The organism is Rossellomorea sp. ABR4_004 (assembly GCF_056159585.1).
Window position 1 is genome coordinate 1 of record NZ_JBSWVM010000005.1, and the last position, 57671, is coordinate 57671.

The 57671-nt window shown below is 45.1% G+C and carries 55 protein-coding genes and 2 other annotated features (1 of these 57 running past the window's edge); of the genes, 14 read left to right on the forward strand and 41 right to left on the reverse strand.

Annotated features, from left to right (window positions below; all coding sequences use genetic code 11):
* Positions 1-341 precede the first annotated feature (341 nt).
* Together ACXAF2_RS20770 and ACXAF2_RS20775 are read right to left on the reverse strand one after the other, a co-directional pair.
* Complete coding sequence (locus ACXAF2_RS20770; protein WP_475141510.1) at positions 342-1235, reverse strand: DegV family protein; 894 nt, start codon at positions 1233-1235, stop codon at positions 342-344.
* A 130-nt stretch (positions 1236-1365) separates the two neighbouring features.
* Positions 1366-2406: a zinc-binding dehydrogenase gene (locus tag ACXAF2_RS20775; RefSeq protein ID WP_475141512.1), complete on the reverse strand. Its 1041-nt coding sequence runs from the start codon at positions 2404-2406 to the stop codon at positions 1366-1368.
* 181 nt (positions 2407-2587) lie between these two features.
* On the opposite strand from ACXAF2_RS20775, the gene ACXAF2_RS20780 reads away from it, so the two are divergent.
* Complete coding sequence (locus ACXAF2_RS20780) at positions 2588-3334, forward strand: GntR family transcriptional regulator (protein ID WP_475141514.1); 747 nt, start codon at positions 2588-2590, stop codon at positions 3332-3334.
* Positions 3331-3948: a sterol desaturase family protein gene (locus tag ACXAF2_RS20785; protein ID WP_475141516.1), complete on the forward strand. Its 618-nt coding sequence runs from the start codon at positions 3331-3333 to the stop codon at positions 3946-3948. The genes ACXAF2_RS20780 and ACXAF2_RS20785 overlap by 4 nt, the downstream gene beginning before the upstream one ends.
* Before the next feature lie 40 nt (positions 3949-3988).
* Here ACXAF2_RS20785 and ACXAF2_RS20790 read toward each other — a convergent pair whose 3' ends face one another.
* The 3 genes from ACXAF2_RS20790 to ACXAF2_RS20800 are packed head-to-tail and all read right to left on the reverse strand — an operon-like array spanning position 3989 to position 6491.
* A complete protein-coding gene (locus ACXAF2_RS20790) occupies positions 3989-5080 on the reverse strand; it encodes an ABC transporter permease (protein WP_475141518.1) in 1092 nt (363 codons plus the stop codon).
* Complete coding sequence (locus ACXAF2_RS20795) at positions 5077-6003, reverse strand: ABC transporter ATP-binding protein (RefSeq protein ID WP_475141520.1); 927 nt, start codon at positions 6001-6003, stop codon at positions 5077-5079. The genes ACXAF2_RS20790 and ACXAF2_RS20795 overlap by 4 nt, the downstream gene beginning before the upstream one ends.
* A 59-nt stretch (positions 6004-6062) precedes the next feature.
* On the reverse strand, positions 6063-6491 hold the full coding sequence (locus ACXAF2_RS20800; protein ID WP_475141522.1) for a DUF6526 family protein: 429 nt from the start codon (positions 6489-6491) through the stop codon (positions 6063-6065).
* Positions 6492-6726: 235 nt separating this feature from the next.
* Between ACXAF2_RS20800 and ACXAF2_RS20805 the strand changes: the two genes are divergently transcribed.
* Positions 6727-6918, forward strand: a complete 192-nt coding sequence (locus ACXAF2_RS20805) for a hypothetical protein (RefSeq protein WP_475141524.1) — start codon at positions 6727-6729, stop codon at positions 6916-6918.
* 141 nt (positions 6919-7059) lie between these two features.
* The gene (locus tag ACXAF2_RS20810; RefSeq protein WP_475141526.1) at positions 7060-7521 is read left to right on the forward strand and encodes a YusW family protein; all 462 of its coding nucleotides are present in this window, start codon (positions 7060-7062) and stop codon (positions 7519-7521) included.
* A gap of 65 nt (positions 7522-7586) precedes the next feature.
* Here ACXAF2_RS20810 and abc-f read toward each other — a convergent pair whose 3' ends face one another.
* Positions 7587-9218 (reverse strand): ribosomal protection-like ABC-F family protein, encoded by a 1632-nt coding sequence (gene abc-f, locus ACXAF2_RS20815; protein WP_475141528.1) that lies wholly within the window; start codon positions 9216-9218, stop codon positions 7587-7589.
* A gap of 423 nt (positions 9219-9641) precedes the next feature.
* Between abc-f and ACXAF2_RS20820 the strand changes: the two genes are divergently transcribed.
* Entirely contained in the window at positions 9642-10415 is a 774-nt protein-coding gene (locus tag ACXAF2_RS20820; protein WP_148967434.1) for a TerC family protein, read from the forward strand.
* A 52-nt stretch (positions 10416-10467) separates the two neighbouring features.
* Here ACXAF2_RS20820 and ACXAF2_RS20825 read toward each other — a convergent pair whose 3' ends face one another.
* From ACXAF2_RS20825 to ACXAF2_RS20835, 3 genes are all read right to left on the reverse strand, one after another.
* Positions 10468-11589, reverse strand: coding sequence for an NADH-dependent flavin oxidoreductase (locus ACXAF2_RS20825; RefSeq protein ID WP_475141530.1), 1122 nt, complete (start codon positions 11587-11589; stop codon positions 10468-10470).
* Positions 11590-11841: 252 nt separating this feature from the next.
* Complete coding sequence (rlmD, locus tag ACXAF2_RS20830) at positions 11842-13239, reverse strand: 23S rRNA (uracil(1939)-C(5))-methyltransferase RlmD (RefSeq protein ID WP_475141532.1); 1398 nt, start codon at positions 13237-13239, stop codon at positions 11842-11844.
* A gap of 15 nt (positions 13240-13254) precedes the next feature.
* Positions 13255-14124 carry a DNA-3-methyladenine glycosylase family protein gene (locus ACXAF2_RS20835; RefSeq protein ID WP_475141533.1) on the reverse strand — a complete coding sequence of 290 codons (870 nt, stop codon included), beginning with the start codon at positions 14122-14124 and terminating at the stop codon, positions 13255-13257.
* 256 nt (positions 14125-14380) lie between these two features.
* Between ACXAF2_RS20835 and ACXAF2_RS20840 the strand changes: the two genes are divergently transcribed.
* On the forward strand, positions 14381-14707 hold the full coding sequence (locus tag ACXAF2_RS20840) for a DUF4362 domain-containing protein (RefSeq protein ID WP_475141535.1): 327 nt from the start codon (positions 14381-14383) through the stop codon (positions 14705-14707).
* 97 nt (positions 14708-14804) lie between these two features.
* On the opposite strand, the gene pdaA is transcribed toward ACXAF2_RS20840, so the two are convergent.
* The 5 genes from pdaA to ACXAF2_RS20865 all read right to left on the reverse strand — a co-directional run bounded on the left by pdaA (position 14805) and on the right by ACXAF2_RS20865 (position 19003).
* Complete coding sequence (gene pdaA, locus ACXAF2_RS20845) at positions 14805-15581, reverse strand: delta-lactam-biosynthetic de-N-acetylase (protein ID WP_475141536.1); 777 nt, start codon at positions 15579-15581, stop codon at positions 14805-14807.
* A gap of 231 nt (positions 15582-15812) precedes the next feature.
* A complete protein-coding gene (locus ACXAF2_RS20850) occupies positions 15813-16379 on the reverse strand; it encodes a DUF4825 domain-containing protein (RefSeq protein WP_475141538.1) in 567 nt (188 codons plus the stop codon).
* A gap of 122 nt (positions 16380-16501) precedes the next feature.
* On the reverse strand, positions 16502-18058 hold the full coding sequence (locus ACXAF2_RS20855) for a fumarate hydratase (protein WP_475141539.1): 1557 nt from the start codon (positions 18056-18058) through the stop codon (positions 16502-16504).
* An 84-nt stretch (positions 18059-18142) separates the two neighbouring features.
* On the reverse strand, positions 18143-18589 hold the full coding sequence (locus ACXAF2_RS20860; protein ID WP_475141541.1) for a GNAT family N-acetyltransferase: 447 nt from the start codon (positions 18587-18589) through the stop codon (positions 18143-18145).
* Between the two features lie 231 nt (positions 18590-18820).
* Positions 18821-19003: an SE1561 family protein gene (locus ACXAF2_RS20865; RefSeq protein WP_034761313.1), complete on the reverse strand. Its 183-nt coding sequence runs from the start codon at positions 19001-19003 to the stop codon at positions 18821-18823.
* A 114-nt stretch (positions 19004-19117) separates the two neighbouring features.
* On the opposite strand from ACXAF2_RS20865, the gene yfkAB reads away from it, so the two are divergent.
* A complete protein-coding gene (gene yfkAB / locus ACXAF2_RS20870) occupies positions 19118-20245 on the forward strand; it encodes a radical SAM/CxCxxxxC motif protein YfkAB (RefSeq protein WP_475141542.1) in 1128 nt (375 codons plus the stop codon).
* 223 nt (positions 20246-20468) lie between these two features.
* On the opposite strand, the gene ACXAF2_RS20875 is transcribed toward yfkAB, so the two are convergent.
* From ACXAF2_RS20875 to cax, 4 genes are all read right to left on the reverse strand, one after another.
* The gene (locus tag ACXAF2_RS20875) at positions 20469-20651 is read right to left on the reverse strand and encodes a hypothetical protein (RefSeq protein ID WP_475141544.1); all 183 of its coding nucleotides are present in this window, start codon (positions 20649-20651) and stop codon (positions 20469-20471) included.
* Between the two features lie 105 nt (positions 20652-20756).
* Positions 20757-21599, reverse strand: a complete 843-nt coding sequence (locus ACXAF2_RS20880) for a YfkD family protein (RefSeq protein WP_475141545.1) — start codon at positions 21597-21599, stop codon at positions 20757-20759.
* Positions 21600-21830: 231 nt separating this feature from the next.
* Positions 21831-23786, reverse strand: a complete 1956-nt coding sequence (locus ACXAF2_RS20885) for a hypothetical protein (protein ID WP_475141547.1) — start codon at positions 23784-23786, stop codon at positions 21831-21833.
* A 124-nt stretch (positions 23787-23910) separates the two neighbouring features.
* Positions 23911-24966, reverse strand: coding sequence for a calcium/proton exchanger (cax, locus tag ACXAF2_RS20890; protein WP_475141548.1), 1056 nt, complete (start codon positions 24964-24966; stop codon positions 23911-23913).
* 90 nt (positions 24967-25056) lie between these two features.
* Between cax and ACXAF2_RS20895 the strand changes: the two genes are divergently transcribed.
* Positions 25057-25476, forward strand: coding sequence for a pyridoxamine 5'-phosphate oxidase family protein (locus ACXAF2_RS20895; RefSeq protein ID WP_148967419.1), 420 nt, complete (start codon positions 25057-25059; stop codon positions 25474-25476).
* A gap of 167 nt (positions 25477-25643) precedes the next feature.
* Here the strand turns inward: ACXAF2_RS20895 and ACXAF2_RS20900 are convergent, their stop codons facing one another.
* Complete coding sequence (locus ACXAF2_RS20900) at positions 25644-26027, reverse strand: OsmC family protein (protein ID WP_475141701.1); 384 nt, start codon at positions 26025-26027, stop codon at positions 25644-25646.
* 129 nt (positions 26028-26156) lie between these two features.
* On the opposite strand from ACXAF2_RS20900, the gene ACXAF2_RS20905 reads away from it, so the two are divergent.
* The 5 genes from ACXAF2_RS20905 (at position 26157) to ACXAF2_RS20925 (ending at position 34321) form a co-directional block, all read left to right on the forward strand.
* The gene (locus tag ACXAF2_RS20905) at positions 26157-27341 is read left to right on the forward strand and encodes an MFS transporter (RefSeq protein ID WP_475141550.1); all 1185 of its coding nucleotides are present in this window, start codon (positions 26157-26159) and stop codon (positions 27339-27341) included.
* A gap of 212 nt (positions 27342-27553) precedes the next feature.
* Entirely contained in the window at positions 27554-29470 is a 1917-nt protein-coding gene (locus tag ACXAF2_RS20910) for a heavy metal translocating P-type ATPase (RefSeq protein ID WP_475141552.1), read from the forward strand.
* A gap of 484 nt (positions 29471-29954) precedes the next feature.
* A complete protein-coding gene (locus tag ACXAF2_RS20915) occupies positions 29955-31589 on the forward strand; it encodes a PTS transporter subunit IIBC (protein ID WP_475141554.1) in 1635 nt (544 codons plus the stop codon).
* 3 nt (positions 31590-31592) lie between these two features.
* Entirely contained in the window at positions 31593-32396 is an 804-nt protein-coding gene (locus ACXAF2_RS20920; protein WP_475141556.1) for an endonuclease/exonuclease/phosphatase family protein, read from the forward strand.
* Positions 32397-32641: 245 nt separating this feature from the next.
* The gene (locus ACXAF2_RS20925) at positions 32642-34321 is read left to right on the forward strand and encodes a hypothetical protein (protein WP_475141557.1); all 1680 of its coding nucleotides are present in this window, start codon (positions 32642-32644) and stop codon (positions 34319-34321) included.
* 39 nt (positions 34322-34360) lie between these two features.
* Here the strand turns inward: ACXAF2_RS20925 and ACXAF2_RS20930 are convergent, their stop codons facing one another.
* The 13 genes from ACXAF2_RS20930 to ACXAF2_RS20990 all read right to left on the reverse strand — a co-directional run bounded on the left by ACXAF2_RS20930 (position 34361) and on the right by ACXAF2_RS20990 (position 47193).
* Positions 34361-34921, reverse strand: coding sequence for a GNAT family N-acetyltransferase (locus ACXAF2_RS20930; RefSeq protein ID WP_475141559.1), 561 nt, complete (start codon positions 34919-34921; stop codon positions 34361-34363).
* A gap of 117 nt (positions 34922-35038) precedes the next feature.
* Positions 35039-35212, reverse strand: a complete 174-nt coding sequence (locus tag ACXAF2_RS20935; protein ID WP_187443194.1) for a hypothetical protein — start codon at positions 35210-35212, stop codon at positions 35039-35041.
* Positions 35213-35308: 96 nt separating this feature from the next.
* Complete coding sequence (locus ACXAF2_RS20940; protein WP_475141561.1) at positions 35309-35905, reverse strand: hypothetical protein; 597 nt, start codon at positions 35903-35905, stop codon at positions 35309-35311.
* Positions 35902-37332, reverse strand: a complete 1431-nt coding sequence (proS, locus tag ACXAF2_RS20945) for a proline--tRNA ligase (RefSeq protein WP_475141563.1) — start codon at positions 37330-37332, stop codon at positions 35902-35904. Before proS ends, ACXAF2_RS20940 begins: the two co-directional genes overlap by 4 nt.
* Before the next feature lie 120 nt (positions 37333-37452).
* Positions 37453-37657, reverse strand: a binding site (T-box leader).
* A 46-nt stretch (positions 37658-37703) separates the two neighbouring features.
* Positions 37704-38729 (reverse strand): hypothetical protein, encoded by a 1026-nt coding sequence (locus ACXAF2_RS20950; RefSeq protein WP_475141565.1) that lies wholly within the window; start codon positions 38727-38729, stop codon positions 37704-37706.
* A 24-nt stretch (positions 38730-38753) separates the two neighbouring features.
* On the reverse strand, positions 38754-39977 hold the full coding sequence (locus ACXAF2_RS20955; RefSeq protein ID WP_475141567.1) for an MFS transporter: 1224 nt from the start codon (positions 39975-39977) through the stop codon (positions 38754-38756).
* 62 nt (positions 39978-40039) lie between these two features.
* Positions 40040-40289 (reverse strand) — a binding site (T-box leader).
* 309 nt (positions 40290-40598) lie between these two features.
* Complete coding sequence (locus tag ACXAF2_RS20960) at positions 40599-40799, reverse strand: hypothetical protein (protein WP_113968695.1); 201 nt, start codon at positions 40797-40799, stop codon at positions 40599-40601.
* Positions 40800-41146: 347 nt separating this feature from the next.
* Entirely contained in the window at positions 41147-42595 is a 1449-nt protein-coding gene (locus ACXAF2_RS20965; protein WP_475141569.1) for a carbon starvation CstA family protein, read from the reverse strand.
* 262 nt (positions 42596-42857) lie between these two features.
* Positions 42858-43580, reverse strand: a complete 723-nt coding sequence (locus ACXAF2_RS20970; RefSeq protein WP_475141571.1) for a LytR/AlgR family response regulator transcription factor — start codon at positions 43578-43580, stop codon at positions 42858-42860.
* The gene (locus ACXAF2_RS20975) at positions 43577-45316 is read right to left on the reverse strand and encodes a LytS/YhcK type 5TM receptor domain-containing protein (RefSeq protein ID WP_475141572.1); all 1740 of its coding nucleotides are present in this window, start codon (positions 45314-45316) and stop codon (positions 43577-43579) included. Before ACXAF2_RS20975 ends, ACXAF2_RS20970 begins: the two co-directional genes overlap by 4 nt.
* Positions 45317-45432: 116 nt before the next feature.
* Positions 45433-46275, reverse strand: a complete 843-nt coding sequence (locus ACXAF2_RS20980) for a YihY/virulence factor BrkB family protein (protein ID WP_475141574.1) — start codon at positions 46273-46275, stop codon at positions 45433-45435.
* Between the two features lie 17 nt (positions 46276-46292).
* Positions 46293-46712 (reverse strand): hypothetical protein, encoded by a 420-nt coding sequence (locus ACXAF2_RS20985; protein ID WP_324746734.1) that lies wholly within the window; start codon positions 46710-46712, stop codon positions 46293-46295.
* On the reverse strand, positions 46699-47193 hold the full coding sequence (locus ACXAF2_RS20990; RefSeq protein ID WP_475141575.1) for a low molecular weight protein-tyrosine-phosphatase: 495 nt from the start codon (positions 47191-47193) through the stop codon (positions 46699-46701). The genes ACXAF2_RS20985 and ACXAF2_RS20990 overlap by 14 nt, the downstream gene beginning before the upstream one ends.
* 166 nt (positions 47194-47359) lie before the next feature.
* On the opposite strand from ACXAF2_RS20990, the gene ACXAF2_RS20995 reads away from it, so the two are divergent.
* Entirely contained in the window at positions 47360-47581 is a 222-nt protein-coding gene (locus ACXAF2_RS20995) for a DUF1128 domain-containing protein (protein WP_475141577.1), read from the forward strand.
* Positions 47582-47652: 71 nt separating this feature from the next.
* Here ACXAF2_RS20995 and ACXAF2_RS21000 read toward each other — a convergent pair whose 3' ends face one another.
* The 9 genes from ACXAF2_RS21000 to ACXAF2_RS21040 all read right to left on the reverse strand — a co-directional run.
* Entirely contained in the window at positions 47653-48168 is a 516-nt protein-coding gene (locus tag ACXAF2_RS21000; RefSeq protein WP_427597917.1) for a type 1 glutamine amidotransferase domain-containing protein, read from the reverse strand.
* A 67-nt stretch (positions 48169-48235) separates the two neighbouring features.
* Positions 48236-49552 carry a lysine N(6)-hydroxylase/L-ornithine N(5)-oxygenase family protein gene (locus ACXAF2_RS21005; RefSeq protein ID WP_475141579.1) on the reverse strand — a complete coding sequence of 439 codons (1317 nt, stop codon included), beginning with the start codon at positions 49550-49552 and terminating at the stop codon, positions 48236-48238.
* Positions 49553-49728: 176 nt separating this feature from the next.
* Positions 49729-50718 (reverse strand): class I SAM-dependent methyltransferase, encoded by a 990-nt coding sequence (locus tag ACXAF2_RS21010; protein WP_475141580.1) that lies wholly within the window; start codon positions 50716-50718, stop codon positions 49729-49731.
* Positions 50715-52031 (reverse strand): FAD-dependent oxidoreductase, encoded by a 1317-nt coding sequence (locus ACXAF2_RS21015; RefSeq protein ID WP_475141582.1) that lies wholly within the window; start codon positions 52029-52031, stop codon positions 50715-50717. Before ACXAF2_RS21015 ends, ACXAF2_RS21010 begins: the two co-directional genes overlap by 4 nt.
* A gap of 285 nt (positions 52032-52316) precedes the next feature.
* A complete protein-coding gene (locus tag ACXAF2_RS21020) occupies positions 52317-54794 on the reverse strand; it encodes a PAS domain-containing protein (protein WP_475141584.1) in 2478 nt (825 codons plus the stop codon).
* 96 nt (positions 54795-54890) lie between these two features.
* Positions 54891-55808 (reverse strand): pseudouridine-5'-phosphate glycosidase, encoded by a 918-nt coding sequence (locus ACXAF2_RS21025; RefSeq protein ID WP_475141703.1) that lies wholly within the window; start codon positions 55806-55808, stop codon positions 54891-54893.
* Between the two features lie 34 nt (positions 55809-55842).
* The gene (locus ACXAF2_RS21030) at positions 55843-56937 is read right to left on the reverse strand and encodes a carbohydrate kinase (protein ID WP_475141586.1); all 1095 of its coding nucleotides are present in this window, start codon (positions 56935-56937) and stop codon (positions 55843-55845) included.
* Between the two features lie 121 nt (positions 56938-57058).
* Entirely contained in the window at positions 57059-57367 is a 309-nt protein-coding gene (locus tag ACXAF2_RS21035; RefSeq protein WP_341357348.1) for an antibiotic biosynthesis monooxygenase family protein, read from the reverse strand.
* A 1-nt stretch (position 57368) separates the two neighbouring features.
* On the reverse strand, positions 57369-57671 hold the end of the coding sequence (locus tag ACXAF2_RS21040; protein ID WP_475141588.1) for a siderophore ABC transporter substrate-binding protein. 648 nt of this gene lie beyond the right edge of the window; the window shows 303 of its 951 coding nt (coding positions 649-951); the start codon falls outside the window, past its right edge — the gene reads right to left on this strand; its stop codon occupies positions 57369-57371.

Sequence of the window (57671 nt, forward strand, 5' to 3'; positions counted from 1 at the left end):
CTTCAGTATTATTTTCAACAATGGAATTCACAACCCTTTTAGCAGTCGTGAATAAATTTATTCATTACCGCTAAAAGGGTTGTTAAAACGGATGTTAATTTGTATGCCAAAACACTCTTTTAAAGCTATAAACGTTGTCATATCAATAAAAAAAGAAGGAGCGAATGAACGTGCTAATTCCACCTCCAAAAGCAATGTTATCTTACGTTTTCTCCCGCTCAACCGAACAGGTTAGTATTCATTATAGAGTGGTTTCAGATTGCTGTTGTCGTGATATTTCCCTAGTAACCCAAAAAAGAGACTGCTTCCTGTACGTTCACCGTACAGAAGGCAGTCCCCCATTATTCCCTATTAAAGAAGCCCTTCTTTTCTCTGTTTTCCAAGAAATACATGGAAATGGCCCCCAATCCTACATGTGTCCCCACGGAGACGCCCATTTGCATGATGTAGATTTCTCCGGAGTAATCGGTTTCAGATTGAATGTTAGATTTCAGGTTTTCAGCTATTTTTATATCGGATGTATATCCGATGATAACGAATTCGGTCATCTCACGGTCATACCTAATGGAAAATTCCGTCACGTAATGCTTCAATACTTTTTTAAGTCCCCGTTCTTTTCCAACGATCGCGCCTTTTCCCTTTTTCATGGACATGATGGGCTTCAGCATGAGCAATTTGCCTATGAAGGCACTGGCATTGGTGAGCCTGCCGCTTTTCAACAAATGATCCAAGTCGTTAACCGATAGGAAATGCTTAACCTTCTTTTTATATGTTTCATTAAAAGCGACGATACTTTCGAATGTCGCTCCCCTCTCCCTCATTAGCGCACTTTGCATCACGAGCAGGCCACTTCCATGACTCATGCAGGCTGAGTCGACAATATGTATTTTCACCGTAGAGTCGCGATCTTCCTCATAGAAATACCCTTTGGCAATTTCTGCTGATTGGTACGCTCCACTCGTTCCACTGGACATACAGATACAGATGATCTCCTTATATCCGTCCTGAACGGCTTGCTGCATAATGGCAAGATACTCTGCAGGGCTTGGCATACCCGTCGTGGGGAACTCCGGTAAGTCCTCCATCATTCCATAGAATTCATCCGGTCCAATGTCCACCCTGTCTCTATAGATCTTCCCCCCGATATTAATCGTTAATGGGGCCAAGCTAATGTCGTATAATTCCAATACGTCATCTGATAAATCACAAGTTGAATCAGCCATTATTTTTATCATATAAATCCTCCGGTCATAATCTATTGCTATCATACCTTATGAGCGGAGTGGATGGGTACTTCTTTTTCTTACCAATGGCGCGACGGTCCTGATGCTTCCTAAGTAAGTGAACCGTCCTTTTCTTGTCATACTATTTTTCAGGAAGCAAAATGATCTTCCCCAGTTTTCCTGAATTCTTGAAGTAGGTTTGTGCTTCTCCCGCTTTTTCGAGAGGAAAGGTACGTTCAATGACCGGTTTGATCTTACCTGCAGAAATGGCATCAAGCATTCTTCTAAAGTCATCTCTCGTACCAAGGACCGATCCATATACCGTGATATGTTTTAAATAAATGGTCCTGAAATCGAGTTCCGTTTTCTGTCCCCCAGCCGAGCCTGATATACAAAACTTCCCGCCATTCTTTAAAACGCTTATGGATGTCGCAAACAACGCATCCCCGACTACATCCAATACAGAATCCACCGGACCTCCATTGACTTCTACTATTTCATCGGCAAGGGTATGGGACTTGTAGGATAATACATGAGTAGCCCCCAATTCTTTCATTTTATCTTCCAATCCCATGTCACCTACAATCGCAATCACCTTTGATCCAAAAACTCTGGAAGCGATTTGAACATTTAATGATCCCACACCGCCATTGGCACCAGTCACGACGATCGTCTCTTCCGGCTTCGCCTGGATCTGCTCCACCATATGCCATGCTGTCAATCCGCTGACAGAAAAAACAGCACTTTCTTCATATGCAGGGAGAGGCATATCATAACAGAGTTCTGACGGCCAAACGACATATTCGGCATACCCTCCATCATATTCGGAGCCAATGAACGACATATCCTCTGAAATGTGTTCGAAACCCTCCTTGCCACTTGAAGTGAAAGGAAACAGGACGACCTTCTTGCCGATCAGGGTCTCCGGAACATCGGCACCCACCCCTACAATTTCACCCGTTATATCCGATCCCGGAATTCTTGGAAAGTGAACGCCTTCCGGACGCCAGCCTGACTTCTCTTCTGTTCCATAAGCCCCTTCCCTCATCCAGATTTCAGTATTGTTAATGGCACATGCTTTGACCTTTACAAGGACCTCACCTTTTTCCGGAGTCGGGGTCGAAATATCAACCACTTCTAATTTGTCGATTCCACCATATCCGGTAACTTGAACAGCCTTCATTATACTCTCCCTCTCTTCTATCTAATCTTCATGGTTAGTTTATACCCTTATTGAGAAGGCATACAGACTCTTGCTTATTTAGATTAACTCCCCTGAACAACCTTGGTGAAAACATCAAGGATTTCACAAAACCTCATTATTTTCAGAATTTATTGACAAACGAACCACACAAGATCATATAATGGTAATACCAAGTATAAAATTGGTATTACCAATCAAAAGGAGGGACATTCCGTTGAAAGAACGTTCATCAGATATTGTCGCCGGCAAACTCATTCAATCCATACTGGAAGGGCACATCAAAGTTCATGAACCACTGCAATCCGAAAGAGAATTATCCAGCCGCTTTCAAGTAGGAAGACCCACCATCCGTGAAACACTGCAGAGGTTGGAGCGGGACGGCTGGATTGCGGGACGGAAAGGGATGCCTGCGGTTGTAAACGATTATTGGAAGCAGGGGAATTTAATGACGATCGTGAATATCCTCGAGCATCAGGAAGAAGTACCCGATGAATTCATCCATCATATGCTCGAGCTGAGAATCTCCTTGACCCCCACTTATTTCAGGGATGCCATCCATCATCACAGACTCAAGGTCATTTCACTCTTTGTCCCTCTTGAAGAGATACAGGATGATGCACGATCATATGCGAATTTCGACTGGCAGCTGCAGCAGAGTGTCGCCATGTTGTCGCCGAACCCCATCTATCTTCTCATCCTGAATAGCTTCAAAGACTTCTACGGCAGGATGGCTGAGAAATATTTCAGCGAACCGGACCATCGCGAAGCTTCACGTGACTATTACGAAAAATTGGTGGACCTCATCTTAAAAGGGGACATCGAACAGGCAGAGCTCCTCATTAAAGAAATGATGGAAACCAGCTTACGATTGTGGAAACAAAAAATGACTGGGGGCAATGGAGGATGAAAGAGAATCGATTGTATCGTGATTTCTTCTTACACTTTGATATTTTGGTCATGGTAGGTATCTTTCTTGTGGTGGTCGGCTTTTTGATGACCATGGAGCTTTCCTTATCCACCTTCTTATATTTTCCGATTGGGATCGTCGCTTACATGTTCAGTGAATACCTCACCCACCGCTTTGTCTTCCACATCAAGTCACCGAAGAATGCTTTTCTTCTGAAATTGATTAAGCGTCTGCATTACGATCACCATAAAAAACCGAATGACCTGAAGCTCTTGTTTTTACCCGTTTGGTACAGTGCTCCAAGCCTGTTCAGCCTATGTCTGCTGTTTTACTTCGTGAGCGGCTCGATCTCAGCGACCCTCGCCTTTGCCACCGGCATACTGTTCATGTTCTTTGTCTACGAGTGGAAGCACTATGTCGCCCATCGCCCCCTCAAGCCGAAAACACGGTTCGGGAAATGGCTCAAGAAAACGCATATCCTGCACCATTATAAAAACGAGAACTACTGGTACGGCGTGTCCACGCCTTTCGTCGATGCATTGTTTGGTACCTTGAAGGATGAGAAGGATGTGGAAACGAGTCAAACTGCGAAAGATTTAGAGAAGAGGGCGTGAAAAAAGTCCAATCGGGTTGATCCGATTGGACTTCTCAATATTACTCCCACTTAAACACATAACTAGCCAGGGCAAATCCGCCAACCAGCCAAGCTCCCAATATCAGTGTCTCCGTACCCAATTCCAAAAACGGGGTCCCAAGATTCATCGTCTCCCGCAACGCCGAACTCAAATGGGCGATTGGCAGCACCTTCACGATCGGCTGGATGAGATCCGGCATGTTGTTGATCGGGAAGAACACGCCTCCAAGAAACAGCATCGGAAACGTCACGAATCCCGCAATCGGTCCGGCACTTTCCGGATTTTTCGCCATGCCTGCGATAATAAAGCCAAGTGCCATAAACGCAAGGGTCCCAAGGATGATGAAGAAGATCATGGCAAGCCAAGAACCTGCAACGTTGATGTCAAAGATGAGATCGGCAATCAGGACGACGAGCAATGCCTGGGTTCCGTTCAGCATCAGGCGCGCCGTGATCTGGGCGGCGATGAACGTGGATGCTTTCAATCTCGTCCCCTGCATTCTCCGGAGGATCCCCCGTTCACGCCAGGCGGAAATTTGACCTGCGACCCCGTTCATGTTGTTGCTCATGATCATCATGGCGACGATACCCGGTACAAGGAAATCAACATATCGAAGGTTCAGCGCCTCGATTCCTACTTTCTCAACCGTCACTAACGGCTTATAGTCAACCATGTCCTTGCTATATTGATCGATGATGCCGTTCACCACCGTCAATCCAAGCTCTGACGTGGTCAGGTTTTTCTCGTTATAGTATACAGGAAGAGAGGAAGCCTCTTTCCCATCCTTCAGGTTCTCTTCATATCCTTCCGGGATTTCGATCAGAAGCTGGATATCCCCATTTTCAACGGCTTCTTTTCCCGACTTCACGCTCTCATATTTCGTAGTCTCGATTCCCTCATTTTTATAAAATAAGTCCTTTAAGTCCTTCGACGCACCGGTATCATCCCTGTCGGTCAAGCCTACAGTTAACGAGAGTGAATTCCCTCCGCCTGCAAATGATCCGAGTGCCACCATCAGGATGACCGGGAAGAGTAACGTAAAGAAGATGACCTGCTTGTTTCTTCCAAAGATCCGTAATTGCGCCAAAGTTAACTGCCAATAAGCTCTCATGATTCCCGCAACTTCCTTCCTGTCATATGAATGAAGACATCCTCTAATGTCGCCTGGCGCGTCTCGAGATCCTGGATTTTCAAATGATGTTCCGTCGATATGGAAATGAGGGAGGTCAGTGCCAGCTGTAGCTCATCCGTGTATAGCTGGACGAACGTGTCCTTGATGGCCACTTCCTCGACTCCATCCATTTTCATGAACCACTCCTGCTCAGGTGGATTGTTGAGGTGGAATTCAATCGTACTCGTTGACTGCAGGGTTTTCACCAGATTAGCCGGTGTGTCAAGGGCGATCAGTTCCCCTTGATCCATGATGCCGATCCGGTCACAGAGCACATGGGCTTCATCCATATAGTGCGTGGACAGAATCACCGTCTTCCCCCGCTCCTTCAACCGCAGCACAATGTCCCACAATGTCCGTCGCGCCTGGGGATCCAGTCCCGTCGTCGGTTCATCCAGAAACACAATCTCCGGATCATGAATCAGCGCCAGGGCAATCGCGAGCCGCTGCTTCTGCCCGCCCGACAGACCCTTGATCCGGTCCTTCCGCTTCTCGGTCAGGAGCATATCCTCGATCAATTGATTGATGTCCACATGACTCGGGTAAAAACTCGCATACAAATGAAGGATCTCCTCCACCTTCAACAACTCAAACAAAGAAGTCGACTGAAGCTGAACCCCGATCACCTCTTTCACCTTGTTCACATCTTTCCGTACGTCATATCCCGCAAGTGCGGCCGTCCCTTCATCCGGCTTCCGAAGTCCCACAAGCATCTCGATCGTCGTCGTCTTCCCGGCCCCGTTCGGACCAAGCAATCCGAAGATCTCCCCCTTTTCCACCTGGAACTTCACTCCCTTCACTGCCGTAAAGGAGCCATACCTTTTCACTAAATCTTTTACATCTACCATGACTTCGTTCGACATAACGAGCCTCCTTTTACAAAAATGTAACCGCCCAATAGTGAGCGGTCCTTCTGTGTTGTTTATACGCGATGATGATCTGCACGCCAATTTTGTATAGCTTTCTTAATTTCGTTAGGTGGTAAGTTCTCGGTCACTGCTCTTTCCACTAGCCCTGGAAATTCTTCATCCGGTGCAAAGCGGAGCGCGATCATCTGCTTCAGGGATAACGAAGCATCCAGCGATTTTCCCGTCAAACGATAATAGCGGAAACATTCCTCCGTGCGGATGATTCGATCCTGAAGCTGAAGGGCATAGCTTCTTAGCTTGACCCCTATCAGAATGATCGTCAACACAACAAACAGCACAACAAAGCTTAGTAAAGTCTCTGTCCCGACATTCTTAACGAAAAACGTAATCGTTAGAATGAGTGTAATAAGGGATAAAAGGGCAATTCCAACATGATAGGCCGGATCGATCTTACTGTGATTTTCATAGTTTTGCTGTTTCATATGTACCTCCTGAGGTTTGTAGATTCATTATAACCTAGATGCGGAACAAAAAAGAGCATACCTAGGAATATTATTCCGGCATGTGTTCTCTAATTCCTTATACATCCAAATTTCATTCAATTCATTATCTATATTTTTCCATATAATAATGGTAAGATAGTAGCAGAAGAAATACCCACAGGACGTTCACCTGCTTTTACCTAACAGGGTTTATAAAAAAAGGAGGTTTTCGAAAATGGTTTGGTTATTCGTTCTGATTCCCCTTTCCTTCATGGCTGGGGTGGTTATCGTGGGCAGTATCAAAGAAACTTACTTTTCTCAAGGGTACCTTACTGGTGATTGCTATGATACGCACAAGAGTGAGGGTTATCATGCTTATTGGAACGGGCAGTCCAATCAGGCCAGGGGTTCTTATTGTGCCTGGTGAAGGGTAGTTCCTTTAAATCTTACTTAGGCATTGCTGAGTGCAATGCCTTTTTCTCGTTGAAAGGTGAAAGAACAAGTCCTCCACGATTCATTTATCCACAATTGGGTAAACTATCCTTATCATCATAAAGGAGGTCATTGTATGCATAGGAAAACAAGATGTATCTTCGCTGTTCTATTCTCTTTGGTTCTTTTAGCCGGCTGTAATGACAAGGAAGAGGTAAAGAACCCTCCTGAAAATGCACCAGTTGAGGACACTGCCAATAATAATGAGGGAGCGAAAGATGAAGCTTTTACTTTTGCGAACTTTGATTTAGAGGTTGATTACAAGGAAAATAAAACAATCGACGTGGGTTACGAGAACGAGAAAGACTCGACGGAAGCGAAATATCAGGATGATCTTAATGATCAAAATTTGACTTCTGATGAAGCGATGGATAAGCTTACCCCGATCTTCAAAGATTTCTCGTTTGACCAGGATACCGATGAACAAGAGGTCATCAAACAAGTGAAAGAAGCATTTTCAGTTGAGGATGGCTATGAGAAGTTCGAGTTGGAGATTACATTCCCTGATGGGACGGAAAAAGAATACAGAGAAATGTAAGCACCTGCTTTCTTTCAAACAAAGGGACAATTCAATCGTTTTTATTCGATTGAATTGTCCCTTTTTTACTTCAACTGATTTATTTGTTCCGTGAGCTCTTTAAATTTCCGATCCAGTTCCTCATATTCCTTATCCCCTGGCATCATAAAACTGAGCCTTCCCAACACTTCCTGTCTCTCTGTCTCAAGCTTCAACCGCAGTTCTCCCTGGTCATCCCGTTCTGAAGCAGGCTCATTCAACTGCTTTTGAATCCTGCCGTCCGCGATCACGAGTTTCGTACTCGTCGTTTTCTCTAGAAAATAACGGTCATGGGACACGACAATCAAAGTCCCATTGTATTGCGAGAGGGTGTCCTCAAGCTGTTCACGGGAAGCAAGATCAAGATGGTTTGTCGGTTCATCCAGGATCAGCACATCTTTTTCTTCTAGAATATACTTCATTAGCTTGCACTTTACGCGCTCTCCCATACTCATATTCCCGATCGGTTCCCTCCAGTGGGTCGTCTGGAATCCCAGGTGCTTCATGAGTGTCTGGACTTTTCCTCTCTCCTCGAAGGTTTCCTTGTGGAAGAGCTGTTCAGGCGTGTCGTCAAGGGGAAGGTCGAACACTTCTTGCGTCAGATAGCCGATCTCTGCAGATGGTGAAATCCATACATCACCGTCAGCCGCCTCCTGCCCCATGATCACCTTTAATAATGTCGTCTTCCCGCTGCCATTCGGTCCAATGATCGACATCTTTTCCCCATGCTGGATCGTGAAATTAACTTTTTTGAAAAGGGTTCGCTTCTCAAAAGCTTTTGTCAGATCTTTCACTTCCAAGAATCGCTTTCCTTTCTTATGCGTCGCCTTTAGTGAAAATCGCACAGAATGCTCTTCCTCAACCGCATCCACCTTTGCTTTCTCAAGCTCTTTCTCAAGACGCTTCTGCTTCGATTTCACCTGGCTGTCCGTCCGCTTTGCTTTTACCCGGTAGTATTCTTTAAATCCTTCCTGTTTCGTGGACTGGGCGTGGGCTTTTTGTGACCAGGATGAGAGCTCTTTCATCTGATCTTCAATCAATTCCACCATCTTCTGCTGCTTCTCATATTCACGCTGCTGCGTGAGCCGTCTCTGTTTTCGTGCCTCCATGTAGCTCGAATAATGGCCGCGATGCTCAATCAGCTTTCCATGTTCGATCGCCCAGATCTTTGTCGCCGCTTCATCTAAAAAATACCGGTCATGTGATACGAGAATGATCGTCCCTTTATACTCCTTGATTTGATTCGTCAGGAGTTCCATGCTCCCGTGATCCAGGTGGTTCGTCGGTTCATCCAACAGGAGGAGATCGGCATTCTTCGCCAGCCCTTTTGCAAGCCGTGCTTTCAGCTTTTCCCCACCGCTCAATTGCAGAAACTCATGTTTTGGCACCTGCCATTTTTCCAAAAGCCTGGCTTCAGAAGGTGTCGTGTCGTCAAAGGAATGGGACTCCGTTTCCTGTTCGACCATACCAATGGTCAAGTCGGGATGAAACCACTGTATTGTACCTTCCGAAGGCACTAAATTCCCGTGTATCAACTGAAGCAGCGTAGACTTCCCGGCGCCATTTTGCCCGATGATCCCAATGACATCCCCTTCCTGCACACCAGCATTCACCTTCTCGAATAGTTTCTGATCCATCATTTCATAGCTTATATTCACTAACTTCATTAATTCTCTCATACCATTTTCCCCTCTCATCAAAGGGAGAACAAAAAAATCCTCCCCATTTCTCTGGAAGGATTAGCCGTACCTGTCGTGTTCAAAGAAAGCCACTTGGAAATAAATCCACTGGCTCAGACGATGTATAAAAATGGGCAGACTAATCCTATTTTGGTTAATTTGAAATATGGAATTTCAAACCTCGCGAAAATAAGATCAGTTCTTCATCGTCCACCCATCACTCCTGTCATATTTAGTAAATTCACTATATCATAAAATGTTTTGGAAGTGCAAAAGGAAATTGAGAATATCTAAAAAAACCCAATACCAATAAAGGATTAGATTCACAATCAGTGGTATGATAAAGACTGAGGACTAGTATTACATTAACAGGTCGACCAGCTTATGTGTTGGCTCAATGTTTAGTGGAAAGGAGCACTTTATTTGGAATCAATCTGGTTAGAATATGGATGGACATTACTGATCCTAATCGGCCTTGAGGGTTTGTTATCTGCAGATAATGCCCTTGTTCTCGCCGTCATTGCGAAACACCTTCCGGACGATGAGAAGAAAAGAGCCATCAAATACGGGATTTTCCTTGCCTTTGCCTTTCGTTTTGGTGCCTTATTTGCGATTTCCTTTATTGCAAATGTCTGGCAGATCCAGGCGATCGGAGCAGCCTATCTTCTTTACCTGGGCTTAAAGCATGTCATTAAAGCACGTTTTGGAAAAGAGAATGAAAATATTCGTGAAGATACTGAAGAGGAAGCTGCAGGAAAAGGCTTTTGGCCGACAGTCGGAAAGATTGCATTGGCAGACCTTGCCTTTGCGATTGATTCGATCCTCGCAGCCGTGGCCCTTGCCCTTGGACTCCCCGATTCACCCCTTGATGATTTTGGCGGGATGGACGGCGGACAATTTATCATTGTTGTCCTCGGAGGAATTGCCGGGCTGATCTTGATCAAATATGCTGCAACCTGGTTTGTGCAGCTGCTTGAAAAGCGCCCTGCTTTAGAGACAACCGCTTATGCCATTGTCGCCTGGGTCGGGGTAAAGTTGGCCGTCATCACACTGGCTCATGAAGATATTCATATCCTGGATCACGATTTCCCTCATAGCACCCTTTGGACCCTCACGTTTTACGGAGTCCTTGTGGCTATCGCCTTGTTTGGGTGGTTCGCACCGGGAAACAAAGAATCTCAGCATAGTGAAAGTTAAAAAAGAAATGGCCTGTGAACTTCACAGGCCATTTCTTTTCAAGACTGACTCCCTACACTCCCGGGAACCAGCCAGGCGTATTCACAATTGCATTCCATAACGGATCGGGAACGACCAATTCTTCCTGTTTCCCTTTATCTATCTCGGTCACAATGTCCTCTTCTCTTCCTTCTTCTATCTTCTTCAGCCAATCGGGATCAATGATCAGTTCACGACCAAGGGCCAATAGCGGAACGCCTGTACTGAATGCTTTATGTGCATCGTCGGCAGAGTAGATCGAGCCTACACCGATCAGTGGTGTACGTTCACCAATGATTTCTAATAAATAATCCATTCTTGTTTTCTCAACGTCCTCCACCCCTCTTCTTGGCTTCGAGAAGAAATCGAACAGGGAAACGTGAAGATAATCAAGGTCCTTGTCTGCAAGGGCATCCACAAGGGTAAGGGTGTCACCCATCGTGAACCCATTGTCTTCAGGCTCCTCAGGTGAGAAACGGTATCCAACTAGGAACGATGGATCCGCATGCTCAGCGACCACACTCTTCACCTTATCCACGATGGCAAGCGGGAACGTCATCCGCTTTTCCAGGCTGCCGCCATAACGGTCTTCACGACGATTTGTCATCGGGGAGAAGAATTGATGAATGAGATAACCGTTCGCTCCGTGGATCTCCACGCCATCATATCCCGCTTCTATCGCTCGGCGGGTCGTCTCACCAAAAGCATCGATGATATTTTCGATCTCTGCTTCTGTTAATGCTCTGGCTTTCTTCTCTCCATTCTCACCCATTACATCACTGGCGCTCACCACATCCCCATCAGGAACCAGATCCGGTGGACATTGTACACCTCCGTGGAAAATCTGGAGAACGGCTTTAGCGCCCTGCTCTTTGATTCCCTTCGCCAACCTTTCAAGGCTCGGGATCATTTCATCGGAGTCCCCGCCGAACTCACCCGGGAAGCCCTTTCCCTCAGGTGTTACATATGTGCAGGCTGTGATCACCATGCTGACATCCCTGGAGCGTCTCGCATAGTAAGTAACCTCTGCATCCGTAACGTTACCATGCTCATCCGATGAGAAATTCGTCATCGGTGCCATGATGATGCGGTTCTTTAATTCGACTCCGTTTTTGAAAGTATAGGGGGATAATAGCTCTTTATATTTATTGTTCATGATTTTGCCTCCTTGTGGTTGCTCAAGGGACATCTTAATAGATAAACAGGTTTATTGACCAGACATCTGCTTAGAGAGTGTGCCGGCATTATGAAAAATGGGCATCCCTCAACGTCTGAGGAATGCCCTAATACTTGCTTTGTAGTGTGGTTTCAACCAAATGCTCAAAAAATTTTCTTTACGGCTTCATGGGAGAAATCGATGTCACCTGTATTTTTCAGGCTGATCGTGATCATCCTCGATATCGAGGTTTTATTTTAGAACCAGCTTCGCCACTACCTCTACATGCGCGGTCTGCGGGAACATATCTACCGACTGCAGGTATTCCACACGGTACTGTTTCTTCAAATAATCGATATCCTTCGCCAGAGTCGATGGGTTGCAGGAGACATACACGAATGTCTTCGGTTTTACTTCTTTTAACGTATCAAGCAGCTTGTTGTCGCAACCGGTTCTTGGCGGATCGACTACGACGACATCAGGTCGCCAGCCTTCGTTTTTCCATTTTGGCATGAGCGTTTCGGCTCCTCCGACGAAGTATTCAGCGTGATCGACTCCGAATTTCTTTGCGTTCTTCTTCGCATCTTCGATTCCTTCCTTGATGACATCCATTCCGCGGATTTCTTTCGCTCCGTCAGCAAGCCATAATCCGATGGTTCCTACGCCACAGTAGGCATCGACAACTTTTTCTTCACCAGTGAGGGCAGCTGCCTTCTTTGCTTCATTATACAGCTTGCTTGTCTGGATCGGGTTGAGCTGGAAGAACGCGCGTGCGGATAATTCGTATGTGAACTCTTCCAGGCGTTCTTCGATACTTTCTTTTCCGGACAAATGGATTGTTTCATCCCCAAATACGAGTGCCGTTTTTTTCGGATTGATATTTTGGGCGATGGAAACGACTTCCGGTAGTCGTTTCTGGATCTCGTTGATCAGCAATTCCTTGCGGGGGATTTTTTTCTCAGACGTTACGAGTACGACCTGAACTTCCCCAGTTTCAAACCCGACACGTGTGACGATCGTTTTCAGGATCGGCTTTTTCTTTTGATCAACAAAGACAGGGATGTTGAAATCGTTAATGATGCGTTTGATTTCCGTTGTTACTTTATTCGTAAGCGGGTGCTGCACGATACACTCGTCGATGTCGATCAGCTTGTTTGAATTCATGCTATATAAGCCTGCGATAGCCTTGCCGTTTTGAGTGCCCACTTGGAATTGGCTTTTGTTCCGGTAGTGCCATGGATTGTCCATCCCAATCGTCGGACGGATGTCCAGGTCTTCCAATCTAAGCTTTGTGTGACGCTCGAGTGATTGAAGCAAGATATCCCGTTTTGCATCCAGCTGCCCTTCATATGAGAGATGCTGTAGCTGACAGCCTCCGCACTGCTCGTAGACTGGGCAGGGAGCTTTGGTGCGCTGTGGTGACTTCTTCCGGATCTTTTTGATGCGGGCTTCGGTGAATTTCGGGTGGACCTTGGTCACTTCGACGACCACTTCTTCCCCTGTCAGTGCTCCTGGTACGAAGACGATCTTTCGTTTAAAGAATCCGACTCCTTCACCGTTGATGCCGATTTTTTTTATCGTTAGAGGAAACTGTTGTTTCAGCTCGATTTTCACTTCATTGTGCTGCTTTTTTTCGTATTGCTTTTTCATTGGTTCACGTCCGTTCTATTCGATACTTCTCCATAAATACAAGGATGCATAGCTTAAATAAGGATGCCAGGATGTGCTGAATTGGTCAAGCTCGTCCATGGTCGGTTTTTGATCCATTTTGAATAGTTTCTTAATGGCGTTTTGGATGCCGATATCCGCCTTCGGAAACAGGTTTGGCCTGCCGAGTCCGAATAGCAGGAAGCTTTGGGCTGTCCATGGGCCGATGCCCCGGATTTTTGTAAGTTCCTTGATGACTTCTTCGTCTCGCTGCTCTGCCAGCTTGACCAGATCCAGTTCTCCGCTTGCTACCTTCTGCCCGATACCAATTGCATATTCCGCTTTCCGCTGACTGAATTGCAGCTCCCGCAGTTCTTCTACGGTGAGACAGGAAACTTTTTCCGGTGATGGATAGAACCAGACTCCGTCTTTCTGCCAGCCATATTTGGTGACGAAACGGTGGGTCAGGGTGAAGGCAAACTTCAGGTTCAGCTGCTGATGAATGATGCTTTTGATAATTGTCGCAAACGGGTCGAATTCCAGGATGATCGGTGTGCCGATATGCTCCTCGAAAATCGGCTTCAAATCGGTCTGCAGGAAGTGCTCGTGCATGTCGCGAAGACCGGTGTGCCACTGAAAGATGTCTGAAATCCGGTTCAGTTTTTGCTCATTGTTCTCTTCATTCTCAAAGGTCATGCTGAATTCCGGTCGATCTGTGGTGCCTGTCGCCTGCACTTTGATGACCTCTCCATTTCCATCCGGTAGATAATATGGAACCTTCACGCTTCGGTTTTTCTGATCCACTGCATTCAACGGATCCAGCGTAAGCCTCTCCAGTACCCGGTCAAAATTATACGGTCCTTCAACCTTAACATCCCTTATCACCATCGTCCTCATCCTTCCGCACAAAACTTGTATGTGTATTATAGCATACCGTGGGTGTAACACTTCAACGTTGTGGTGCGTCTAATGCAGTAGCTGAGGGACGGACCTCTAAAAGTATTGGAGCTAAAGTTCAGGGACGGACCTCAAGGAATTCTAAAAGGGATGATTTGATTGATGAGGAGATTGTTAATGGCTGGTTTGTTCCTTTTTTTCCTTTGTTGGTGGCTGTGAAGAGCCTGGGGATCAGGTGGAGACTGAAGTGGGGAAACAGGTGGGAGCTTATGAGCCTGTAGAGACAGATGTAGTGAATACACATGGAGATATAGAGAATATGGAGAGATTTGAAGAGTTTTATCAAAATGACGGGGATGATATGGAGGATCGCATTCGGATTGTTACGTATACAGAAGAAGGTGATCCTATTTTACATGACCTAGTGTATGACGGGAATGCACTTCATTCCGTTCGGGACTCACGTCGGGATACGTTTGGTAGCGGTGGGATTGTAAAGATGTCTTGCCGAGAATGTAGAGTATATATAAAACGGGAAAGTGGCGGACAATATGTACAAGTTGGCCGATTGTGACCGAAACGATGCCGATGACAGTGTGCTTTGGTACGAATGAATTCAGGGACGGACCTCGATTCCTAGGGCCAGATCCTAGGAATGAAGGTCCGTCCCTCTATTTTTTCATCATCGGATGTTCATCCAGGCTTTTGAAGGTGTAGCCTCTTTTCTTTAGGTCTTTTATGGCTTTTTCCATGGCGTCTGCGTTGTCTTTGGAGACGGAGTGCAGAAGGATGATCGCGCCTGGATGGGCCTGGGACATAATATTGTCGTACGAGTATTGCCAGCCTCTTTGCTGATCGGTTTTCCAATCGATGAAGGCGACGGACCAAAAGACGTGGGTGTAACCTTCTTCCTTCGCTATTTGAAGCGTACGTTCAGAAAATACGCCTCTTGGGGGACGAAGGTATTTCATTTCTTTTTGACCGGTTAGTTCTTTGGTTTTCACTTTTACTTTTTCCAGCTCTTCCCGGACTTTTTGATCCGAGCTAGCCGTGAAGTCCGGGTGGTGCCAGGAGTGGTTCCCGACGATATGCCCTTCCTTCACCATGCGCTTGACCAGATCTTCAGCACTTAATAAATAGTGACCTGTCACGAAGAAGGTGGCTGGCACCTTTTCCTGCTTTAACACATCAAGGATCTGTCCTGTGTAGCCATTTTCATACCCATTATCAAAGGTCAGATACAGCACTTTTTTATCAGATGACCCCTTATAAAAGGCGTCATATTTCTCAAGCAGCTGATCATGCTGAGCTCCTGCTTCTGCAGGGACTTCATTCTGACTCTTCTTAAACCCCCAGCCTATCGGGTTATTTGAGACTGCATAGGCTTGTGCCGGGATGAGCAATACTAAGATTGACGCTATGATCAACACTTTTAGTGATTTCTGCAAAATTGAACCCTTCTTTCACTTCCATTTCCCTTAGTTTTTGAGAACGGGAAGGATTCATGTGTACTAAAAGTATCCATAAATGGGTGTGTGATCTTCGAATTGAATGAATTGCTTGCGGTTGTCCAAACTCGCGCAGGGATCCTGTGAATTTGTACCACTTTATACGCTTGTTGAGCAAATGGCAAACACGACTTCCATCAACTACAACCATCAAAGACCAAGGTCCGTCCCTCACTCAAAAAATGTCTGATACTTCGTAGCCATTTCGGTTAGTTTCCCATTATGTTCATCAATAAATTCAGATACTGTTTTTTTATCCCAAATGGCCTCGCCTGTTGGAAATTGTTCAAATTCATCCTGGAGGTTTTTGACCATTTTGTCTCTTGAAACGGATACCATGGATTCGTCTACCTGAAAGTGATATTCCTTGGCATTCGGAACAAGAAGGGTCAGGAAGATGGCGTTGTAATAAAAGTTCTTCCGGTCGACATGATTACCGTCGAACCAGAACTCCTCCACATCACTTTGAGAAAGGCTCCCTTCTTTATTGCCATAGGTCACCTTCACCATTTCACCTGAAAGATCGATTTCCAGAACGGTTTCTCCACCGGGTAATTCCTGAAGGATCGCACTGACCTTGGAGTTATCCCCGATATAGGTTCCACTGTTTTCTTTTAACGTATCAACCTTCACATCTTCAATTGAAGTGATGTTCGATTTTTCACCATTACTTGCACACCCTGTTAGAAACACCATCAAGGAAAGAAACAACATGCTCACTAATTTATTGAAAATCATCATAGCCCTCCAGCTCCTGTTTGTATGTACTACGAAAACCATGTGTTTATGGTTTCATATTTTAACATAAATACCCAATAGAAAAACCACCCCGCATCTTTCACGAGGTGGTCCCTATTCCTTTATTTAAAAACAGGATCTTTAAACTGAGCTAATTTTTCCAATGACGATTTATCGACTTCTTCATGAAGGCTGTTACCATGGGAATCCATTGTTACAACCGCTGTGAAGCCTTCCACATTCAGGTGCCACATCGCTTCAGGAATACCGAACTGCATCAGATCCACTCCGTCTACGCCTTTGATGCAATCTGCGTAGTACTGTGCCGCTCCACCGATGGCATTCAGATACACTCCGCCATGATCTTTCAAGGCAGCAAGTGTTTTAGGACCCATTCCGCCTTTCCCGATGACAGCACGGATGCCGAATCGTTTCATAATATCCCCTTGATAAGGCTCCTCACGAATCGATGTTGTCGGACCAGCCGCTTTCACGTGCCAGTTGCCCTCATCGTCCTTCAGCATGACCGGACCACAATGATAGATGATTTGGCCGTCAAGATCTACCGGTGCATCATTCTCACTCAGATGCTTGTGGATCGCGTCACGGCCGGTGTACATGCGGCCGTTGATTTGAACCACATCTCCCACTTTCAGCTCACGGATTTTTTCTTCCGTGATCGGAGCTTGGAGTACGACAACGTTTGGTTCTTCACCGGATGAAGCCGCTGCCGTTTCAAGCTCAGCCTCTGATTGTTTAGTAAGATCGATCTTCTCGCCTTCCTGATAGAACCATTCGTCGATACCGCCTGATTCCACATCAAGCTTCACCCCTAAACGACGGAATGCCCAGCAATTATAGGCAACAGATACGAAGAAGCTTGCAGGAATACGATTCATGACGCCGACTTTACAGCCAAGCAGAGTCGTTTCACCGCCGAATCCCATCGTGCCGATTCCAAGCTCATTCGCATGTTCCATTACGTACTCTTCTAACTTACGAAGATCTTCATTCGCATTCACATCATCAACGGAACGGAATAATTGTTCTTTTGCCAGGTCATACCCTGAAGAACGGTCTCCTCCGATTCCAACGCCGATGAAGCCGGCACTGCAGCCTTGTCCCTGGGCCTGATACACCGAATGCATGACGCATTTACGGATCCCATCCAGGTCACGTCCGGCACGGCCCAGTCCTTCAAGTTCACACGGAAGACTGTACTGGATATTTTTATTTTCACAACCGCCGCCTTTTAAGATCAGGCGCGCATCGATATAATCCTTCTCCCACTGCTCGAACTTGATGACCGGTGTCCCTAAGCCAAGATTGTCCCCTGAGTTTGCCCCGGTCAATGAATCCACTGAGTTCGGACGAAGCTTTCCGTCTTTCGTCGCCTGTACCATCGCCCCATAGATCGCTTCTTTGATTTCAAGCTGATTCACGCCGACCGGTGTTTTTATTTTAAAAGTCGGAAGTCCTGTATCCTGACAAATCGGGGATACATTGTCATCCGCCATCTTTACATTATTTGAAATCGTGTCCAGACTCATTGCCGAACGCGTACCGGCGTTCTCACGGGCTTTCGCGGAACGGATCGCACGCCTGACGTCCTTCGGCAGGTTCGTGGATGTTTCCACAATCAAATCGTACATGCTTTGCTGTAATGTCTCTTTATTCATCGTTCTCCCCCTCTAAAGATCTCAATAACAGTCTTAAATTTCATACATCATTATACTCCTATAAGAATGAGATTGAAAGGGATTTCACAATGGAATTTCCTTCTCGAAATAACATGAAACCTCGTCTTCTTCCTTATAGATGTACCCGTTGTTTTGGTAAAATCGGATAGCGTCCGACCACTGTTTGTTCGTTTCGAGGATGAGGTAACGAGCCCCAAGGGAGTGTGCTTTTTCTTCCAGAAATTTGAGCATGATGCGGCCGAGACCACGTTTCCTATAAGAGGAGTGGACTGACATTCTAACAATCTGATACGTGCCGTCCGATTCTTTTCGAATCGCTCCAGTGCAGATAATGTCGTCATCCTCTTTTCCTACAAAAAAATGATGTTGCGTGCCGTCATACTCTACGGATATGTCATGAATATCGGGATTCAGGGTGTGATCGATGAATCCGAATCGTTCGAGGAAACCTGACAGGACCACATTTTTTGCCTGCTCACACTGGTGTTTTTCGATTGGTGTGATGATCATGGGGATAGATCACTCCTTTAATAGATGTTTTTATTAAAGTTTGACGTTTTAGCGGGGAAATCCTGCCTGGTATTCTTGTCTACTATTCTGCATAGGATGAAGGGTGGGGTATATGGGGCGTATATTAAAATTGTAGACCGTAATGAATTTTTATCGACCGCTATTCATCTCACAATCCAACCCCAATCAAAGGTCCGTCCCACAAAAAAATAAGAGCCCCACCAAGGACTCTTACTCACTCTTCTTAAATTGCTCGCATTTTACTTCTATATCATCGATCATGGCGATCAGGCGATCGATATCGTCAATGTCAGCTTGTTCGGGATCGATTGAGTCCAGAACGTCGACGAACAGGTTCAGGCGTTGTTTTAAATAGCTCACTTGTGAGTCTTTATCGTTGATAGCTTTACCCAAAAGTTCTCTCTCCTTTCAATACGTTTACTATGGTAACCAATAACTTTCGGATTGACAAGGGCTGGGCGTTTCTCAATAATGAATAGGTGACTTATTAATAAAGGAGCTTTTATAATGAAAACTGATACTCTCTCCAAGAAAATGTCGATTGACCATGATCCTTGGGAGGCTTATTTAGATGTGGATGAGCATGGTGATATCACGCTTTCCAATATAGAATTCACCACCACAACGCTCTGTAACATGAGATGCGAGCACTGTGCCGTCGGTTATACGTTATCTCCGAAGGATCCAAGCGCCCTTCCCATTGAATTGATTCTACAGAAGCTCGACGATATCAAAACACTTCGTTCCCTTAGTATTACCGGCGGAGAGCCGATGATGTCAAAGAAATCCGTTGAAAATTATGTCTTGCCCTTACTCAAGTATGCACATTCCAGAGGCGTACATACCCAAATCAACTCGAATCTGACCCTGGATCTTGACCGATACTTATTAATTGCCCCTTACCTGGATGTCCTGCACATCTCGCACAACTGGGGAACGATCGATGAGTTCATCGACGTCGGGTTTGCCAATATGGAACGAAAGCCAACGAGGGAGCAGCGCCAGAAACTATTTGACCGCATGATTGAAAACAGCCGTGCACTCTCAAAACGCGGAGTACTTGTCTCGGCAGAAACCATGTTAAATAAAAATACCCTGCCTTACCTGGAGAAAATCCATCGCCAGGTTGTCGATGAAATGAAGTGTGGCCGTCACGAAATCCATCCGATGTACCCGTCGGATTTCGCGTCAAGCCTTGAAACTCTTTCATTGAAAGAAACAAGGGAAGCAATCAGAGATATTCTTTCCTTCCGTGATGAAAACGTATGGATGCTATTTGGAACACTTCCATTCTATCCATGCAGCTCTTCACAGGAAGACTTGGATTTTCTGAAGGAACTTTATGCCGCTAAAAATGTCAGCGTCCGCAATGATCCTGACGGCCGTTCCCGTCTGAACGTCAATATTTTCACCGGTGATGTCATCGTCACTGACTTCGGCGACACGCCGCCACTTGGAAATATAGCAAAGGATACCCTCCCTGCCATTTTTGAAAAGTGGAAACAACAACCACTTGCAAAAGAGTTGAATTGCCATTGTCCAATGGCTCGCTGCCTAGGACCGAACGTGCTAGTGAAGTCTATGTATTATGGCGATGTGGACTTTTCGAAGCGTGAAGCGAAGATTTCCCGATGAAAATAGTGTGGAGGCTCAAATCTATTATGGATTTGGGCTTTTTTCATGGGAATTTGGGATCTTAACTTTCATGTCTTGCGGTGCCAGTTTTCGGGTTTGTTGCGCCAACTTATGAACAACACGCCGTCTCGTAGACCAAATACGCATTCCAACCACGATCAACACAAGGTCCGTCCCTCTCCAAAAAAAAAGAAACACAACGGACATTCATCCGGTGTGCTTCTTATCCGATTGGGCCGCGGTCGTTTTTCTTGAGTGGTTGAGCTATTTTTTCCAGGGCTGGATCCATTACATTGTATTGTTGTTTTTTTATCTCAGCATAGATCTTTGCTCTTCTCGCTCCGAACCATACTCTTAATGTGATGAACGCCACTAGTATGCCTCCAAAAATAAGTAAATACTCCATGATATCCCTCCTTCAATTCTGAATATTCTAATTATTATAACATATCAAAGAAAATAATAAAAGAGTGAAATATGGTTTTACCCCATTTCACTCTTCTTTAAACATTTATCTTGGTGTTTCGCTTGCCATGAAGCCGAAGTGGACATGATCCTGGACTGGAATCCAGGCCCCGACTCCTTGGGATGTAACATTTTTCACGACGACGGAGCGTTTTGTTCCTTTCATCACAAGGAATACTTCACCGTAGGTTACTTTTCCTTTTTCATTAATCGCTGGTGCGTAGGCATAGAGGTAGCCAAGTCGCTTAGGTGAGATGTTGTACACCTGATCCTTCTTTGTCCCTGCTCCTACAATCGTTTGGAAAGCAAGTGGCAGCTTTGATTTATCCATTGCTTTGATGAGCATCATTTTTTCTACATCATCTGCGTGTGGTACTTTAGCCGTCAATCCGCCCTTCACTACTTTTTGTACTTCCTGGACGTAGTGAATTTGGTAGTTTGATTTTCCACCGCGGTTATCGAAGTAGTTCGTGTTGACCTTTTGATACTCCCAGTTAGGGGATGTCTCGGTTGAAGCATAGTTTAAAGGCCATTCCCCTAAATAGATCGTTGCCCGTAATCCAATCGTTGGTGCTTTATTCATGGTGGATTCATTCAGCATACGGATCAGATTCGGGTTTTCTATTTTCACATTCGATGTTTCGATCAATTCCTGGGACCACTCACTCGGTTGGAGATACGGTTGATCCTGGGTTGAGTTGGGATACGTATTTTCCTTTGCGATATTTAATACTGAGTTTGGGATCTTTACGCTGGTGTCTACAGGTGGTTTCGGAGCTTTCTCCGTCGCTTCCTTGTTTTCTTTTTTAGGATTATTTTCAGCGTGAATACCCGTTGTTGCAACGAAAAATGCGAGTATGACCATAAGAACAGTGCGCATGATTTTCATGAAATTGACTCCTTTCAAGCTTAAGGGTTTGCCGTTAGTTTTTCCTAGATGAATAAGCTTATCCCAAAAAATTTATTTGAAAGAATATTTACAAAATTCAATTATTATTTTATACTATTATTAATACGAAAACAGTCAGGCTTCTACCTACAAAGCAATCTGGTCTGTTTTCAATCATTCCTACATTCCCTAAAAAAGCAGCGGAGTTCATAATTGAACTCCGCTGCTTTTTTAATCATACTCACAGGAACATTCTTCAGGTGGACAGACACATTTGATGTGTACGTCATATGGTTTGGTGGAAACCTTCTTGCCATCAATGACGACAAAAGCCTGGATTGAAATACGATCATGCATTCCGTATTCAGGAAGAATTTTTGCTGAATAGTTTCCTTCCTTGTCTGTGATGGCAGGGTTTGGTGCGATGATATCCTTATTGTGCTTTCCTTCTATTTCAAAGTGTACCTTGGTATCTTCAAGTGGCCTGGAGTCACATAGCACTCTTCCTGTGAGGCGGGCTCCTTTACATCCCACATACGGAGGCACTTTAAGCGTCAGTTTGACCTCCTTGCATTTCAGGCACCCCGCATAAACAAAGGCTTTTTCTGAAATTTCCTTATCCCCTACCACGGCGCTTGCCGAATACTTAACCTCTTTGAAAGGCGTATTCGTCGGCACTTTGACGTCACTGGTAAATCTCCCGTGTTCATCTGTAGACACAACATCCGGTTCAAACTTCAAATCAGGACTGAACAACTTCACTTTCACATCATCCAAAGGCAACTTGTCACAACATACTTTACCGCTCACTTGCCCGCAGCAGTCTATTTCTTTTATATGATCCAGTTCAATGGTCGGATCTTTGCATGGGCAATGGATTTTCACCGTTTTGATCATAGACTTGATCACTTTGTAATCTAAAGTTGTCATCGCCTGAATCGATATGACTTCAGATTTTCCCGATACTGGTGTGATCATTGTTTCATATTCACCTTGATCATTGGTCCGGGCAGGATTTGGCTTTACTTCCACAGCACCTGGTGATGAATCCAAGATATCAATCGTGACCGGTACATGTCGGATGGGGGTTCCGTCACATAGTAATTGTCCTGACAATTTGGCGCCTTTACAAGGGATGACCTCGCACTCCACTTCGAGAGTCAGTTTTGGCTTTTCGCACCTTTTACAGCCTGCAATGACATAATCAGTGTCTGTCACTGTTTTCCCGCCAATCACCGCTTCCGCCTTATAGAAAGCAGACTGAAATTCAGTTCCACTTTTCACCTTGACGACCGATGAAAATCCTCCTTTCTCATTGGTCACCGGGACAGGCGGCTTAAACTTCAGAATTTGGGATCCGGTTAATGTTACTGGGACATTCGCCTGGGGTACACCATCACACGTGATTTTCCCAACCACAATGGCACGGCAATCGATCTTCTTTAAGTTCTTCAACTTTATGTCCGGTTTCTTACATTTAACGCAGCGAACCTTCACTTCTCTGGTTTCTGAGGAAACCCTTTTACCGCCAATTTTCGTTGTTGCTGTAATCGTGATGGTCTCATTCACATCAGGAAAAAGGACGAGGGTTGCCGTGAATTTCCCGTCTCCCTGCGTAATCGCAGGATTTGGAGTGATAACGACACGCTTGGATTGTGACTCAATAATAAATGAAATGGCCGCATTTCCTATTGCCCTTCCATCACAGATGAGTCGTCCAGAAAGCTTTGCACCCTTGCACCCGACCGGCTCCTTGATCGGATCCAGCGTCAGTTCAGGATGTTTACATTTAATACAGTCCACTCTTACTGATATCGAATCCCTGATGGTCTTCCCAATGACCATTGCCGTTGCGGTCACGATGACGTTAGGAATAATCGAAGTTCCCGGAGCCACAGTCACTCTCGTTGAAAACCGGCCGGTGCTGTCCGTGACGGGATTCGGGTTATCAAGGACCAGCCCCGGGAATGATGACGACAGATTAACCGTGACACCTTGGAGGGGTTGATAATCGCATAGCACCCTGCCACTGATGATGCCTTCACAGCTGATCATTTCTTTATGATCTAGTTGAATGGTAGGATTTGTACACCCTTCAAAGGGAAAAATCCCGGGACATCCTCTCGGAGGTAAATCGATTTTACAATCAATGACTTTGCTTAAGGGCGGTTTTTTCTTTTTTCTCACCATTCTCATTCCTTTGCACAAAAACTCTTCTGTTATCTTATTCAGGAATGAGTAGGCGGTTCACACGATTTTCACAGGACAAAGAAAAGACCCGACAGACTCACCTGCCGGGTCCTTCATTTTTTTATAGAAGATAAAACCCAATCCCCATGATGACGTATGCCGCCAAAAGGGTGAGTCCCTCGAACCAGTTCGTCTCCCCGTCATTTGATATGACGATCGTGACAAGAACAGCTGATACCATGGCCACAAGCTCCGGTAACGTAAACACAAGCGGCATGCTTGTTTCGAAAAACAGTGAAATCAATACAAGGACCGGTGCTACAAACATCGCTATTTGCAAGGTCGATCCGACTGCAATCTCCACTGCGATATCCATCTTATTTTTATAAGCCATAATGATTGCCGACGCATGCTCGGCAGCGTTTCCGACGATGGCTACGATGATGACCCCGATGAAGAGCTCGCTCCAGCCGAATGTGTTCCCGACTTCTTCAAACGTATGAACAAGGCGTTCCGATACATAGGCAACGGCAGCAGTGGAAGCGGCAAGGATCAGCAATGCTTTCCCCTTACTCCACTCCGGCTCTTCATGAGCGTGCGCACCCTCTTCGCCTTCATGCTGATACACCCCTCGGTGAGTGACTAATTTAAAGAATAGTGCAAATAAATAAAGGGCGATCAAGATAACTGAAACCCCGATGGAAAGGGTCATGGTCTTCGCCTCATTCATATCCTGTGCGAATACTTCCGGAATCACGAATGCCACGATGATCGCAAACATGAGGAGCCCCGAGTTGTGACGGGCATCAAATACATTGAACTTCTGACGTTTGAACTTGATTCCCCCAACAAAGAAGGACAACCCGGCAACGAGGAGCAGGTTTCCAAGCACCGATCCTGTTAAGGACGCCAGTACGACGCCGATCAAACCAGCTTTTAACGCAAAAATAGAAATAATGAGTTCTACCGCATTTCCAAAGGTCGCATTCAATAATCCGCCGATACGGGGTCCTGACACAACGGCCAAGCTTTCCGTCGACCTTCCCATAAAAGCAGCAAGGGCAATGATCGTCACACAGTAAATCACGAACATGATGACATTCGGCCAATGAAGCAGTGAGCCGATGACCGAGATCGGAACACCGGCAAATACAAGCAGTGCGAATACTTTATTCATGTGTAAGATCCTTCTTTCTAAAAGAAAATTTGTTTAAATCAAGGGAGATTAGACACATTATAGATAGAACCCACTTAGGAGGTACCACACATGGCACAAACCTTAAAAGATAAAATCGTCGAGCTGTTTTCCAACCATAAAACCGGCACCCTTGCCACCATTCGTGATAACAAACCGTATTCACGCTTTATGATGTTCTACCATGAAGACCTTACTCTCTACACTGCAACCAATGAACATGCTCACAAAGCGGAAGACATCGCACAGAACCCTCATGTTCATATTCTCCTGGGCCATGACCGCGACTCAGATCATGAGCACTATGTAGAAATCGAAGCAGAGGCAACTGTGGAAGAATCCAAAGAGCTGAAAGAAAAATTCTGGAACGAACAACTCAAATCCTGGATCGCAAGCCCAGATGACCCGGAATACATGCTCCTCAAACTCACACCCAAAACCATCCTCTACTACGAAAAAACAGGCAAAGAACCCCAGGAACTAAGCCTATAGAGGACACCTAAAGAGGGACGGACCTTCGATCAGATGAGAACCTTGATTTAAGGGGATAATGCTGATTTAGAGGTCCGTCCTTTACTGTGTTGAGGGACGGACCTTCACCTGGCTATAACCTTGATACAATAGGGGATATACTCAATAGAGGTCCGTCCCTCATCGCTTTACTGCACTAACTCAAACGTTTCTTCGATTTTGATGCTGTCTTGTACGGATTGGACCATGGAGCAGTTTTTGCGGGTTAGCTTCATGGCTTTTTCGATTTTCGCTTCGTTAAGGTCCGTCCCTCTGATGGTGAAGTGAAGGGAGATGGCTTCGACTCTGTTTGCTTCGGCTTCGTTGCGGGTTACGTCGGCTTTGATATGTATGTCGTCAAATTCGATGCGCATTTTCTCCAGGACTTTTCGGAGCACTCCCCCGCTGCACACGGCTACGGATGAAACCAATAATTGGAATGGGCGAAAGCCATACTCTTCGTTACCCGAAACCTCCAGCTTCCCAAACCCTAAATCTGTGAAAAATCCGCCTTCTTGCATGTTAAATTCCATTTTCACTTCATTCCTTCCTTATTATGTTAGTAGATGGTTTGATTTTACTCTATTCGTTTCGTATTGCCAAACGATGAAATTGGGGGTACCATCAAAGAAGTAATCATCAATGATTGGGAGTTTTTGCAAATGAATCAAACACTGACCTTCCGCTTCTGGGTCCTTGTCGGGATCGTGGCGATTTCGGGCTTCTCACAAGGGATGCTCCTTCCGTTGATCGCCATTATCTTCGAACAGGACGGCGTTTCTTCCTCCCTGAACGGATTAAACGCAACCGCCCTATATATAGGAATCTTACTCGCCTCTCCTTTAATGGAAAGACCACTTCAGAAAATCGGATACAAGCCGATGATCATCATCGGTGGAATCGTGGTCGCAGCGTCACTCTTACTGTTCCCGGTTTGGAAATCCTTCTGGTTCTGGTTCTTCCTGCGTCTTTGCATCGGAATCGGCGATCATATGCTGCACTTCGCCACCCAGACATGGATCACATCGTTTTCACCAAAAGAACATCGCGGGCGTAATATATCCATCTACGGGGTCTCTTTTGGAGTCGGTTTTGCCGTGGGACCGATGATGACACAGCTCATCACCATCCATCAGGCGCTGCCGTTCATCGTCTCTTCCTTATTAAGCCTGATCGTGTGGATGTTCGTCTTTAAATTACAAAATGAATTCCCCGATCAGCAAAATATCGGCAGTGCCTCGTTCCTTGGTTCGTTCCAGCGCTTCGGAAAGGTTCTCAAATATGCATGGGTTGCCCTGTTGCCTCCATTGGGATATGGATTCCTGGAAGCTTCATTAAATGGGAACTTCCCTGTGTTCGCCCTTCGAAACGGTCTTTCCATTGAAGCCGTCGCCATCCTCCTGCCTGCTTTTGCCGTGGGAAGTATTATATCCCAGGTACCACTTGGGATTCTGAGTGACAAATATGGAAGACAAAATGTCCTGCTCATCGTCATGATGATCGGCTTTCTCTGCTTTTCGGCTGCAGGAATCGTCTCTGAATCCACCATGGGCTTATTTATCTGCTTTACGTTAGCCGGGATGGCTGTCGGATCGACTTTTTCACTCGGTATTAGTTATATGACGGATCTTTTGCCAAAAGAATTACTTCCTGCCGGAAACATCATGTGTGGGATCTTCTTCAGCTTCGGAAGCATGATCGGTCCATTCGTGGGCGGAATCACCATCGACTGGTTTAAAGGCTCAAGCTTCTTCTATTTAATTGCATGCATGATGCTGATGATTTTTGTAAGCCTACTCGTCTTTTCCATCCAAAATCGACGTGGAGAAATAACCCAGAATAACTAGCACAAAACTCTTTCCATTATCATATACATGTGATAGGATTATTTATAATAATTATAAATTACTAACTTCATATACATTCATCTAAGAGCACATGCAGTTTTGCTGTCACCTTTCATCGGTGGCAGCTTTCGTCGTTTTATAGGGGTAATGACGTTGATTATTATTCTCAATGAGAATCTCATATTTTCATTTAACTGAAGGAGGAATACGCTATGAGTTCAGAATCCAAAGCCTTAACCATGGGGACACCAAATGAAAAAATACACTTCTTTGAAAAAATAAAGCCTCATGCAGAATTGATTGCCGCGCTGGTCAGCGGTGTGTTTATTTTAATGGGGTGGTTGACGTCAAACGATGACTCCACCTTAAGCACTATCTTCTATCTCCTCGCCTTTGCCATCGGCGGGTTCGCGAAAGCCAAAGAAGGAATCGAAGAAACCATTGAAAACAAAGAACTGAATGTAGAAATGCTGATGATATTTGCCGCAGTCGGATCTGCCATCATTGGGTACTGGACAGAGGGCGCCATCCTCATCTTCATCTTCGCAGTCAGCGGAGCACTTGAAACGTATACGATGAACAAAAGTCAGAAAGAAATTTCCGCGCTCATGCAGCTTCAGCCTGAAGAAGCATGGCTCGTGACAGGATCTGGTGAAAAGAAAGTCCATGTTTCAAGCCTTGAAATCGGCGACCATATTTTAATTAAACCAGGTGAACGCGTGCCAACAGACGGAGTGGTCGTTAAAGGAACAACGTCCATCGATGAAGCAGCCATTTCCGGAGAAGCAGTCCCTGTAACGAAAGGTCAAAGAGATGAAGTGTTCGCAGGAACGGTCAACATCAACGGTGCCATCACGGTTGAAATGACCAAACCGAGCAGCGAAACCCTTTTCCAAAAAATCATTGATCTTGTGCAATCCGCGCAAAGCGAAAAGTCGCCTTCACAGCAGTTCATCGAACGCTTTGAAGGAACCTATGTAAAAGTCGTGCTTGCCGTTGTATTCCTGATGATGTTCCTTCCCCACTTCCTACTGGGGTGGAGCTGGACGGAAACATTCTACCGGGCAATGGTCCTGCTCGTTGTCGCGTCACCTTGTGCCCTGGTTGCCGCGATCATGCCAGCGAGTTTATCGGCGATTTCTAACGGTGCCCGTCACGGAATCCTTTTTAAAGGCGGAGCTCACTTGGAAAACTTGAGCAACATTAAAGCCATCGCCTTTGATAAAACAGGAACGTTGACGAAAGGGAAACCCGTCGTAACGGATATCGTGGTTACGGATCATATGGATGAACGTGAAGTCATGACTACCGTTGCTTCGATTGAAAACCAGTCGAATCACCCTCTTGCTCAAGCGATTGTCCGCCATTCAACCCGGGAGTTAAACCTGGACCTTTTCCAGCCGGATTCCCTCGAAGACGTATCGGGTTGGGGAGTCAAAGCACTTGTGGACGGAGCTGAATGGAAGATCGGGAAAGCAGATTTTGTGGATAAAGTGTTAGCAGAACAATTTATGGATGGTGCCTTTGAACGAATCGCTTCGGAAGGAAAAACGACGGTCTTCGTCGCCAGAGAGAATGAAATTGTCGCTTTGATTGCACTGAAAGATGTTGTGCGTAAAGAAACCATCAAAGCTTTGCAACTCTTGAAAAATGAAGGCGTCCAAACCATCATGCTGACGGGTGACAATGAAAAAACGGCCCGTGCCATCGCCGAAGAAGCCAAGGTTGCCTCCTTCATTGCCGAGTGCCTGCCGGAAACGAAAGTAGACGAACTGAAAAAGCTGAAACGCCAATTCGGTACGGTCGGTATGGTCGGTGACGGAATCAACGACGCACCGGCACTTGCCACGGCCAACGTAGGAATCGCCATGGGTGAAGGAACCGACGTCGCCCTGGAAACAGCCGATGTCGTGTTAATGAAAAATGATCTCACGCGTATTGCTGAAGCTATTAAACTATCTAAAAAGATGAAGCGGATCGTGCAACAGAACGTAGTGTTTTCGATTGTTGTGATTATGCTGTTGATCGCCTCGAACTTCCTGCAAATCCTTGATCTCCCTTATGGGGTCATCGGGCATGAAGGTAGTACGATTTTGGTTATATTAAATGGTCTGCGATTGTTGAAATAATGTTGATAAACATCCAATCTTAAGGGATTGGATGTTTTTTTGTGAATTTTCTTGTGACGGTCCACCGATTCTCTGACACTTATCCACACCCCTATTACATCCACAATATATCCACCATTTTCACCCCTGAAAATTATCCACAATCCACATCCATGAAATCATTTCCCCTTTCATTCCTCCCGCTACTAAACAACCAGAATAGTTATCCACACCCCATGCAACATACCCTATCCGACCAAGGTCCGTCCCTCTCCCTAATAATATTTTACTAAAATAATATTTTGTTGTTGCTTTCTTGAAAGGGATATCATAAAATGTGTTTAGTTAGTGCAAACGGTTGCATCTATTTTCATGCTACATAGCGCTCTAATCATGAATAGGCACCCATCAGCATTTCATTTTAATCTGAAATGTAAACGCACACATGTTATTCAATGTAAAATATAGAGATAAATAGGTTGATATTAAAGGAGGAAACGGGTTTATGAAGAATTTATTGTCGTTCGATTTTTGGCAGAAATTCGGGAAAGCGTTGCTTGTAGTTGTGGCCGTCATGCCTGCTGCAGGGATCATGATTTCCCTCGGTAAGTTAATTGCCATGATGGGTGGAGACATCACTTTAGTGCAAACGATTGCAAGAGTAATGGAGGACATTGGTTGGGGTGTCATCACCAATCTTCACATCCTGTTCGCCGTAGCCATCGGTGGTTCATGGGCGAAAGAACGTGCAGGAGGAGCCTTCGCTGCTCTGATCGCCTTTATCCTCATCAACCGTATTACAGGCGCGATCTTCGGAGTTAACGGAGATATGCTTGGGGATCCCGAAGCAACAGTCTCTTCCCTTTTCGGACAAACCTTAGTGGTTTCCGATTATTTCACATCGGTCCTTGGTGCACCTGCTTTAAATATGGGTGTATTCGTCGGGATCATCTCAGGTTTCCTGGGAGCCAATCTTTTCAACAAATATTATAACTACAGTAAATTACCTGATGCCCTTTCCTTCTTTAATGGAAAACGTTTCGTACCATTTGTGGTGATTGTGGGCTCCATCATCATCGCTGTCATCATGGCAATCGTATGGCCATTCATCCAGGGGTTACTGAATGACTTCGGTCAATGGATCGCAACATCCCGTAACACAGCACCAATCATTGCACCATTTGTATTCGGTGCATTAGAACGTTTACTATTGCCATTCGGTTTGCATCACATGCTAACGGTACCAATCAACTACACAGAACTTGGCGGAACGTACAAAATCCTGACAGGATCCGGTGCCGGTTCAACGGTTGCAGGTCAAGATCCACTTTGGCTCGCCTGGATCGCTGACTTAAACAACTTCCTTGCTGCAGGAGATACTGAAAGCTATAAACAATTATTAAATGATGTCACTCCTGCCCGTTTCAAAGTAGGTCAAATGATCTTATCCACAGCTGCCCTGATCGGTATCGCCTATGCCATGTACCGAAATGTGGATAAAGACAAGAAGAAGAAATACAAATCTATGTTTCTATCAGCTGGTTTAGCCGTATTCTTAACAGGTGTCACTGAGCCGATCGAATTCATGTTCATGTTCGCAGCCCCCCTTTTATATGTTGTGTATGCCATCATGACAGGGCTTGCTTTCGCGATTGTGGATATTGTCCACATCCGCGTTCACTCATTCGGATCCATCGAGCTCCTGACTCGTGTGCCGATGATCATCAAAGCTGGTCTATGGGTCGACCTTGTGAACTTCGTGATTGCCTGTATCGTATTCTTTGCTCTTAACTTTACGGTTGCCAACTTCTTGATCAAAAAGTTCAACTTCCCGACACCGGGGCGTAATGGGAACTACATTGAAGATGAAGCCTCCACAGGCGGTGGTACCGTAAGTGCTGATTCCATCGCGCCAAAAGTCGTTGCCATGCTTGGCGGTAAAGACAACATCGTAGACGTGGATGCATGTATGACCCGTCTTCGTGTGACAGTAAAAGACACAAGCCTTGTCGGGACTGAACAGGAATGGAAGAAAAACGGAGCATTAGGACTCATCCTGAAAGACAAAGGCGTCCAAGCCATCTATGGTCCGAAAGCAGACGTCATCAAGTCCGACATTCAAGATCTACTGGGAGCGTAATTCATGAAATTACTCACGTTGAATTGTCACTCATGGCAGGAAGACAACCAACTCGAAAAAATCTCAACCCTGGCGCATGACATCGCGGAGAAATCCTACGATGTCATTGCCCTTCAGGAAGTCAGTCAGCTGATCGAAAGTGAACCAGTCGGGGGCTTCGTTAAAAAAGACAATTTTGCCCTCGTCCTTCTTGGGGAACTGGAGAAACTCGGTGTGACGGATTATACTCTCGTCTGGGACTTCGCTCATATCGGATACGACGTGTACGAAGAAGGCGTGGCAATAGTAACGAAACATCCGGTCGTCGAAGAACACCGCTTCTTCATCTCAAAGAGCCATGACCAATCCTACTGGAAAACCCGTAAGATCGTAGGGGCCACGATTTCATATGAAGGAAAGCCCTTCACCTTCTACTCCTGCCACCTGGGCTGGTGGACAGATGAAGAAGAACCATTCAAATTTCAAGTGGACTCCTTGATGGAGCAAGTCACCCCTGAATCCCCCTTCTTTTTAATGGGTGACTTCAATAATAATGCATGGGTTCGGGAAGAAGGATACGATTATCTTCTTTCAAAAGGTCTCCTGGATACATTTGATGAAGCTGCCCAACGGGATAGTGGCGTCACCGTTGAAGGGAAGATTGCCGGATGGGATGAAAATAAGGTCGATTTAAGGATTGATCTTGTGTTATCAAGTGAGAAAGTGGATGTTAAGTCTTCACGTGTCATCTTTAATCATGTAAATAAGCCTGTTGTCTCGGATCACTTCGGGGTTGAAGTGGTTTTGGGTGACGGAGAAAGCAGCTGATCTTGGATTGGCTGCTTTTTTTGTGAGTTTGAATGGGGTTTAGGAGTATTCTTTCTGAGGATGGTTGTTGGAATTTGAATTTTATCGACCGTTCTACATTTATCGACAAAAACCACACCGCTGTCCCGATCGAACACTCAGTCAACACACGATCCCAACTCATTCTCAAAATCAATTGAAACCTCCCCACCCCCTCATCCGTATATACACTATAAACAGAAACACAACCTTGAAAGGGGAACACTATGGGAAATATATTACTATTTTCAGTCATTGTCGGATTGGTCATGGCCTTACTCGTCGTACCGATGGCAATCATGAAAAAGCAGAATAAAAAAGAGGGGTATCCGTCATTTGCAGCACTGTTCGGAGCCACCCTCCTGATCACGACGATCGTTGTATTTGTCTTCTATTACTTGACGAATCTCGATCAGAACTTTACGAGCATGTGGATCTTGCTCATCGTAGCCGCAGGATTCGGCGCCACACTTGCAACCGGGACCGAACGAAAGGTGAAGGGAGTACTGTTCCTTGGAAGTCTCATCGTCGGGACTTACTTTCTGACCGCCTTTGTGTTCAATGCCGATCAGAAATTTGAATCAGCGAAAATGGACGTAAAAACGGAAATAGAAGCGTTTGATGAAAAAGAAACGCCGGCAAGCGTCCCTCCTCAATTCGCCCGTAACAAAATGAAGAAAGCATTCGGTCAGGTTCCGAATACGAGTTACTATGAGCTTGGACGACTGCAGATTCAGAAGGTCAATGGCGAATATGTCTACATTGCACCGGTTGAATTCTCCGGATTCTTCAAATGGTTCAAAGGGGATGAAACACCTGGTTACTTCACGCTAAGTGCCACCGATTCATCAGCAAACCCTAAATTCATCAAAGAAGAAATGGTTTACACACCATCTGCCTTCTTTAATAAAAAAATCGAGCGACACATCCGCTTGAACTATCCGAAGCAGATCTTCAATGGTGATGTTCAGCTTGAGATCGATGACGAAGGAAAACCCTTCTATATTCGAACGTACGGTGAGTTCATTTCTGCACGTAACGGATTTGAAGCGAAAGGAATCGTCATGGTAGACCCTAAATCCGGTGATACCAAGTCATACAAAATCGATGACGTACCGGATTTCATTGACGGAGCGATTTCACCGGAAACCGTCAGCCTCCAGAACAGTTATTTCGGTAACTACGTTCAAGGATTCTGGAACAGCCGCTTCGGTAAATCAGACGTCAAGCTCCCTTCAGATGAAGGGACCGAAGCCAATGTGAGCCCTATTTTTGACGAAAATGGTGACATGTACTACTTCACCGATTTCACCTCGCCAAAAGAAGGTGTCGATTCCATGCTCGGTTACTCCCTGACGAACTCAAGAACGGGAGAAGCAACGTTCTATACAGGAAACCTTGAAGAATCGTACATGGATTCACAGGGAGCCCTGCAGATCATCCAGAAGAAATTCATCGAGAAAAAATGGGATGGCGAAATGCCGGTGCTCTATAACTTTTACGGAGAAGCAAGCTGGCTGACTCCGGTGCTCGATGCGAATGGTTTCTTACAGAACTACTTTATCGTCTCTGCAGCCAATCCGGAAATCTCTGCCTATGCCAATACGCCAAACCAGGCATTGAAGCAATACAAAACCGCACTCCAACGCGGCGGCGGAAGCGTTGACGGCAGCTCGAAAGCCGAGGAAAAACAGACAAATGGGACAGTCGTCCGTGTCTATAAAGAAAAGTCAGGTGACTACACGGTCGTATCATTCTTACTTGATAACGGCAAAAACTATATTGTCTCTTCCGAAAACAGCTTACTTGCGATCTATCTGAAGGAAAATGACAAGGTGAACGTGAAGTACATGGATACAGGGGAGGAATTCCTGCCAGTGAAAGAACTGACCATCGAAGGTTTATAATAAAAAAACGATGAGGGCACATGAGCTCTCATCGTTTTTTTATGACTCCCCTGCATTCACATAATACACCAGATTATCCGTCCACTTCCCAAACTCATAAATGAACCCTTTCCGCGTGCACTCATACTGCATGCCGACACTTTCTGCAAGGCTGATCGATGGCGCGTTATCGAGATTGATATGGGCCTCGATCCGGTGATAATTCAATTTCACAAAAGCCAGCTGAAGGGCTGCCTTCACCGCTTCCTTCCCGTATCCACGGTTCCAGTAGCGATTATGTACCATATAACCGATCCTGCCCCAGTTAAAGTTGTACCGCATCAGAGTGGAGAAGTCGATGGTCCCGATACTCGTACCACCTTCTTTCAGAAAGATCCCCAGAATATAGACCTGGTCCCGATCGATCATCTCATCATGCTTCACAAGCATCTCCCGGAACCAAAACTCCGTACACTCACTCATGTCCTGATAGCCAACGTCATATTTATGCTGGGATGGGAGCCTGTTCAGATGTCCCCTTAACCAGTTTTGGTAATCCCTGTTTACAAAGGGTCTGATGACGAGCCTGGGTGTTTCGATGGTCAAGTCCTTATGCTTCATCCTTGCCCCTCCCTTTTCGTTTATTTCTATTTTTAATCGTATCAACTTGCCAATTAGAATGGTAGTCCTTTATCAAAAATACGGAAGGCGTCCCTCTGCTGAGAAACGCCTTTATCACTACTTGTCTTTATACCATTCTTCCTCTAATTCCTTCTCAATCTGCTCATCGGACAAGTATTCTTCATCCAGCTGCTGCACATGCTCGGTGATCCGGTTTAGCTTGGAATGCACGACCCAAAGGCTGATGACCACGACTGCCATGAATAAAACGAGGATGAGTTCAAATTCCATATAATCGATGCCTCCTTTACCTATGTTTATTAATCAAACACGGGAAAAAGAAGGCTTTAGGAAGAAAAAAGGCGAATAGGTCCGAAAGTCCCCTCTTCATCCGGAACTCACGAAATACCAGTGTTCATCCAACTTTTCGATCTGTTTAAAGTCCCCTCCAAAGTCACCTGTACGGGGCCACTCCCCTGATGACGAATAGACAAACCCGGAGAAACTACCCAATATCCCCCGAAAGGTAAAGAAAAGGACCTTCATATCCTTCTCCTTCTTCTCTACCAGAATATCGCCTCCACCTTTGGACACACCTTGATATTCCCCGGGGAGGTGAATGATGGAGTCATTGTAGGGTACATTAGGGGTCATTGCCCCTTCATTTATTTGATTCACCACACTCATTCGATCATCATGATTCCTCTTGAAATCCATCTCCAATAGGACCTTTGTGAAAGGGAAAAAAATCATGAAGACCACGGTCAGTACTTGAATGAAGAATGGTATCCAGTTCTTGTTTTTAAAAACGTCTATAATGGCGAATATGATAATGACCAGGAAAAAAACTCCTGCCATCAACCAAACAAAAGGCATCAAAAACGGCGTCAGGATGTGTACGAGTTCCCACTGAAAAAACGCCAGTGCCACTATCATCACACTGCTGGCTAGAGACAATAAGAGAATGACACTTCCCTTCTTCAATACGCTTTCGCCCAATAGACCAGGTGTTTTGCACCTTCTTCACAGCACACACATGTATCCGACACCTGCTCTTGCTCAAACGGCATGCATCGAGAAGTGGCACTCGTTTCTTCCTTGATCTTATCTTCACATTCCCTGTGCCCGCACCACATCGCTTTAACGAATCCGCCTTTTTCCCTAACAGTCGTTTTAAATTCTTCAAAGGTTTTGGCTACGGTTGTTTTTTCATCGCGATGGGCTCTCGCTTTTTCTAAAAGGTTGTATTGAATGTCCTTCAGAAGCTCAGCGACTTTCACTTCCAGCTCTTCCATCGTGGCCGTGATTTTCTCACCTGTATCACGTCTCGCTAATATCACCTGCCCGTTTTCGATATCCCGTGGACCGACCTCCAGGCGAAGCGGGATACCCTTCATTTCATACTCATTAAACTTCCAGCCCGGCTTTTTATCACTCGCATCGATGTCAACGCGGGCAACGCAGGCAAGCTGGCTTTTGAGGTTATAGGCAAAATCAAGAACGCCTTCTTTGTACTGTGCAATCGGCACGATCATCAGCTGAGTTGGCGCAATCCTCGGTGGAACCACCAGGCCACGGTCATCCCCGTGCACCATGATCATGGCACCGATAATACGGGTCGTGAACCCCCAGGACGTTTGCTGCACATACTGAAGCTTCCCATCGCGGTCCGTGAATTGAATGCCGAAAGACTTCGCAAATCCATCACCTAAATGATGGGACGTTCCAGATTGCAGGGCCTTCCCGTCATGCATCAGGCTTTCGATCGTATACGTATATTTCGCCCCGGCAAACTTTTCTTTTTCCGTTTTCTGTCCCTTGATGACCGGTATCGCCAGCAGTTCTTCACAAAGCTCTGCGTACACCTCCAGCATTTTCACCGTTTCATCATGAGCTTCTTGATCGGTCTCGTGACACGTATGCCCCTCCTGCCAGAGGAATTCCAATGTTCTCAGGAATGGACGGGTGGTCTTTTCCCAACGGACCACATTTGCCCATTGGTTATAAAGCTTAGGCAGATCACGGTAGGAATGGATGATATTTTTATAGTGCTCCCCGAACAATACCTCAGAAGTCGGACGCACACATAGTCGTTCCGCTAACTCCTCTTCTCCTCCATGAGTCACCCATGCCACTTCAGGCGCGAAGCCTTCGATATGATCTTTCTCTCTCTGAAGAAGGCTTTCTGGTATGAATAGTGGCATATACACATTTTCATGCCCTGTTTCTTTTATTTTTGCATCGAGGGCATCTTTGATGTTTTCCCAAAGTGCGTATCCGTAAGGTCTGATGATCATCGACCCGCGGACGCTTGAGTAATCAATCAGCTCTGCCTTCGTCACGACATCTGTATACCACTGGGCAAAGTCTTCATCCATGCCTGTTACATCTTTTACAAATTCTTTAGCCATTTTGAGCACCTCATTTTTCGTTGGATTGGATTTATCGGCGAAATCCCGGATTTATCAGCGAAATCTTCATTTTATCAGCGAATCGCCTTCACACATAAAACAAAAAAAGCCCTGCTTCTCATCAGGGACCATTTCTGGCGGTACCACCCTGATTCAAAGCAAAGCTTTACACTCATTCCATGATAACGGTATCGGACCGCTGATATCTTCATTCGATACAGAACTTAGAGGCAGGTTCAAAGGTTCATCCATAGGAGCTTTTCACCAAACCGCTCCCTCTCTGAAAAGACAAGATCCCTTTACTGATCCTCGGCAATGTTTCAGTTATTTTAAATGATTATATATAGATATCCAGGGGCTGTCAATATTTGTTACAGAGAATAAATCCTCTCCATCTCCCGACTGAAGAAATCATTCCCATTCCTCTCATCAAAATCCCCTGCTATCTCTTCCGCGATCTCACTCATCACATCAATGGCAAATCCCGGACGATGACCGGCTTCAACAAGCTTACGGTGAAGAACAATTGCACTCATATAAAAGTAAAACATCCCATAAGGATCCTTCCCACTATCCGCATACTCAATGTGACGCTCCATTACTTTGATTCCCCTGACTGGTTCCGTTAAAGCCAGAAACCTGATATGTTCAGAAGCTTCGACTAGAAAGTGCGGCTTATCATATATAAAAAAGTATCCTTCTGACTGATAGCGTGAGGCTTCCTCCACCCGGCCATCTTCATAATAAGGCAAAAGGAGCTTACTATAGGTCAAGTGGGGAATTTCACCACAGGTCACTTCTTTTGATAATAAAAGCATCTCAATGGGTCTGGCTTTTTCCTTTTCCCCGGTAAAATAAAAATACTCTAGCTGTGTCTGATATTCACAGGCTTCACAGTCTGAAAGTGTATCCCTTTCAGCTGTTATCCACATTTGATAATACTCTTCAGCTTCCTCTACATTACCTGTTTTTAACGCACGTTTATGCTGATGCTGATAAAAGGGACGCAGACTGTAGCCATAACGGTCATACGCTTCTTGAAAGTCACTGAAAAAGGCATCCAACAGTTCCGTGTCGATGCCGGGCATCTTCACCAGATGCTCCGCCATCCATTTATAGATCCAGAAGAAGCTTTCCACCCAATCCTGCAGGCTCTCTTCATTATCTAAAAAGAAGCCGTTGCACCACTCGAAATGATCGAATAATTCCTCATACTCCCCAAGATAGTTGACGGTCCTCATGATCCCGAACCTGCAGCAAAACTCCTTATAGAGGTCCTTTTCTTTCTGCGCAATGGATAACAGATCCTCTAAACCGTCCCACTTCCCATAACTTGCTTCTTCCCGGCCCATCAACTCTTCCCACCGGTCCCAGTATTGATCAGCCGTCATCTTCATCCACTGACCCCCTTTGTATCTTTTTTATTTATTATAACATTCAGAATTACGTCTTAACTGTTTTACCCAAGAATTCCTGGTAGAGCCTATATATAAAATCACCGTGACCCCAAGCATGATCATCGAACCCGCAATCACAACAAAACGAATCGACACCAACTCGGCTCCCACTCCAATAAGCACCGTAGAAAGGATGACCAATACCCCTTCCAGCAATCCATACATACTGGCTACCCGCCCCATGATCTCGGCAGGAATATGTTCTTGATAAAAGGTTTCAAACCCTGTCGTCGCAAAGGCCAACGCGAAGGATAAAACAGCGAACCCGATCGCCGCTAATAAGAAACCTTCTGAGAAAGAATAAATCAGATATCCTCCGGAAACGAGCAGAGAACCAATTCCCATAAGATGCATGTGATGGAGCTTATGGGAAAGGGACGCGTTCAGGATCGACCCCAATACAAATCCTCCCCCTGCAATGCTTACAAGATATCCATATGTGCTGTTCGAAAGGTGCAATACCTCTTTAGAAAATGCGGCCTCAAGGGAATCGAGCGCTGCCGTCATCACGAGCAGGATGCTGAACAAGACGTAAAGAACCATCACATAAGTAGCGCGCCTGCTGAATCTCCACACCATCCGCCAATCCTCTTTGATGACTTCCCATTTGGTATCACCTGTATCAACGGGGACTCCATCCTCAAGCTTCGGTAGAAAGAGGGTAATCACTCCTGATAAAAAGAGGGCCAGTGCATTCATATAAAGGGCAAACGTCGGTGTTCCCATCATGAACATCAATCCTGCAATTCCCGGTCCAATGAGAAACGCACCCGATCCGATCAGCCCCCGGAGAGCATTGAAGCGCTGTCTGTTCCCCCGCGGGATGAAGGTCGTGATGTAGGCCATGGACGCCGGATAAAACATCGCGCTTCCCATATTGATGAGCAACACAACGACATACACCCACCAACTCGACGAAAGAAAAGGCAGTACCGCAATCAACACCCCTCTGAAAAAATCAAGCCCTGCCATCAGATTCCGCCTGTTGACCCGGTCAATCAAGCTTCCCGCCCAGCCATTTGTCAAAAGAGCCGCCACAGGCTTCAATACATATAAAATCACCACGGCCAGAGGTGATCCCCACTCGTCTAACACAATCAAATTTAGGGCGATTAAATAAATCCACCCTCCTACATTCGAAATCCCGATGCCTGCCAGCAGCAATAAAGGATACTTCCACTTTCTCATTGGTTATTCCTCCCCGCGATATGTTTTGTGAAACAAAAAAATCCCACCCCCAAGACGTTGATCTTGGGGGCGAGATTATCTATCGCGGTGCCACCCCAGTTCGTTAATATGTCGCCATACTAACCTTTTCAGGTACGGCCAACCGGCTTATACCCTAGCTCGATAACGGGAGCTCCCGTCACACCATCCCCAGACCCGGTTCCGATGCGCTGCTCAGAGTCTTGTTTCAATACCGTGCCTCTTACTCCTTTTCAGCTTCCGGAGCTCTCTGTAAAGATTTCAGATATCTACTCTTCTCTTCTTGGCATTAAATTGAAATTTTTATTATGATAGCATGATTCAGGAAGGAAGTAAATGGAATATTTACATTTTGAGCCTTTGTTTCAAAATATATTTTCTTACCCGGTTTTTTGTTTGATGATGAGGTGGGCTTTGGATTTATCAACCGTGCCATTTTCCAGTTTATCTGACGAATTCCTCCTATATCTGCCATTTTACACACTTCGTCAAATTTCGCGCTGCACCCGAACGCTGCCCCCCGAGCCCAACCGTACAGCCTCACCAGAAAGACCATCCAAAATAAAAAAAGAGCACTCCCCAATTTCCGAGCGCTCTCCCCCATTAGCTCCCCATCTTACGACGAGTATTGCTAGGCTTCTTCGTTTGTTGACTTTGCATGCGTTGATTCGATGCTAAACCGCCTGTTGCTTGCTTGCCGCCTGCCTGTGCTTCTTTTTTCTTTGCCAGCTGCTGCTTCATCGCTTCCTGCAGGCTGATTTTTTTCTTTTCTGGCTGTATTTGCTGATCATTATTATTCGACATAATGGAATCTCCTTTTGAGACTACTAAATTTTTGAAACTACCTCTATTATAATACATCCTTCACCAGAAAACATCTTGAGTTCCAAATAAAAAAGCCAATCCGTAAAGGATTGGCCGTCATGTTCTAGTGGTATCCATTCTGCCCGTTAGCAGAACCGGATGTTTTCTGTTTCGGTTTGTGCTTGCCGTTTTGCTTTGTACCGCCGTCTTTTTTCGTTTTCTTTGTCATTCTGAATCACTCCTAATAGTTAGTCGTCATCAAGAAAACTTGTGGTTTTTGAACCATTCTTATTTTGTACAAATAAAGAAAAGAGTCTCCCGGTAATTACCGGAAAACTCTTTTCTAATCAAGCTGCTGATTGAGGAACGTCTTCGTCCACTTGAATGACAGTCCCATCGTTTAAGCGCTTTCGTAATGTGTAAATAAATGCTAATATTGCGGCGATGGTTACGACTGTTGCTCCCATATACGCTGTGCTCATTGATAAACCGAAGCCGATCGGAGCACTCAGGATATACGTGAATGTCACCATCGTCATGAAGATCGCTGGAATCGTTGCGACCCAGTGAGGTTTCTTTTGCAGCGCCAGATACATGGCACCTACCCAAAGGGCGATCATAGCTGTCGATTGGTTCGCCCAAGAGAAATATCTCCATAACAAGTTGAAGTCGATTCGTGTCAATACGACCGAGATTACGAACAATGGAATCGCAATCCAGAGTCTGCTGGACATTTTGACTTGTCCTACTTTGATATAGTCAGCAATGATCATACGCGCACTTCGGAATGATGTATCACCAGACGTGATTGGAAGAATGATCACTCCAAGGATGGCGAGTGTTCCACCGATTGATCCAAGCATAAGGATCGATACTTCACTTACAACCGCTGCAGGTCCGCCTTCTTGAAGGATGGCATTCAGTTCACCCGGCTGGAATAAGCTCATGGCAGCTGCTGCCCAGATCATCGCGATGATTGCTTCTAGAATCATCATACCGTAGAAAATTTTGCGTCCGTTCTTTTCATTTTGCGTCGTTCTTGAAATGATTGGTGATTGTGTGGCATGGAAGCCTGAAAGTGCCCCACAAGAAATCGTCAAGAATAATAATGGGAAAATCGCTACTGATTCAGGATGCATATTTGTTAAGCTGATTTCAGGAATATCCGCCCCGGTAATCACTAATCCCGCTCCGATACCAACTGCACTCACTACAAGCAGGGCCCCGAAAAGTGGATATACTTTACCGATGATTTTATCAATTGGTAATAGGGTTGCGACAATATAATATATAAAAATTGCAGCGATAATGACACCAAGTGAAATCCAAGCAGGCGTCAGATTCGCGATCAATGCTGCAGGTGCTGTAACGAAAACCGTCCCCACCAGTACGAGTAATAAAATCGAGAATGCGTTCACCACATGCTTCATCGTCTTACCAAGGAATCGTCCTGCAAGCTCCGGTAAATGAGCTCCACCGTTACGGATCGATATCATTCCCGTTAAGTAATCATGAACCGCTCCGGCAAAAATCGCTCCGAGTACGATCCAAAGGAAGGCGACCGGCCCATAAAGCGCTCCCATGATCGGACCGAAAATGGGTCCTACACCCGCGATATTCAACAGTTGGATCATGGAATTCTTACCTGTTTTCATCGGTACATAATCCACTCCATCCGCCTTCGCATAAGCAGGAGTCGAACGACTTTCATTGATTCCAAAAATCTTTTCAATTAATTTTCCATATGTGAAATAACCGATAATTAATACAACAATCGAGACCAGAAATGTAACCATGCTTATGATCCCCTTTCGCTCATTTATGAATACGCTTTCATTATAGCAAGCTTATTCACCGTTTCGTCACATTCTGTTCAAGATGTTGCAAATTGGGTTTGAAATGTTCTGAGCGGGGGTTAATGTGCAGAAAAAAAGATGGTGCCTGTTACAGATGAGCAGTTTGGTCCAGGCACAAAAAGTCAAAATTTTTCCAGGTGCAATGATCGGTATATGTACCAGGTACAAATCCTCTACCTTGTACCTGGTACAAACCGTAAACCTACAACTCCAACCGCTCCCTCAATTCCTTCACATAATTCCTGCTCACCGGAATCGCCTCATCCGCTCCATGAACCTTCAACTGAAACACGCCGCTTCCCCACGGGATGAGCTCCTCCACGAAGGGCAGCTGAACGAGGTAGCTTTTATGAACCCGGAAAAATGGATATGTACTGAGCTTCGATTCCAATTCCTTAATCGGCAAGCGGCACGTATACTTCTTCTTCTCCGTACAAATAAAGGTTTCCCGCTCTTCACGGGATATATATAGAATGTCCTTCGGGCTGATGAAGACAATTTTGTCTTCATCCTGAACCGCAAGTTTTCCCATCGACGGGCTCTCACTTTGCTCTTTCACTCCCACTTTCAAAAGATTCTTCAACCGCTCCATCGTTTGCCCGAGCTGATCTTCTTCAAATGGTTTCAATAAATAGTCAACGGCTTCCACACGGAACGCTTTTAGGGCATAATCGGGATACGCAGTGGCAAAGACGATCTCCGGTTTGTGCTTCATATTTTGAAGGGCTTCCGCTAAGTCGACTCCGCTCATCCCCGGCATTTCAATATCAAGAAATAAGACATCGGGTTCTTTTGTTAAAATGATTTCCAATCCCTTTTCAGCAGAACTCGCTTCTCCGATTACTTCCACCCATGAATAACCGCTTAAGAGATGCTTCATTTCTTCCCGGCTATAGGGCTCATCATCAATAATGGCAACTTTCATCCTTTCTCACTCCTTACAGTAAATTCAATGGTGGTCCCGTTTCCTATTGATGAAGTGATCGATAGACCTGATTCTTTCCCCATCATCATTTCCAATCGTTTGTTCACGTTATAGAGGCCGATTCCTGTACCGGACTGTGATTCCACCGGCTCCTGCAAGAGCTTATCCACTCTCTCTTCATCGATCCCGGCACCGTTATCCTCAATACGGACAGTCACCTCATCACCATTCGAATCAATTGAAATCTTTAACACAAACCCTTCTTCTACATTCTTCATCCCATGCTTAATCGCATTTTCAACAAGAGGCTGAAGGGTAATCGAAGGGACTTTCGCCTTCAAGGCATCTTGATCAATCTCATACACCACTTCCAGCCTGTCAAAGAATCGTGCTTCTTCAATGGCGAGATATGCCTTTACATGCTGTCCTTCTTCTTTAAGAGTCGAAGTGGATTTCGTGCTTCCTGTCAGATTCTGACGCACAAATTGAGAGAGTGAAATCAGCAGGGTCCTCGCCTTATCGGGATTGATCCTCGTCAACGACACAATGACGTTGATGGTATTGAACAAGAAATGTGGATTGATCTGTGCCTGCAGCGCCTTTACTTCCGACTCTTTCGCAAGCTCTTTATGAGTATCGATTTCAGCCAGTTCCAGCTGATGGCTAAGCAGGGTCGCGATTCCCTTCGTTAATTCCATCAGGATCGGCGAGATTTCTTTTTCCGAATGAAAATAGAATTTAAGTGTTCCGACAATTTCATCCCCTTTTAAAAGGGGCGCCATGATCGCCGCTCCCAATGGACATCCATTCCGGTCGCATTGAATATCCCCTCTTCCCACCTTCATGAGCTCTCCCGTCTCGATGACCCGTTTCGTCGCTTCGGTTTGAATCGGGCGCCCTTGTTGGTGATGATCCGAGGCCAGACCGACATGAGCGAGGATGTGGGAAGTGTTCGTGATGGAAACCGCCAGGGCGTTTACATCTCTCATCAAGATTTCACACGTTGCCTGAGCAGATGCTGCATTCAACCCCTTTCTCATATATTTCACCGTGCTATCAGCCAAGCGCAAGGCTTTTTGGGATTGAACCGCTCCCATTCGCTCTTCCTCATAAAAAACACTTTTAATGATCAGCAGAAAAATCCCGGTACCGACTCCGTTTGCTAGGATCATCGGCCATCCGATATCGGCAACGAGTAAATATGCATCATCAAACGGCTTCGATAATAGAAGAATGAGAAGCATCTGCATCCCTTCTGCAACAAAACCAACCAAAAATGCTTTTTGAGGGGAAACAAGCCGGTTCTTCTTTTCCCGCTTCCCAATCCATCCTGCCAGTAATCCTGCTAACACCGTTGAAATCCCGCAGGAGAATGCCGTGAAGCCTCCAAGAAAATACCGGTGAACTCCAGCGACCAACCCAGCTCCAAGTCCGATCCATGGACCACCCAGTAACCCGGCGACCACGACTCCGATCACCCTGGAGTTAGCAATCGCTTCGTTCTGCTGAAGATGCCACTGCCATTTTGTATACTCTTCTTGAAACGGACTCACGATCAATCCCGTATATGTACCAACAATCCCGAAGAAACCAAACAGGATGATAAGGAGCAGTGTCTGGGTCTTCTTCACATGGGTCCGCTTCTCGATTAAATGACGGAAGAAGCTGATCCTCGTCATCACAAAGGCAATCGTCACAATGATACCAAGCCTCTCCACCATTGCAGCTATCAGCATGGGGACCACCTCTCTTTCCTATCTGCATAAAAAAAGAAGACCTACTAAACGTTATGTTTAATAGAATCTTCCCCTACTTGAACCTGTACTATGTCCGGGGAGTGATTTCCCCTATTTTAACACGAATCTTTATCTTTAATCGTGACCAATGCATTGATTTCCCCGCCGATCATAATGATGATTCCGGTTAAGTAGAACCAGATCATGAGGACGATGATCCCTCCTATGCTGCCGTATGTGGCGGAATAATTCCCAAAGCTTCCGACGTAATAAGAAAAGGCCAAGGATGCGAGTACCCAGCCAAGCGTCGCAAAGATCGCCCCCGGGAACGCACTTAAGCATTTGATCCGTTTACTTGGAGCAAAGAAATACAACCCAACGAAAATAATAAACAGGATGATGGGACTGATCGCCCAGCGAATCCCGTTCCATACCGTTAAAAATTGCTCAGAAAATCCGAATTGAGAAAATAATAAAAGACCGATCTGTTTCCCGAACACCGGAAGTAAAAGAGCTATGACAAATACGAGAATCATGGCTAGTGTCAATAGAATAGACATGAGACGTGTCGCGATGAATGATCTTGTTTCCTCTACATCATAGGCACGATTTAAACTTTTCACGATGGCATTCATCCCATTGGAAGCCGACCAGATCGTGGCGATGATACTGACAGACAGTAAACCGGAATTCCGGTTCGACATGACGTCCTGTAGCGTTTCCTCGATCATGGACATCGTTTCCCCTGGTGCAAAATCCCTGACCAGACCCAATATGTCCCCCTGCTCCACAGGAAGGTATGGCAAGAGTGTTACGATAAAAATCAGCAGTGGAAAGAGCGATAAAAGAAAGTAATAGGCAATTTGCGCGGCTAGACCCGTTACATCATTCGCACTAATATTTGAGAATAGACTTTTAGAAAATCCTTTCCATCCTCCTTTGATCGTCTCATCCGACATGTTCTCACCTCGTTTCGTTAATACCCTTTAAATGAAGACGCAATAGGTTGGCTCTCTTCATCCTGAGTTGTTAGTTCATTTGATGTTTCCCTATCTGAAAACGTATCTTTGTAAGCTTCTGAAGAGTCTTCAAAGGTCTCCTTCGTCTCCTCGATGATTTCTTTCACCTGTGGGGTCATCCCTTTGATTTCATCTACCTTTTCACTGATGAATTGAATATCCCTGCTGACCTGATCAGCTGTCGTACGTAATTTCTCATACACTTCCTTCGATGACTCGACCAGTCTTTGAGGATTTTTTGAGTACGTTGAAAGATAATTCCCACTGTTCTTTAAAGAGGTCCCCATTTCCTGACGGGTCGTTCTATCCAAGAGGGAAAGAAGACCTCCTGCCACGGCCCCTAACAAAACCCCTTTGAAAAATTTATTGCTTCCCATATGTATTACCCTCCTTCAATTGATTGTCTTTTTTTATTTTTTCTAATAATAGGCTGCAGCCCGACTCCACTAGATCATACACTTCTTGAAAATTCCCCGTGAAGTACGGATCCGGAACATCTTTCTCCCGGCTTTCTTCCACCAGGTCCAGGAGCTTGAACACCTTTTCGTGATGATCACGATCAAGAACCTTCTTCATATTTTGTTCATTCGAAGCGTCCATGGCCACGATGTAATCATATTTTTTATCTTCACCATGAAATTGTCGTGCGAGCAAGCCATCACTCTTTATATTATTTTCTCTAAGAATGGCTAAAGTTCCTTCATGAGGTTTCTTCCCTACATGCCAACCTCCCGTGCCTGCAGAGTCAATCTCAATCACGCCACCCAGATTCTCTTCTTTCACCTTTGCCCTGAATATCGCCTCCGCCATAGGGGACCGGCAAATATTTCCCAAACATACAAACAACACAGATACCATGAACGTGCCTCTCCTAACGTTTTAGCTTACCTACTCATTTCCCATTCCTTAATAGTGTAAAACATTCTCCGGAAAAAATCCTTCTCAAGTGGAAGTTATGTTGACAGGGTGGACGAATCATGGAAAGATAAATGTAATCAATGCACGTCAGAAAGGAAGATCCCTAATGGATTTATCACAAAACACAACGGAAAATATCGAATTCATGGTAACAGCCATTAAAGAAAAATTGAAAATAGTCAATGCCGGTGCCGTAAAGCCTGAAGATTTCAATGAAGCAATGTATGAAGATCTTCATGACCTTTATATAATGGTGGATCGCAAGGACAGATTCAGCCCGAGTGAAATGACTGCGATCATCGAAGAGATGGGTAACCTGCGAAAATAATATGTAAAAAAGGGGACATTCCCACAAAGGTACAAAATACCTTGGGGAATGTCCCCTTTCATTTACTTGTCCTATTTCGAAAGAAGCGCCAGTGATTCACGGTTGAATGCCGGAAGATCATCCGGTGTCCTGCTTGTCACAAGCTGGTTGCCGCAAACGACCACTTCTTTATCCTCGTACGTCACACCTGCATATTCCATATCAACCTTGATGGACTTGAAGCCTGTCGCTTTTCGTCCTTCCAGTGCTTTTGCCGTGATTAGTAATTGTGGGCCGTGGCAAATAGCGAATACCGGTTTCTTCTCATCCATGAAATGCTTCGTGAATTTCACGAAACGGTCATCTGCACGCAGCTGATCCGGAGAGAATCCCCCTGGTAATAATAGTGCATCAAAGTCTGCAGGATTGACGCTATCGATGCTTTCATCGATCTTCACCGTTGCATCGCCCTGCTTCCCTTTCACTGATTTTCCTTTTTCTTTTTCAATCGTCACAACTTCGTGACCCGCTTCTTTAAACGCTTTTTCAGGATCTGTAAATTCTACGTCTTCAAACATGTCTGTGATTAACGTTGCTATTTTAGCCATAAAATTGAAACACTCCTAGTTATCGTTGTTTTTTTATCACACTTGTACATTACCCTCCATGAGAAAATCAAAACCCTTTTTTATCCATCGTGAATTGAGAAAAAATCGTATTCCGCTGCACTTCATATACATCCTCACCTACGATGTCATTAATGATTTGAATATTTCGATCAACTGCCAATCCCAGGTTCGTGGCCCCGGCACCGTGAGAATGCTCCAGATTCGTCACTGTGTAGAAATGATGATCACGATCCGGGTTCTCTCTAAATTCCAGCTTATAATGCCGGGAGACTTTATACTTCTTGTCATCTTCCCAGACGATTTTGTCCTCGAACTCATCGAAGAACCATTTGGGGATATTCGGCTTATAACCCGTGGCTAAAATCACTTTATCCGTTTGGTATGAGAAGTCACCATCCTCCTGCCATTGTCGGCAATTCAGAACGTATTGATCCTCCTCTTTCCGGATCTTATTCACTTCCGTCAAGGGCTGGATCGTAATGTCCGGCGAGCTATCACTGACAGAATGGTTATAAAGGATGTTGTAAATATTATTGAGTGTATCCGGATCAATCCCGTTTCTGAGCTGATCCAACGTTTCTAATGCCTCCACCCGCTTCTCATACGTGAGTCCATGAAAATAATCTACATAATCAGGGGCAAAGAACTCCTGTCCCAGCTTCGACGACTCGAGCTGCAAAATCCCTTCGGACCGAGTCAGCCATGTCAGCTGATAAGAATGATCCTTCTGTTCTTTTAAAAGGTCAAAAAACACTTCAGCAGCACTTTGCCCGGACCCGACAATCGTAATCGATGACCCTTCCATCGTCGTATTTTTATGGAATAGATATTTACTCGTATGATGGACGTCTCCATCTGGCAGACCATCCATTCCGTCTAAAATCAACGGCTTGCTCCCCGTCCCCATCACCACATGCTTCGCATAATAGATCTCACGCTCGTCGGTCAACCGGTTATCGATCAACACCTTAAAGTGATCACCTTCATCCGTGACCCCGATCACTTCACTATGAAACTGACAGCTGCTAAGCTGACTGACCACCCAACGGGCATAATCATTGTACTCCTGCCTCGGCATTTCAAATTTTTGAAAAAAGAAAAATTTATATAAACGATTATGGGTATGTAAATAATTTAAATAACTGTACCGGCTTTGTGGATTCGCAAACGTCACCAAATCCGCAATAAATGGAACCTGCAGATCCGTCAGATTAATCAACATCCCCGGATGCCACTGAAACTCCGGTGTCTGATCGAAAAACTTCACCTTCAAATCCGTTTTTTCCTCCATCAACGCCGCCAAACTTAAATTGTACGGCCCGATCCCAATACCGATACAATCATATACATCGTGTCTACTCAATTGGCTCTCCTCCACATCTGTAATCATCTTTTCTATTTTTACCCTAAAACGATTGATGATTACCCTTTTTAGTGAAAATAATTGTGGCGGATGTGTGTGGCGATTAGAGATAAAACGACGCGAACCGACATACACCTCCACCACACACCAAAAAAAACCAATCCTCGCTACAAGGATCAGTTCTTCCTGAATATCATCACATACCATCCGCCTTCTTTCACGATCGGTTCGACGGACTCAACTTTGAAATGTGTTTTACCGGCCAATGTCTCCATCTCCTTCTGCGACGGAATCGGATACAGGTTCTGGAAGGTCATGAAGAAGCTGTTGAAAGCGCTGGAAAACTGCTGACCGTGCTTGGACTTTTGCATAGGGGTCAGAACAAAGAACAAGCCCTCTTTTTCAAGCCATGTGGATGCTTTTTCAAAAAATTGAAGTCTCTCTGATGGATCGATATAGTGAAAGAGATTATTAGCCATGATCATATCAAAGAGCTGATTGGGCTCATATTCATGGAGGTCCTCACAAAGGATCTCAATATTTTCATAGTCACTGAGCGATTCTCCAGCAGCCTTTGCGACAGCCTCATGAATCTCGATCCCTACCATTCTCTTATTAGGATAGCGATCTCCTATTCTCTTCACATACCCGCCTTCCCCACAGCCAAGATCCAATATCGAATTTACATTGTATTTTTTAATCGCCTTCTGAACCTTCGGAAAGGCAAACCGTTCTAATAAAATGGACGTTTTCGCTACAGTCGAGCCATGGACATCCGAATTGAAATGCTGCTTCGTTTGATTGCGCAATAGTTGAGGATATGACAGCAAGGCCGGTATGTGCAGTTCCATCATTTCTTTCAACAAAATACCTGATGAATGTGGGTCCCTCTTTGAAGTCGGCAGCTTCCAACGGTTCCTCGTCGTGACTTTCTTATCCTCCACCCGTTTCATATGCTTGATGGTGATGCCGACTTCAACCCATTGTTCAAGAAGGTCCATTTCAATATTTTTAGCAAGCGCCACTTCCTGAATGGAGGCAGGCTTTGTAAAACTCTCAAACAGATCCATTTCATATCCTACATAGGCATGCCAGCTGTAAAGAAACGGCACATTCTTTTTCATCCAAGTTCTTGCCCTCCATACTTTCACCATTTCTCCGATCATAGTAGTGCCTCCTTTCCTTTCCAGGGATAGTCTTGGACTACCGTAAATTTTGTGTTGGATTTCTCTTTTTCTGTCAACGATTCATTTCTGATCGGAAGCACCCCCCCCTGGACCATCCGGTCGTACAGGGTTTCCCTCCACATGCCGAGACCGGATATGTTCAGCATCTGTTTGTAATGGGAGATTGAATCCCTCTCCATTCGCTGCAGGCTCTTATTTCTCAGCCAGCCGACCGGGCGATAGGGATACGAATAAACGAGGGCAGATAAATGGCTGAGATGCATTTGATGGGCCACCCTTCTTTTTCTGACCTTTGGGTACCATTCCAAGTTTGCCGGATCTAATTTACCGGCTGAATACATATCACATAGCAATTCTCCAAGAATGCTCCCATCCTGTATCGCCATATTCATTCCTTCTCCTGCCATGGGATGAACCGTGTGGACGGCGTCGCCTATGAGGGCAAGGTGATCCTTCACATAGGTTTCCGCATGATATTTCAATGGGACCATCAGCTGGATCTTCTTCCAGTCCTCAATTTGGTTCACGTACCCATCGAGATCGGGACACATTTCGATATAAAGCTTGTGAAACTCTGAAATCGATTTTTTCCTGAGCGTTTTATATTCCCCTGCCGGGATGAGATAAACGGATCGTACTTCATCGTTTGGTAACGGAAATAGACCCAGGAATGATTGATATGTAGAAATGATACGTCCCTTCACCATTTCCTTGGGCCGCGGAAAGGTAACCGTCAAAAAGTGATGGTTGTACTTTTTTTCTTTCACTTCCACTTCCATATAGTCACGGGTGACAGAGCTTCTTCCTTCCGCCCCGATAATGAAATCACTATGAATCTCTTGAACCTCTTTCGTCCCGCGATCCTCGATGATCACAGTATGTCCGTCTATTTTCTTACATACTGTATTCGATCGATAATGAAATGTTGGATACTCCTGCCCTTTTTCTCGTAGAATCTCCTTTAACGTTTCATGATGGATCATTAATGAATAAGGGTATCGACTGGGAAGAATCGAGTAGCTCATCGTGGAGTTCTCCGCTTTTGATTTCGCAGTTTTCAATTCAATGAGTTCCAAATCGGAAATGATGTGGCCGTTTTTGAACACAGATTCAATAACTCCCAATGAATCAAATATTTCCAAGCTTTTGGGCTGGAGGAGTTCTCCCTTGTATACGGAGCCTGGTCCTGGTAACCGTTCAACAACCGTTACGTCTATATTGCACTGCGCTAATTTCAAGCCGAGTGTCAGACCGCCAATTCCTCCACCGCTAATAAAGACGTTCGTCTTCATCTCTCCTCACCTCTTTCTATCTCTTTAACCTTTTTCCAGGATGTTGAAACTTGGCGATGTGCTCACATCCAATCGTCATGAGTAGACAGGTTTTCAAAAAAGAAAAGAGAAATAAGAAATTTGTAGAACCTACTATTTCCCGGAAAATATCAGCTTTTTATGATTCAATCCTCTCTGAATTTTACATTTTTTGTCGAAATATTCCCTGAAGGCAATTCGACAATAGCCGAGGAAATAAAAAACTCCACGACAAGAGTTCCCTCTCATCATGGAGTTTCTTCCATTCTATTTTTCATTTACAATCGGCAGTAAGATCGTAACGGTCGTTCCTTCCTTTACATTGCTTTGAATCGATAGTGAGCCGTGATGCTCTTTGATGATTTTTTGGCAAATCATCAATCCGAGACCGGTCCCTTTTTCTTTCGTGCTGTAGAACGGTTCTCCTAAATGCTTCATGCGCTCAGGCGGGATTCCATTTCCGTTGTCCTGGATGGAAATTTTCGCATAACCGTCTTCTTTTTCAAGTTGAACACTTAGGAGACCCCCACTCGGCATGGCTTCCAGGGCATTTTTCATGACGTTTAGTATGACCTGTTTCATTTGATGGGAATCACAATAAATTTCAGCTTCTTCCACAGAGAACCTCACATCGACTCCTTGCTTCAAGCATTCCATCTTAATGAATTCAACTGAGCTTGTGAGCAGGGTCGTCAATGACGTCAGGGAAAATTGAACGGCTCTTGGTTTAGCCAAGGCCAGAAATTCATTGGTGATGATTTCGATTCGATCGAGCTCTCCCTGGATAACCCCCAGGTAAAAGTCATCCTTCGCATTTTCTTTCATTAGTTGGAGGAAGCCTTTCAAGGTCGTCAGCGGATTTCTGATTTCATGGGCCACTCCTGCTGCAAGCTGTCCGATCATCGCTAACTGTTCTGATTTCTTCAGTAAGTCTTCATTTCGCTTCTTCTCGGATAAGTCCCGGATGATGGCTGAAATACCGATCAGGTTTCCGTCGTCATTTAAGATCGGGTTCATGTTAAAGGCAATTTCAATTGGCGTGCCGTCTTTTCGGTACCGCACCGTTTCATAATCCTTTATTCTCTTCCCGGCCTTGATGGTCATTAAATTCTGTTTGAATTGCCCTACCTGGTCTTCTAGGTGAATAAAGGTAATTTTTCGTCCTGTAATTTCATCTTTATACCAACCGAACATCGATTCAAACTGTTGATTGACCTTTAGAACGCTTCCCTCTGGATCTAAAAGAACAATCCCATCTCCGGCATGTTCAAAGTACGCTTCCAGTAATTCTTTCGCTTCCTTTAATTCTTCTTCCATCTTCATTTTCTCTGTGATGTCCTGTCCAAATCCATAAATTCCGATGACCTCGTTTTTGACCCGGATCGGGATATTGGTGACCGCTACATGGCTTTTGCCACCTTCTCCATTTTCGAAGGTGGTGACAAATCTTGACGCTTCTCCATTAAGGGCGACTTCAAAGTGATTGATGGCTGTTTGACGGCTGCCTTCTGCTATGAATTCACTGAAGTGACTGCCGATCATATAGGGAGAGATATGATTCCATTGCTTTTTCACAGCGGGGTTCACTTCCTGGATGATCCCCTTTGTATCGACCATATAAATATTATCAGGACTGTATTTCACAATCGACTTATACTTTTGTTCGCTTTCGATCAGTTTTCTCTGAATATCTTTGATCAGGGAAATATCTGAGATGGAGCAGATGATTTCTGCCACACCTCCATCTTTTACCACCGGAACGATGGAGGCGATATATTCTAAATCCTTGTATTCATCCTCATAGGTCAGCTCTTCACCTGTTTCCCATATGCGCTTTAGTTTAGGTTGGATCTTCCCTAAGTGATGGGAATCAAATACTTCTTCAATGGTTTTACCAATCACCTTTGAAGGAGTCAGATTTAATTTTTTCAATAGCTCCCCTGCCGCCATCTCGATCACAAATTCATTGCCTTTCTTATTGACCTTATAAGTGATCGTCTTTTGGAGCCTGAGCGTGTTCTCAAGTTCCGCTTTCAATGAGACCAGTTCGTTTTCATAGTTTTTCTTCTCCGTGATATCGTGAAGGATGATTCCGACACTGTCTACGGTCCCATCACTCTTGTAATTGGCAGGGGAGATTGTAATATTGCATGTAATCTTCCGTTCCTTATTCATCATGAAAGTTACTTCTTCCCCGGTTGTATTCACTCCCCTTATTCCATTCATCACTAAGGTGATAAAGGATTGATTCTGAAGGGGTGTCTGATTGCACAGGGACTCACCCAGAACGGTATCCGAAATATGGAACAACTCCTGAAAGGAATGATTCATCTCCACTACTTTCCCTTTGTTATCAAGGATACAAACACAAGTCGGCGTGTTATAAATGAGAGATTCGTATATTGCCGAACGGGAGTTATTTGAATAATCATGGGATACGTGCTTCTCTCCACACACCTCTGGAACAATCATTACTAATTCTTTTTGTTCATCTATCTGTTTACGTTTAACTGTGTAGGTATAATGATTTAAACGGATGGAACAATTCTTTTCTACTAAAATTTTCTGAAGAAGATTATCTTCTTGCAGGGTCAATCCTTTCCATTCTTCATTCTCTTCTATAAAAGTTTGGCCTTTCACATCTATTATTGCAGCCGGGACTGGAATCGAATCAACACTCAATGCATGATAGGGTTGCATATCAGCCATAGTACCTTCCTTTTTCGTAACGTTATTTACCACCATTTTACCCTACCTCTTCAAACATATAAACGGTCAATATATTTCATATAAAAAACCTGGGTATGACTATCTGCCCAGGTTTCACCAATTTTCACAGTATTAGAAGGTTTCCACCTTCGCAAGCTTTGCAAAATGAACCGCAATATCCGCCCCTACAAGAGCATTGTTCTTAACAAGTGCGATATTCGCTGTAAGACTCTTTCCGTCTGTTAATTCCTTTACTTTCCCAAGGAGGAATGGCGTTGCTTCCTTTCCGACAATCCCTTGTTCATCCGCTTCTTTTAGCGCGCTTTCTATGATTCGATTCATCTTGTTTTCATCCAGTGCATCCCGGGCAGGGATCGGGTTAGCTACCACCACGCCTCCCTTTAAGCCAAGGTCCCATTTCGCTTTTAAAATGTTTGCCGTCTCTTCGGGTGTGTCAACTTTATAGTTCACTGAAAAAGGACTGCTTCGTGTGTAAAAAGCCGGTAAGGAATCCGTTCCGTATCCTAAAACAGGTACCCCTTTCGTTTCCAGGTATTCCATCGTCAAGCCAATATCCAAGATGGATTTAGCACCTGCACAGACAACGGCCACGTTCGTCATGGCAAGTTCCTCAAGATCTGCCGAAACATCCATGGTCACCTCTGCATTCCTGTGAACACCACCGATGCCCCCTGTCACGAAAACAGGAATATCAGCAAGCTCTGCACAGATCATGGTAGCAGCAACCGTAGTCGCTCCGTCCTTTTTAGAAGCAAGGATATACGGGATGTCGCGGCGACTTGCCTTGATCACGTCTGTTGCCTGACCTAAATATTCAAGCTCTTCATGAGACAATCCAATCTTGATTGTCCCGTTCAGAATGGCAATCGTTGCGGGAACGGCTCCCTTTGAACGAATGATGTCCTCCACTTCACGGGCGGTTTTCACATTTTGTGGATAAGGCATTCCGTGAGAAATAATCGTTGATTCCAATGCCACAATTGCCTTTCCTGTCTTTCTGGCTTCTGATACTTCCTGCGAGTATTCCATATATGAGTTGATATTCACGTACATCTCCCCCTAATCAATAGTAATGACTAAACTCTTGTTGTAGCTTGGTTTTGTTCAGCGTTGGTGCCACTGTAAATTTGGATTGCAGTGTAATCGACGAGCAGATCACCCCGATCCGGCAGGCTCCATCAGTATCGGACCCTTTTAAATAACCGAATAATATTCCCGCGACAAGGGCATCTCCCGCACCGGTCACATCAGCGACTACGACCTTGGGAGGCAGAACGGCTCTCGCTTCTTTATAAGTAGTGTAATAGATTAACCCCTGATCTCCCCGGGTAATTACGACCCTTTCCGCCCCTCTCATAGTGATGGCTTTGGCCGCTTTAAAATAGTCACCCTCTGTCTCAATCGTCATTCCTACATACGTTTCCGCTTCCCCTTTGTTGCATATGAACCAGGATACCCCTTCCAGTGATGCTGGCAGCTTCAACACTTTCGGTTCGGAAACCGGGATGATCGTTAGGGGCACCCCCTCCGTTTGACACCTGCGGATGATATACTTGAGCACATCCTCTGGGAAATTGGTGTCGAGCAGCACCATTTCCGATGAAGAAATCAATCCCCATCTCTTATCGATAAAACCAATGTCAACGCTTTCATAAATGTTCATATCAGCCAGGGCAAACAGCATTTCCCCTTGTTCGTCCAATATGGCGGAGTAAGCCCCGGTGCTTTCATTTAGAAGCCTCTGGGATGCGGATACATCGGCATACGACTTCGTTTGAGATAAAAGCCAGCTTCCTTCCGTATCTTCGCCTACAACCGTTATCAAATTGGCCTGTTTTCCTAGCCGGCCTAAGTTTTCGGCAATATTGCGTGCCACGCCGCCACTGGATTGCTCTGTTTTCGCAGGGTTTGAGGTTTCAGGAATAAACGTACCGTCCAATTGAAGCTTCCGGTCGATATTTGCTCCCCCGATGCACGTGATCCCGTTTTTCTTCGGAAGAACATACGCACGCCCCATGATTTTCCCCTGCTTCACCAGATTCGAAATATACCCTGCAACCGCTGAGCGTGACATCCCACTTCGCTCGGACAATTCCTGTTGAGTCATAAATGGATTTTCCTCAATATACGTCAACAAAAGCTTTTCTTTTTCGTTCACAAGCTCCCACCCCTATAAAGAAAAATAACTTTTGTTAATATTTTAAACTTTTGTTCAAATCTAGACAAGAAGGAAAATAAAAGAAAAAGTGTCCCAATATACATCAGGACACTTCTTTTCATTATTTACTTGCCTTTACCTCATACACATGTTGACTCGATTCAAGAATATGGTCGGGTTTAGGCTTGCCGGCACTCGCTTTATGACCGGCAATATGCTCAGGGCTCTTCTCCCAATTTTTCCAATCCGCTTCCGATTCCCATTGAATCATGACAATCACTTCTTCGTCGCCGCGGCGTACTTTTTTGACGAGGACTTTTAAGTCGATAAACCCTGGCTGTTTTTCAATTAATCCCTCACCGGAAAACCTTTCAACCACTTTTGATGATGTTCCCTCTTTCACTACCAGTCTCTTTATTTGATAAAACATATTATAAACCTGCCTTCGCATCTTCAACCATTTGTTTCATCGATTGAAGTCCGCCTCCTGAAAGGTACCATGGGCCACCATTCAGATAGACGATTTTTTCATTTTTATAAGCGTTCGTTTTTTGTACAAGTTCGTTTTCTATTGAATCTTTCACACTTGCGTTTGGATCAAAAGCAGCATCACGATCGATCACAAACAGAACATCAGGATTCTGTTCTAATACATATTCAAATGTAACATTTTGTCCGTGAGTGGATTCTTCTATGTTTTCATCAGAAGGCTTGAATCCAAATACATCGTGAAG

Bases quoted from the DNA above. Each gene is read 5' to 3' on its own strand.
- proS (WP_475141563.1), bottom strand. From the start codon at position 37,332: ATGGCTAAAGAATTTGTAAAAGATGTAACAGGCATGGATGAAGACTTT.
- ACXAF2_RS20800 (WP_475141522.1), bottom strand. From the start codon at position 6,491: ATGAAACAGCAAAACTATGAAAATCACAGTAAGATCGATCCGGCCTAT.
- ACXAF2_RS20910 (WP_475141552.1), top strand. From the start codon at position 27,554: ATGAGTTCAGAATCCAAAGCCTTAACCATGGGGACACCAAATGAAAAA.
- ACXAF2_RS21025 (WP_475141703.1), bottom strand. From the start codon at position 55,808: ATGGAATACTCGCAGGAAGTATCAGAAGCCAGAAAGACAGGAAAGGCA.
- ACXAF2_RS21020 (WP_475141584.1), bottom strand. From the start codon at position 54,794: ATGGTGGTAAATAACGTTACGAAAAAGGAAGGTACTATGGCTGATATG.
- ACXAF2_RS21000 (WP_427597917.1), bottom strand. From the start codon at position 48,168: ATGGCTAAAATAGCAACGTTAATCACAGACATGTTTGAAGACGTAGAA.
- ACXAF2_RS20810 (WP_475141526.1), top strand. From the start codon at position 7,060: ATGCATAGGAAAACAAGATGTATCTTCGCTGTTCTATTCTCTTTGGTT.
- ACXAF2_RS20790 (WP_475141518.1), bottom strand. From the start codon at position 5,080: ATGAGAGCTTATTGGCAGTTAACTTTGGCGCAATTACGGATCTTTGGA.
- ACXAF2_RS20955 (WP_475141567.1), bottom strand. From the start codon at position 39,977: ATGAGAAAGTGGAAGTATCCTTTATTGCTGCTGGCAGGCATCGGGATT.
- abc-f (WP_475141528.1), bottom strand. From the start codon at position 9,218: ATGAGAGAATTAATGAAGTTAGTGAATATAAGCTATGAAATGATGGAT.
- ACXAF2_RS20985 (WP_324746734.1), bottom strand. From the start codon at position 46,712: ATGGGAAGCAATAAATTTTTCAAAGGGGTTTTGTTAGGGGCCGTGGCA.
- ACXAF2_RS21035 (WP_341357348.1), bottom strand. From the start codon at position 57,367: ATGTTTTATCAAATAAAGAGACTGGTAGTGAAAGAGGGAACATCATCA.
- ACXAF2_RS20900 (WP_475141701.1), bottom strand. From the start codon at position 26,027: ATGGAATTTAACATGCAAGAAGGCGGATTTTTCACAGATTTAGGGTTT.
- ACXAF2_RS20855 (WP_475141539.1), bottom strand. From the start codon at position 18,058: ATGAATAAAGAGACATTACAGCAAAGCATGTACGATTTGATTGTGGAA.
- ACXAF2_RS20915 (WP_475141554.1), top strand. From the start codon at position 29,955: ATGAAGAATTTATTGTCGTTCGATTTTTGGCAGAAATTCGGGAAAGCG.
- ACXAF2_RS20875 (WP_475141544.1), bottom strand. From the start codon at position 20,651: ATGGAGTATTTACTTATTTTTGGAGGCATACTAGTGGCGTTCATCACA.
- ACXAF2_RS20905 (WP_475141550.1), top strand. From the start codon at position 26,157: ATGAATCAAACACTGACCTTCCGCTTCTGGGTCCTTGTCGGGATCGTG.
- ACXAF2_RS21010 (WP_475141580.1), bottom strand. From the start codon at position 50,718: ATGATCGGAGAAATGGTGAAAGTATGGAGGGCAAGAACTTGGATGAAA.
- ACXAF2_RS20835 (WP_475141533.1), bottom strand. From the start codon at position 14,124: ATGGTGATAAGGGATGTTAAGGTTGAAGGACCGTATAATTTTGACCGG.
- ACXAF2_RS20795 (WP_475141520.1), bottom strand. From the start codon at position 6,003: ATGTCGAACGAAGTCATGGTAGATGTAAAAGATTTAGTGAAAAGGTAT.
- yfkAB (WP_475141542.1), top strand. From the start codon at position 19,118: ATGAAAACTGATACTCTCTCCAAGAAAATGTCGATTGACCATGATCCT.
- ACXAF2_RS20980 (WP_475141574.1), bottom strand. From the start codon at position 46,275: ATGTCGGATGAGACGATCAAAGGAGGATGGAAAGGATTTTCTAAAAGT.
- ACXAF2_RS20770 (WP_475141510.1), bottom strand. From the start codon at position 1,235: ATGATAAAAATAATGGCTGATTCAACTTGTGATTTATCAGATGACGTA.
- ACXAF2_RS20935 (WP_187443194.1), bottom strand. From the start codon at position 35,212: ATGGAATTTGAACTCATCCTCGTTTTATTCATGGCAGTCGTGGTCATC.
- ACXAF2_RS20850 (WP_475141538.1), bottom strand. From the start codon at position 16,379: ATGATTTTCAATAAATTAGTGAGCATGTTGTTTCTTTCCTTGATGGTG.
- ACXAF2_RS20995 (WP_475141577.1), top strand. From the start codon at position 47,360: ATGGATTTATCACAAAACACAACGGAAAATATCGAATTCATGGTAACA.
- ACXAF2_RS20880 (WP_475141545.1), bottom strand. From the start codon at position 21,599: ATGAAAATCATGCGCACTGTTCTTATGGTCATACTCGCATTTTTCGTT.
- ACXAF2_RS20930 (WP_475141559.1), bottom strand. From the start codon at position 34,921: ATGAAGCATAAGGACTTGACCATCGAAACACCCAGGCTCGTCATCAGA.
- ACXAF2_RS20825 (WP_475141530.1), bottom strand. From the start codon at position 11,589: ATGAACAATAAATATAAAGAGCTATTATCCCCCTATACTTTCAAAAAC.
- ACXAF2_RS20785 (WP_475141516.1), top strand. From the start codon at position 3,331: ATGAAAGAGAATCGATTGTATCGTGATTTCTTCTTACACTTTGATATT.
- ACXAF2_RS20860 (WP_475141541.1), bottom strand. From the start codon at position 18,589: ATGATCATCACACCAATCGAAAAACACCAGTGTGAGCAGGCAAAAAAT.
- ACXAF2_RS20960 (WP_113968695.1), bottom strand. From the start codon at position 40,799: ATGTCGAATAATAATGATCAGCAAATACAGCCAGAAAAGAAAAAAATC.
- ACXAF2_RS20780 (WP_475141514.1), top strand. From the start codon at position 2,588: ATGGTAATACCAAGTATAAAATTGGTATTACCAATCAAAAGGAGGGAC.
- ACXAF2_RS20925 (WP_475141557.1), top strand. From the start codon at position 32,642: ATGGGAAATATATTACTATTTTCAGTCATTGTCGGATTGGTCATGGCC.
- ACXAF2_RS20775 (WP_475141512.1), bottom strand. From the start codon at position 2,406: ATGAAGGCTGTTCAAGTTACCGGATATGGTGGAATCGACAAATTAGAA.
- ACXAF2_RS20975 (WP_475141572.1), bottom strand. From the start codon at position 45,316: ATGCTGATAGCTGCAATGGTGGAGAGGCTTGGTATCATTGTGACGATT.
- ACXAF2_RS20805 (WP_475141524.1), top strand. From the start codon at position 6,727: ATGGTTTGGTTATTCGTTCTGATTCCCCTTTCCTTCATGGCTGGGGTG.
- ACXAF2_RS20920 (WP_475141556.1), top strand. From the start codon at position 31,593: ATGAAATTACTCACGTTGAATTGTCACTCATGGCAGGAAGACAACCAA.
- ACXAF2_RS20965 (WP_475141569.1), bottom strand. From the start codon at position 42,595: ATGGTTACATTTCTGGTCTCGATTGTTGTATTAATTATCGGTTATTTC.
- ACXAF2_RS20950 (WP_475141565.1), bottom strand. From the start codon at position 38,729: ATGAAGATGACGGCTGATCAATACTGGGACCGGTGGGAAGAGTTGATG.
- ACXAF2_RS20970 (WP_475141571.1), bottom strand. From the start codon at position 43,580: ATGAAAGTTGCCATTATTGATGATGAGCCCTATAGCCGGGAAGAAATG.
- cax (WP_475141548.1), bottom strand. From the start codon at position 24,966: ATGAATAAAGTATTCGCACTGCTTGTATTTGCCGGTGTTCCGATCTCG.
- rlmD (WP_475141532.1), bottom strand. From the start codon at position 13,239: ATGAAAAAGCAATACGAAAAAAAGCAGCACAATGAAGTGAAAATCGAG.
- ACXAF2_RS21015 (WP_475141582.1), bottom strand. From the start codon at position 52,031: ATGAAGACGAACGTCTTTATTAGCGGTGGAGGAATTGGCGGTCTGACA.
- ACXAF2_RS20895 (WP_148967419.1), top strand. From the start codon at position 25,057: ATGGCACAAACCTTAAAAGATAAAATCGTCGAGCTGTTTTCCAACCAT.
- ACXAF2_RS20990 (WP_475141575.1), bottom strand. From the start codon at position 47,193: ATGGTATCTGTGTTGTTTGTATGTTTGGGAAATATTTGCCGGTCCCCT.